Origin of the sequence: Microbacterium tenebrionis (assembly GCF_903645325.1) — a bacterium.
Classification (GTDB): Bacteria; Actinomycetota; Actinomycetes; order Actinomycetales; family Microbacteriaceae; genus Microbacterium; species Microbacterium tenebrionis.
In genome coordinates, this window is sequence record NZ_CAHJXQ010000009.1 from 1 (window position 1) to 55,929 (window position 55,929).

The window sequence follows — 55,929 nt, forward strand, 5'->3', positions numbered from 1 at the left end:
CTCCGACTCGTTCCAGCAGCTCCCGGTTGCCGGACGGGTAGAGCCGATCCAAGCCGCCGACCATCACGGCGAGAGTCTGCCCGCCTGTGGCGAGCGCGGCTCGGTGTGCGGCGGCGTCGATGCCGTAGGCGCCGCCGGCCACGATGATCCGCTCGGCATGCGTCAAGTCGGAGACGAGCTCGCCCGTGACGTGCTCGCCGTAGCTTGTGGCAGCGCGGGCTCCGGTGATCGTCACGCGATCACTCAGCGGCGCGGTGAGGAACGAGGACGCGCCGCGCACCCACAGGGCAGTCGGGGCACGGTCGCCCAGGTCATTCAGGGCGGTCGGCCAATCGTCGTCGCCGGGGATGAGGATGCGCAACCCGAAACGGTCGCTCTCCGAGAGTGCCTGCGTGACCGTGCGGGCATCCATTCGTGGGGCAACCTTGTTGCGCCACAGCCCGGCCTCGACCGCATCGACCTTCTTCGGGAACGCGCCGGTACCAGCTGCCAGGCGCACAGTCTCGACCGCGCCAACCGCTGCGAGGAGCCTGCCCGTCACCGCGTCGTCGGGCTCCAAGGTCGTAGCCAGAGCAACCCGTCCGGAGCGTTCGTCCTTGGCGAGAGAAGTGATCGTGACCATGCCCGGCTCCCGTCCGTGTGCCAGACAGGTGCACGAGCGCCACCCGAACGAGCGGGCGCACCTCTTACGGATGTCGCCGGGGACGCGTACCCTGGGAGCGAGGCAGATTCCTCCTTGATATGGCGTCCCACTACGGACAGGCCTTCGGGCCACTCTCTACGCACTGTCTCGTCACCTGACCGTGCCACGAGAGGACAATGCCATGATCCGGCTGCTCTGGGAGCTCAGCGCCCATGCCCGCTACTACCTGCGGCGCTACATGCCGACCAACATCGCGCTCGACGCGATCCGTACTCGCCGTGGTCTGAAATGGGGCCTCCCGGCGATGCTCCTCGCCGCGCCATATCTCCTCGGCGTGTACTACTGCGTCACCGTGATCGAGGACGGCGGCCCCGGCTGGCTCAACCTCGTCGTGCTCCTGTTCTGCTGGAACGCGCTCAAATTCCTCGTGATCGGCCCGATCAGCGTCATCCTGATCGTGCGCATCCGCATTCGGGAAGCCTTCGCCGGCCGAGGCGCGCTCCGCCAGCGAGAGGCGTTGAAGTCAGCCGAGTCCGCAACAGCCGGCACGGTTGAGGGACGGAACCAAGGCGGAAAAGACCTAGCCCTAACGACGAGGTTGACGGGACACTGAATACGCTCCGCGAGGCAAGCTCACCTGTCGGAGCGTCCCGGTAGAGTGTGACCTATCATCTACATCAACTCAGGGAGCTGCGATGAGTACCTCAGAATCCTTGTTCGGGATGCTCGCTGTCAGTGGGCAACGTCCGGAGCCTGAGCCGCGCCCTCGGCCCGCGCCCTCGACACTTACGGCTACGATCGAGACCTCCGATCACGGGTTCGGATACGTTCCGACGATTATCTCCAGTGTTGGCTGATGCCGCTTCGACCTGCCCGGCGATCACTGTTCGTCGAGCTCGCCCGCTCGTCGCCGATCAGAGTGGAGCGAATGCGCGGCACGGCGACGCTCACCGAGTCCATCGAAACGTCCGATTCTGACGAGTCAGTTGCTCCTCTCGTCTTGACCTCTCGCCAGTAACCTTGGCTCTTGAAGCACCGATCATCATCGGACATCGAGAAGACCCGCACGTTGTAGTAGTTGCAGATGCGCTTGTGGCGCGTGGCCACGGACCGTTCATAGTCGATCTGGAGTCGATCATGGATGATGGCGACGGTTCGGGACTCGTGATTGGCGACACCGGTTGCCTCGTGAACGCGGAGGGAGAGTCGATCGACCTCGATCGTCCCCGCGCCGGATGGTTGCGGCGTTTTCACCGTGCTGATTGGGGCCTCGGGGTTGAAACCGGTTCGGTGGAGGCTCTGGAATTGGGCACGTGGCACTCGGCCTACTCATGGCTGATAGATGCGGCCAACGTCAGCTGGGTTACAGAACCGCGTGCGCTTAGAGGCGCCGAGTCGAAACTGACCCAGTGGCGGACGGCGCGGACACTCGGTGTCCCTTACCCTCGAACGATGGTAACCACGAGCAGAGGCGCTGTCGTGGCTGCCTTCTCCGAGGAGGTGGTGGTCAAGCCACTCGGGACCGGTCAGTTCGTTGCCGCCGGCGACGTCAAGACAGTGTACGCCGAACCAATGATGCCGGACGATGATCGCTTGCGCGCCTTGAGTTCTGCGCCCTTCATCATCCAAGAACGCCTGCATGCATCTAGGCATCTCCGCGTGGTGACCGTTGGAGATCGCGTATGGGCGGCCGCTCTGGACGTGCAAGCGAGCGCTCCAGCAGATTGGCGACAGAGTTCGGCTAATCACTCGAATTTCAATGAAGTCAACGATGTGTCGCCGATTGTTCGGGATGGGGCTGTAGCGGTCGCGCGAGAGCTGGGGTTGGGTTACACAAGTCAAGACTGGATTCAGGAGCCTGGTGGCAAGACGTTCCTCATCGATGTGAATCCGGCTGGACAGTGGCTCTTCTTGCCTCGCGTGATTGGCACCGCCGTCGCCGAAGCGATCGCAGATCTACTACTCGTGACCTCATGAGTATGGCGGAGCTTCGTGACGAAGCGCGCATGGTCGCAAGCACAGTAGCTGGACTCCTCTTTGGTAGAACCGTGTGGCTACCGGAAGAGGAGGCGCCCGACACGAAGTGGATTGATGCGACTCACAAGCGAAACATCACCGTCGTTCGCGATATCTATCAAGATCGTTTGAAATCCGAATCGGAAGGCGTCGAATCTGTGCGGCGCCGTGCTGAGTTCGCGCTCACCGCGATTATCGCTGCGGTAGGGCTCAGCGCAGGTGCTTTCGAGCGGCTTTGGGCTGTCACTCCGGACTCTCCCTGGCCGCTCATCATCTGGATTATTGGTGTTCTAATCGTCGTCGTTTCTATCCTGATCTTCGGGGGCGTCGCGGTATCGAAGAAGGTTTTAGGCGTCGTGGACGTCAAAGAATTCGCCCACCTCAAGGACGGACAGCGCGAGGAGCTTCGTCAGTACGTCTGGGCAACGTACGTGACGTCAAGGACACGTCGCGCGATGGTCACGGTCTTCCGTGATGGGTTCCTGATCGCGTTGCTTGGCTTGGTATTGCTCGCAGTCGCTCACGCCGTATCGTGGGCAGCTCCGCTGGATGACACTCCCGCGCCCGTAGTCGTCAACATCATTAGTCCTTCTCCCACTCCATAAATGGACGTCGAAGTGACTACGTTCACAGGGTTTTGGGTCCGAGAAGGTGTCGGTCGGTGCCAGGAACCCGCTTCAAGTGTCAGGGGTGACATGAGACGACCTGTATCGTCGGGTGGGCTGTCTGCGAAGATGGCAAACGGCGGACCTTCCGGGGGCGTGGGGTCGGACGCATCGCCCGATCTGCGTGACCCGTCCATACCGCAACAGCGGTTGCGTCCCTCGTCTCGAGAAGCACCCGGACGGCATCGCTGCGTGTCATAGGCTTTGAGACTGTAGGGATGAACGAAGAACAACGGTCCAACCCTCACGGTCTCGAACCGCTCCTGAACATCGACGAACTCGCGGGCTACCTCGGCGTGCCCGTCTCCACTATCTACGACTGGCGTACCAACGGCAAAGGGCCGCGCGCCTACCGCTTCGGCAAGCGCATCATGTTCGGTATCACCGACATCCGCGCCTGGATGGACACCATGCGCGAGCCCGCCGCCCCTTCCGGAGCTGCCACCTTTCCTGGAGCGGGGGAGGGAGCGCGTGGGTAGGCCACGCACACCGATCGGTACCTTCGGCGTCATCGCCATCCGCGCCCGGCCGAACGGCAACCACGTGGCCCGCGCCCGGTACCGGGACTGGGACGGGAGCAACCGACTCGTCCAAGCCACAGGGCCCTCACGCGCTGCCGCGGAGCGCAAGCTCAAGCAGAAGCTCGCCGAACGCTCCCTCTACCAGCCCGGATTCAACGGGATGAGCGCCGACAGCTCGTTCCCAGAGCTCGTCACGTTCTGGCTGGAAGACATGGAGATCGAAGACCGCCTCTCCCGAACCACGAGGAATCTCTACGAGCGGGACATGCGCGCCCTCGTCTTCCCTGCATTCAAAGACCTCACGCTCCGGGAGATCGGGGTCGCCCGTTGCGACTACTTCCTCAAGCAACTCGCCAGACGCAGCTACAGCCGCGCCAAGCACGCCCGCGTCGTTCTCCGACTCGCGCTCGCGCTCGCGGTCCGACACGAGATCCTGCCCCGCAATCCGATGGACCACGTCTCCCGGCTGCACCGGAAGAAGACGATCCCGGACGCGTTCACGATCGGCGAGGTGCAGGAGATCCGTGCCGCGATCAAGGCCTGGGAGTCCCGGCGGATAGTGGCGGGTCCGAGGCCGGATCGGCAACTCGGGCAGATCGTCGAGGTCATGCTCGGCACCTCCGCCCGCATCGGCGAAGTCCTCGCCATCCGCCTCCAGGATCTTCACGTGGATGACCCGATCCCGACGGTACGGATCGCCGGGACGATCATCAGCCGCAAGGGTGAGCCGACGCACCGGCAGGATCATCCGAAGACGGATCGCTCGGTTCGCCGCGTCGCGCTGCCGTCGTTCGCGATGCAGGCGATCCGCTCGCGCCTGCTGCGTAGCAGCGACACCGAACCAGGCGCGCTGTTGTTCACCACGCGGGTCGGGACCCCGCACACGACGAACAACATCCGTCGGCTCCTGCGCGACGTGATGGACGCGGCCGGGATCGAGAACGTCACCCCGCACCGCTTCCGCCGCACCGTCGCCACGGTTGTCAACGACGCGCAAGGCGCGCTCCTCGCCTCCGAGCTCCTCGGGCACACCGACCCGCGGATCACGATGCAGCACTACATCCAGCGCAGCGAGACCGTGAACCCCGCCACGGCTGAGCATCTCGAGCGGGCGTTCGGGACGGCAGGATGAGGCATGTCGCGGGCCGAGAGGCGTGCGATCCGATGGGGTGTGCCCCCGCTGCTGGGCTTGGCGCGCCTCCGAGCTCGGCAGGGCTGTCCATGGCAACCTTGAAAGAAAGTAATGACCCACGGGACGGAGTGCGGATGCGCCGCGTACGAGTCGGTCGCCACAGCGTTCAGGTGTCCGAGGTTCTCTCTTCCTACTGGTATTTTGCTGCTGAGCGGCAACATGTCTATCACGCGAGGTTACGAGGAGAACCGGGGCCTTGGACCGATGATCCGGTTATCTCGCGGTTTCGCTTTACGAACGCGTATCGCGCGGCTGACCGTGTCTCACAGGACTTGATCCGCGTAGCTTACGAAGGCTCTCAGAACGCAGCTGACGTTGTGCTTCGGGTCATGCTCTTCCGCTTCTTCAACAAGCCATCGACGTGGGAGGCGCTGGAGTCACGGTTTGACGAGATCACGGCCGATTCGTTCGACGTCGATACGTTCAGTGGTGTTCTCGATCTTCTGCTCGCGCGTGGGGAAAGGGTGTACTCAGCGGCCTACATCGTCCCGCCACCGCCCTTCGGCGCAGCTCGTAAGCACCGCAACCATTTGCTACTGATCGAGCACATGATGAGATCAGGAGTGGTGGCGCAGGTCGAGGCTGCCAAGTCGCTTCGGGAAGTGTTTGAAACGATTGCGTCGTACCCGTCGCTGGGTCCTTTCCTTTCCTATCAGCTTGCGATTGACCTCAACTACACTTCGGTCATCGATTTCGATGAGAACGACTTCGTTGTCCCGGGCCCGGGTGCACGCAGCGGGGTAGCGAAGTGCTTTCCAGATCTCAATGGTGCATCCGCTGAAGATGTGATTCGTTGGATGGTCGATACACAAGAGGACCAGTTCGACCAGAACGGAATCCAGTTCAGCGATCTCTTTGGTCGCGCGTTGACTCTCATTGATTGTCAGAACCTCTTTTGCGAGACGGACAAGTACGCACGAGTGATGCATCCTCACATCCGTGGCGTCGGCGGCCGTAGTCGGATCAAGCAGCAGTTTGCGCCTCACGGGCTGCCTGCGACACCGTTCTTTCCGCCTAAGTGGGGAATTAATGAGCGCGCTTCGGCCGATCTCGCCGAGCCTGCGGTGACTGCCTGAGCCCGGTTTTCAGTGCTGCTGGTGGTGGCGACGACCAAAGTACTCGGTCGCTGCGGCCGTCAGGCCACTGTCCCCGACTTCTCTGATCAACTGATTAAGAAGATCAGGGTCGGCTCCGCGTTTCGCTACCCAGAACACGTCGATCATGCGAACGTAGGCAATCAGGAGGGGGTCAGTCAGGCGACATTCGAGCTGCTTGAGCTCGTGCCCGGAACGCAACTGAGCTTCGAGCCGCATCCATTCTTCGAACTCACCGCTTGACCTTTCCCAGTCGGTATCGAATCGCGCCTGTGACTCATCATTGGGAAGCTCGCCCGAGCTCGGCGGTGCGAGCACGACCTGGGAGGCTTTGTCAAAGTGCCGCTCGTACAGGTGCAGAGAGGAACTGAAGAAGACGAGGCGGCCGGGATCGTGGCCGAGCCAACGGGCCATCATTTCGAGCAGTAGGGTCCACTCGAAGGTGTTGATACCCGAGAACCCCCACCAGATATCGGTACTGCGCGCCGCCACATGAAGGTCGAGGTGCCCGTCTCGGACTATGAAGTGGAGCCAGTTGTTGCACGGAATATCGCGGCTGGCGACGAAGTCGCGATCTGGGTCGTAGATGCTGATGACCGCACGCCGAGAGGACGGGTCGGAGCGGAGGATCTTGACAACCTCCGAGAGCTGGTCGACCCCGTTCCAGTCGCGTAGTCGCGGACCGTAGCCTGCTCTCCACGTAACCCCGTCGTCAGAAAAATCGGAGGCGCGCCTCAGATACGCTCCAAGGTAATCCAGATCGTTACGTCCGTAGATCACCCACATGCTCTCGGCGATGGAGGCAAACACATTGTTGTGCCGGTGGGGCACGATGACATGCCGGGCGCGAACGTTTGAGATCTCGATGAGCCGAGCGCGCAACTCACGTGTGGTCTCGCCGCGGACCTCGATGGTTTCACCGGCGTCGATGATGCATCGCAGTTCCTCCATGAACGCGGTTTGGGCATCCTTGTAGATAGTCACGAAAGGTCACCGTGCTTGTCCCAGGTAAGCAAGCCCTCGTTCGAGGAGGCTTGCTGTTACCAAAGCGTATGTTGACTCTTCGCTGCCGCTCGGAATGACAACCGCGAGATCAGAGTGCTCTTCGATGAGCGCACGGTAACCCGCCTCTACGCCCTCTGTGTTGTTGCCGTCAACATGATGGGGTTCAACGAATACAAACACGACCGATGGGACGATAGGCGCCCAGATCGTTTTGATGAGCTCGCGAAAGCTCCCCTCGGACAACCCAGATTGCTCCACCGATCCGCCGTACCACCCGTAGGCGAGGGCCGACCACCACCAGCGATCGAGGATCAACGACTGCATCTCGACCGCCCGCTCGAGTTCTCGGATCGACTCAGCGTGACACGCAAGATGCGCGAGTTGCTGCGCCAGACCCGACGTGGGTCTCTCGTCGGCGGTCGCGCCCTCCAACGCCAGATACACGCTCTTGGTGAAGGGAGTGAAACCGCTCGGCATGTGGGCGAATACCGTCGAACTGTTCCCGACCGCAGCTCGGAGTCGCTCCAGCTGCGTCGACTTCCCGGTTCGGTCGAGTCCCTCGAAGACGACGACGGCACCTGGTCGGATGACGAGGCTTGTCTCAGACATCCCAGCTCCTCCGCTCCATCCAGCGTGGCTCCCGGGATGTGTCAGAGGTCACCCCTAGCATCAAGGTATGCGAGATGACGGGGTTACGGCGGGAGGCGCGACGGCGCGTCGCCTCGGCGACCCGTGGCGAGAGCTATCGGACGCTGGACGTGGATACCTCTCTGTCTACTTTTCGGAGCCTCTCGCCCGATGGCCGGTTCGCGAGATCACTCGGCCTGCAGACAACAAGAGTGACCCAAACATCGAGACCGGAACCTACGGGCTGTTCTCCACCTGTGAACCATCGATGCGAAACCGCATCGTCAACGACGGCGCGGCGACCGTGTTTTTTCTTACGACTAGAAGGAAGCACCAAGGTCGTGTTGTGTCCGGCTACTACCACGTCGGCTGGTACACCGAAGGTACTCAAGGGGCAGTGAATCGCGACTACGCTCTCGCGGCGGCAACCATGCGCTTCATTGAGCCCATCCTGGCGAGCGACCTGCCCGAACCGTTGGCGACAATCTGCTCTGCTCAGTTCCGTACGATGAAGCCGATAGACGTCGCTACGACTTCAGAACTCCGTAAACTCTGTGACAATCGGCCAGACCGCACTGCAGATTACCTGAGCGAGGTGGCCCGCGTCGAGACATTTGCCCGCGCCCGATCTGGATATGCATACCCATCGTGGGGGAGGGAGTTCGGCTTCACCTGGGACGACGCCGCCGGCTATTACCAAACCGATGCAGAACTGTCCAAGGTTCCGAACAGCTCCAAGAACCGCAAGTGGCGATGCCGCGAGTGCGGTTACTTCATCAAGAGCGGCGCTCTACTAAAGAGATGCCCGCTTTGTAAGCAGATGGCGACTCTTGCGCCAGCCGAGGAGGACGCATGACCCGTCGCGTATTCATCAGCTACCAGCATGCCGATCAGATGAAGGCTCGCGGCCTCAACCTGATGACCTACAACAAAAACGTCAACGTGGACTTCACCGGACGACACTTACTCGACCCCGTAAAGAGCCAGAACTCCGACTACATCAGTCGGAAGATCAAGGAGAAGATCAAGGGGTCATCGGCGACGATCGTGCTCATCGGCAAGGAGACGGCGCAGAGCGAGTGGGTCGAAAAAGAGATCCAATGGAGCAAAGAGCAGGGGAAAGGGATCATCGGCATCCGTATCGACCCCGATGCTCCTGTGCCCGAAGGGCTAACAGAGTATGGTGCCGAGATTCTCGACTGGAGCTCGCCATCTGACGTCAACCAGTTCGACGACGCGATCGAACGAGCGATCGCTGCCACCTCTCGGGGCAAGAGTATGCCGATGAACACGCCAACCACATGCGGTCGATGAACTTGATAGCACCCCAGGCACGCATCGCGGGGCGTCCTGCATCGGAGGTAGCCAAGTGATCATTCTGTACGCGGGAGTTCAGGCCGATGAGGTTGGACGAGCAGTGGCTCGGTTGCCCGAAGGGTCCGAGGAAGAGCTTCTGACACGGCTCAGAGGGCTCTTTCAATCGCTTCAGCCAAGTCGCTTGGTTGGAGCACTGGCTTCTGGTTCAGACATTCTCTTTGCTCGCGCGGCGTTGTCGGAGGGTATTCCACTACGCGTGCTCCTGCCCTTCGCGAAGGAGGATTTCAGGAGAACTAGCGTTGAGCCAAGGGGCGCTCGCTGGCTCGCACATTTTGACCGGATAGTCAGTGACGTGGCCGTCGATTTAGTAGAAGGGGATCGTCCAGTCCAAGAGACCGCGGAAGCGTTCAACGAACACAACCTCGCCATGCTTGACGACGCCGGCGCATTGGTTGAAGGAACGGACGAACGCGTCTGGGTCGTCGCTATCCGCCCGACGCCCGACCCCGGGGCGCCGACGGTCACTGACAACCTCGTTCTACGAGCCGAGGAGAGGGGGCATTTCGTGTTGGATTTGGCTCCCATTCATGACCAAGTATCGGCTTTCATCGTCATGCCCTACGGGGTTAAAAAGGATGTTCGTACCGGGAAGAAGGTGGACTGCGATCCGGCTTTTCACAGGGTTTATCGTCCACTGTTGGAAGATGCTGATATTAGCTGGAACAGGGCAGATCTCGAGACCGACAGTGGAATCATACACTCGGGCATGATAGCGGCCTTAGCGAATTCTGACCTCGCATTGGTTGATCTTACGGCCACGAATTTCAATGTCGCGTATGAGCTCGGCGTTAGACACATATTCGCAGACCGAGCTACCGTTCTGATCAATCCACATGTTGAAGGGCACGCGCGCTCCGCCCCACCCTTCGATATCAACATGATCCGCATTCATTCATTCACGCGCGGGCAGGCGGTTTCGGATACGCAAGCCGAGGAAGCAATTCGAGCCCTGCGACCTGTTATTGAACGCGTGACCAGTGAACTCGAAGTGGATAGTCCAGCGCATAGCTGGTTCGATCTCGCCGCGTTGACTAGACCCTACTCCCAGCTCTCGCAGGTCGCCGCCGCGTTAACCGTTGAGAACGGGGCGCGCGACAGGATAAGTGTGGCGATCAAGTCATCTGACGCGGTCGCGATGAAGGCTGCAGCGGAATGGGTAGCCAGCGCGACGGAAGTCCACGAAGGGCTACGTCGCAGCCTCCGGATCGAACTGGCTATTGGACTGCATGCGGAAGGGGCCTACGAGGACGCACGGGCGCTACTAGAACTCACTCAGCCAACCCCAGATGATCCGCTACATCGAATCTGGCTTCAGGAGAGCGTCATGGTCTACCGGCGCTTAGGGGAGGATGCACAAGACCCCGAAACCAGGCAGGAGCTCTGGCGCACGGCTCGCACATATCTTGAGGACGCCGAGAAGGCCGGGTACGCGGACTCTGAGACATACGGTAGCTGGGGAGGACTGATCAAACGAGAGCTAGAGAAGCAGCTCGACAGCGGGGATCCAGCCGTTGCGGTGAGTCTTTTCCGGGAGATGGCAGAGAAGTATCGTGCCGGCTTCGAAAGCGACCCTAGCTACTACACGGGGGTCAACCTGCTTATGGCACTTCGCCTCGGCGGGCGGGAGAGAGACGATTCCTTCCGAGAGGAATTTAACGAGGTTCTCACGGTCTCCCGTTTCCTCAATAGGCTTGCGATCGCGGACGGGCCGACTGACTACTGGGCACTTGCAACACGCGCGGAACTGACGCTGCATGAGTGTCTTGAAGGCGGTAAGCCTGTTGACGAGGTTGCGGAACAGTACGCGGAGGCGGCTCGGCATGGCAACGCTGATCAGGTTCGATCCACGAAGTACCAACTGGGCTTCTTGGCTAGGTATGGCGACCCGGAAGATGTTATTGAACGGCTCAGGGCAGTAATAGAGCAGGCGCGTTAGGAGAATCTGTGGGCATGTACAGTTCGCGCACCCAGGGCGCGCTACGGGAGTTGGCTGCAATAACACGGCAGTACCAAAGTGTTGCGGAGGGAGATCGAAAGACAGCATCGTCGCCTATTCGTCATAAAGTGTTTATTAGCTATCACGCAGTGGATGCGGTGGAGGTTCTCGAGTTCATTGAGGGGAACACCGATGTTTTCATACCGCGAGCTATAGGCATGGAAGAAGATGGCTCCGACATCATAGATTCGACGAACGTCGCGTACATCCGTCAAACGATCAAGTCCAAGTTCCTGCGGGACTCGACTGTGCCTCTCGTGGCGATTGGTGAGTGCACCTGGGCTCGAAAGTTTGTGGACTGGGAGATATATACGAGCCTTCGTTCGGACCCCACTCCGAACGGGCTTCTAGCAGTTCAGCTCCCGTCAGTCGCTGGGTCTAGCCCTAGCATCCCCGCGCGGTTGTCGGCCAACCTTGCGCCTAACGGCGAGACGGGTTACGCGAACTACTACGTTCCGCCCACGAGCCAGAGCTCCTTGAGAAGCTGGATTCAGGAAGCCTTCGATGGACGAACCTCTCGCGCATCGTTGCTCAAGGTCGGCGGCAAGTTGCGCGAGCGGAACTCGCCATGCGAACCGCAGTGAATGTCCTGTCAACCAAATGCAGGTGCTTCCGGGCCACGACAGTGCGCTGGTTTGAAGGCGGAGCGGTTGGGGTCCGCATTGAGGGGGACCAAAAGGGGACCAGAATCATGAAATCCATGCATCTCGTGACGTGCTCTGCATGATCTGAGACCCGGAAACACGCGGATTTTGGCCCCGGCGTATGCGTCTGGACGCCTGGGGGTCAAGGGGTCGCAGGTTCAAATCCTGTCAGCCCGACCAAATGCGAAGGTCGGATTTCCGCGGAATCACGCGGGAGAACACGAAAGGGCACCTGCCGGACTACTACCCGGCAGGTGCCCTTTCTCTCACAGGCCTCTCACGACGCCTCGATTTGCGCGGATTCGGCGGCTACTACTCCGCCGCTCCGCTCACACAGCGATCGCGCGTTCCATCGCCTCCGCGGTGACGGCGCTCACTGAAATTCCTCGGTTCTGCTCATCGAAATTCCCCACTCTGGGTCGCTCCGCCGCATGAGGCGGGCCTTCCTCGATGCTGGTGGTCTCTGACCACACACCAGCCGGAGGAAGGCCCTGTTCTCATGCTCTCAGAGAGGAGCAGCGTGGACATCCACGCTCTGAAACGGCAGGGGATGACGATCAGCGAGATCGCCCGCCGCACTAACCATGACCGCAAGACCATCCGCGCGTATCTGAACGGTGAACGTCAGCCCGGGATGCGTGAGCGCACCATCCCGGACTCGTTCGACGCGTTCGTCGACTACGCCACCGCGAGACTGACCGAGGACCCGCACCTGTGGGCGGTGACGCTGCTCGACGAGCTGCGACCGCTCGGTTACGAGGGGTCGTATCCGACGCTGACGCGGCAGATTCGTGCCCGCGGGCTGCGTCCGGCGTGCACCGCGTGCGCGCACGTCACCAAACGCGCAAACGCGGTCATCGAGCACCCGCCCGGGGAGGAGACCCAGTTCGACTGGGTCGAGATGCCCGACCCGCCCGCGCATTGGGGGTTCGGCCGCAAGACCGCGTATGTCCTGGTCGGGTCGCTCGCGCACTCGGGTGTCTGGCGGGGCGTGATCTCCCCGTCGATGGACACCCCGCACCTGCTCGCCGCGATGACGACCCTGCTCGCCCTGCTGGGCGGGCTCACGAAGACCTGGCGGTTCGACCGGATGCGGACGGTCCTGGACCACCGCACCGGCGACCTGGTCCCGCAGTTCGCCGCGTTCGCGAAGCACCACGGCGTCACCGCGGTGGTCTGCCGGCCGAGGTCGGGGAACAGGAAGGGCGTGGTCGAGAAGAACAATCACACCGCCGCGCAACGCTGGTGGCGGACCTTGCCCGACGACCTCACCCTCGAGCAAGCGCAGGCCAGCCTGAACACGTTCGCCGCAGGGCAGGACGACCGGCGGCGTGGGGGCGAGCTCGGGACGACGACAGCGTCCGCCCTGTTCGTGAACGAGCGGCTCAGACCGCTACCTGCGGTTGTGTTCCCTGTGATCATCACAGAGGAGCGCACCGCGACCCGGCAAGCGCTGATCGACTGGCGTGGGAATCGCTACTCCGTCCCGCCCGAACTCGCCGCCGCGAAAGTCGAGGTCCGGCAGCGGCTCGGCGCGGACATCATCGACATCGCCACCGCATCGGGGACGGTCGTCGCCCGCCACCAGGTCGCCGAACCCGGCCTCGGCGTCACGATCCGCGACAGCGGCCATGTCACCGCACTGGAGGCCATCGCGATGGCGTCAGCGACACCAGGACGCCCGCACCGCCGCAAAGAACGCATCCCACCCGGCAGCGCCGCGCTGCGCGCTGCCGCAGCCCTCACCAGCGCTGCAGCGCAGCCTTCGACCGTGATCAGCCTGGCCGCTTACGAGCAGGCCGCGAAGAACAGGAACACCCTCCGATGACCACAACCACAGCCACCACGACGGCAGCGAGCGTCTATCAACAGCTGCGCGGCCACCTCACCGACCTGAAACTCGCCGACGCCGCGGACGCCCTCCCCGCCGTCCTCGACCAGGCGCAAGCCGAAGGATGGACCCTGACGCAAGCCCTCGAGCACCTACTGCGAGTCGAGGTCACCGCCACCGACGCCCGCCGCTTGGCTGGCCGGTTCCGTTTCGCGAACCTCCCCACCGGGCAGACCCTGGACGACTTCGATCACGACGCCGCATCCGGCATCGACCGGTCGCTGCTGGCCGAGCTCGGCACCTGCCGGTTCATCGACACCGCCACCAACGTGCTCCTGATCGGCCCGCCCGGCGTCGGGAAGACCCACATCGCCACCGGCCTCGGCCACGCCGCCGTCACCGCCGGCTACCGCGTCTACTTCACCTCCGCCGCCGACCTCGCCGCCCGCTGCCACCGCGCCGCGATCGAAGGCAAGTGGTCGACGATGATGCGTTTCTTCGCCGGTCCGACCCTGCTCATCATCGACGAGCTTGGCTACCTGCCACTACCCGGCGAGGCCGCCTCAGCCTTGTTCCAGGTCATCAACCAGCGCTACCTGAAGACCTCCATCGTGATCACCACGAACCGGCCGGTCGGAGCCTGGGGCGAGATCCTCGGCGACACCACCGTCGCCGCAGCCATGCTCGACCGGCTCTTGCACCGATCCGTCGTGATCACCCTCGATGGAGCCTCTTACCGGCTCCGCCACCACGCCACCGCCGCAGACGAACTCCGCCGCGTCACGACCGGCACGAACCTGCGCTAACCTGACCACGCGACCTGAGGAATTCCGATGAGCAACTCTGGGGAATTTCGATGAGCGCCATCAGCGGCCTGCTCGACGCCCATCGCCCCGCGCTCCGGGAAGTACGCATCCAGGAACACAGCGAGCGTGTGACCGAGCCACGCCGCACTCGCGGACGGCGGGGACGCCGCAATCCAACCCTCGACATCATCGTGCAGTTGGCCGTGGCACTCGAAGTACCTCCCGCTGATCTCCTCAGCGGCTGACTACTGCTCGTTCCAGACTTCGCTTTCCTTCAACGGCGGCTCGCCCAAGATCTTTCGGGCCGCGTCGAGTGATGCCACGGCCTCACCGAATGCCAGGGTGTCGAGGTGCGTCGCGTCGATGGTTATGGATGCCTTGCTGTCGCCCTCCACGACCCGCAGAGCGCATGCCGCACCGATTGGTTTGATCTCTCCGACAAGCCGCGCAATGAAGCGCGCGTCGTCGAGAATCACGTACTCCGCTTCTCGCATGTAGGCGGCGACGACCGTCTCGCAAGCCTTGTACGCCTGTTCGAACACCGCCCTGATATCGACGGGCTCCGTGAAGCCCTCCCACAGGGCGGCGCACTCACGCCACTGACGCTTGTACTTCTCCTGTTGCGACGCTTCGACGTTGTGCGCGCAGACCCCCAACACGTCGATGACGGGACGTACTCGCGTCTCGCCCGTTTCCGGGTCCTCGTCCGAGGAGATCGTGATGGCGGACGCCGCCGGAGGACGGTGCTGGTCCAGGTTACGAAGCATCCAGACAAGGCGGAAACAACGGTGCTGCCGGTAGAGCCGATCGAAGTTGTCTGGGGTGCTACTCCCCATCGGCAAGTCGAGCGTCCGAGCACTTGTCTCGACCATCGAACGGAGCGTCGTGAACGCCGTGAGGGCGGCACTCAGGCGACCACTGAGTCGCGACCGGTACGGACCGCGTTGATACTCCAACTGGCCCACCGAAGGCAATTCAGCGAAGAACGTATGCAACTCGTTCAGAGCATCGACGATCGGGCCGATCAGCGCATGCCCACTGAAGTCGCGGAGCCGTGCGAGAGCCGCCGGTATGCGCTCGCGCTCCTCAAGGGAGAGCGGGCGCACCAGCCGGATTTCACTCTCCCCATTTGGCCCGACCATCGCGCCGAGGGACCAATCATCGCCTTCGAGCATCAGGGCTCGTCTCGGACAACAACGCCCGCGGAGAACCAACCCACGAGCGTCGCCGCGAGTTGAACATGCCCGGTCGCCTCAGCAACCGAGTATCCGTGCCCCGAATGCCGGTGCTGTTCGGCGAAGGCGAGCGTTTCGAGCATCCCGATCAGGACAGCGAGATGGTCAGGGTGGCCGTCGTCTCGCCGTGCGAACGCCAGTCCCCATCCCTGTTGCTGACGGAGCGCGCCGACGATCTTCGACAGTTGGGGCTTCTTGTCCTTCGGGATGACGACGCTTCCGGCGGCGGCCTCAACCGCCGGAATGCCTTCGCGGAGAATCTTGCTTGCATCAGGGGCCATGCCTTGCATCTCCCGCCAGGCGTTGGCGAGGTGCTGACCGGCGGTCGCGTTCGAGTCTCGGATTGCGGCTTGCGCGAGTTCCTCGATGCCCTCGGGCATCCGTCTTGCAAGCCGGTAGTGGCTCTCCTCTCGAACGATCAGCACCGCAGAGCCGGTGCGCTCCATGTGGGTACTCAGGCGGGCCACGAGAGCAGGCATCGTGCGCCACTGCGTCTCCGGAGCGTACGTCGAGAGGAGCAAGTCGACCACCCGCAGCGTGAACTTGTCGCCCTGATCCGTTACGGCGCTAACGAGGTCGTCCGGTTCCACCGGGTCGGCGAGATCGAATGGAGTACGCAACGAGGTCTCGACAAAATGGACCATCGCCGAGTCGACTCGCCCGTACCGCGAGGCGGCGTGGAACGTCTGCCTAAGCCACTCCTCGATTGGCCCTTGCAGGCTCTCCGGGATGGGTTCTCGGATGATGTAGAGATCGGCGACCTCTTCTTCGGTCGCATCCCACGGTTCCCAAGGCTTCACGGTGTGGAGCCTATTGGGTCCGAACCGAGGTTAGACGGGGACACGCTAGACGGACTTGCCGAGGCAGCGTCTCACGATTGGGCGTGAGGAACGAACTGACTCGCCCCGGTATGTCGGGAGACAGGATTCCTTGGAAGGATCTGTCTTATGGGACGTCCCAGTAAGTATTCGCGCGAGCTTCGTGAGCGCGCTTTCCGTATGGTCGCCGAGGTGCGATCCGATTATCCGAGCGAGTATGCCGCGATGACCGCGGTCGCGCAGATGCTCGGTGTTGGGTCGCCGGAAACGATCCGCACCCGGATCCGCCGGGAGCAGGTCGGTGCGGGCGATCGGCTCGGAGTTACGACCGACGCCGCGGCGGAGAGCAAGCGGGCGTAGGAACGAACTGGTGACAGGTTGACACCAGTTCGTTCCTACGCCCGTCATCGCCTTTCCTTTCGGTCAGGCCCGACCAGATCCGCCGTTAATCAGACAGTCCCCGTCAGAAAGTGATGACAGGTTTGAGGACGGTGCCGTTTTCGCTGTCTTCGAAGGCGACGTTGATGTCGTCGAAGTTGTAGGTTTTGATCATCTTGTCGAAGGGGAAGTCTCCGGCTTGGTGGAGCGCGATGAGTTCGGGGATGAACGTTTGCGGGATCGCGTCGCCTTCGACGATCCAGGTGATGGAGATGCCGCGGGCGAGTGCACTGGGCATGTCGATGATGCCTTCGCTGCCTGGCGCGGAGGCGCCAATGGCTCCGGCACGTCCGCTCATGGCGAGGGCGTCGATCATCTGCTTGAACACGAACTTGTTGCCGGTGGTGTCGATGGCAAAGTTCGCTCCACCCCTGGTGATCTCCTGAATGCGGGCGACGGCATCTTCTTCTTTACCGTTGATCGTGTGCGTGGCGCCGAATCCGATCGCGGCGTCGAGGCGGCTGGGGATGATGTCCACAGCGATGATGGTGTGGACACGGCTGGCAGCTGCGGCCATGATTGCGGACATTCCGACCGCGCCTGTGCCGAAGACAACAAGGCTGTCGGCGGTACTCGGCTTGAGCACGTTGAGCACGGCGCCGGCGCCGGTCTGGATTCCGCATCCCAGAGGCCCAAGGAGTTCCAGGGGGATCTCCGAGTCAACCTTGACGACACTGCGCACGGACACGTTCGTCACTGAGGCGAAGGATGACTGCCCGAAGAAGTGCGAGCTGATCGGCGAACCGTCTGCGGCGCTGAATGCGGTGGTGCCATCCGGACGGCTTCCCGCGAAGTTGCTGGCATAAAGGTTCGCGCAGTAGGCGGGGTGTCCGGAAAGGCATGCGGAGCACACGCCGCAGCTGTTCACGCTGAGCACCACATGGTCGCCAGGCGCGAGGTGGGTGACGGCTGCGCCTACTTTCTCGATGATCCCGGAGCCCTCGTGCCCGAGGACGATCGGCATGGTGGTGGGAATCCACCCGTCGCGCAGGACCGCGTCGGTGTGACACACGCCGCTGGCGACCATGCGCACCTGGACCTCGTTCGCGCGCGGCTCGTCGAGTTCGATGTCCTGGATCGTCAGTGGTTGCTTGACCTCGGTGGCGACGGCGGCTTTGACCTTCATGATGCTCCTGCTCGTGTTGAAAATGTGACGGTCGCGGGCAGGGCAAGACATGGCTAGCGGTGCCTCGCGTTGCAGACCGGGAGCTATCGCAGTTGATGCCTCCGGCCGCTCACACCATGTTACTCTCTTTTTGTGAGCAAAAGGTTGGATGTCCCACCCCCGAACGAGGGCGCGTGCGCGGCGTTCCTCGCGGCAATGGCCGTAATCGGTAAGCGGTGGAACGGGATCCTGATCCAAGGATTGGGAAACGGCCCACGCCGCTTCGGAGAGCTACGCGACCACGCGGTCGGTATCAGCGATGCGGTCCTGGCTCGTCGGCTAGACGAGCTGCTGGGGTGCGAGTTGATCGCGCGTGTCGAGCCCACCGACGGCGGCGCACGTCACGTGTATGCGTTGACCGAGAAGGGGCGGGCGTTGCTGCCGTCGTTGGATGGTTTGACGGCGTGGAGCACCCAATGGCTGGCTGAGCCCGGTGCGACACATAGTCAGAGCCCGGCGCAAGGAAACGAGGATTCTGTATGAGTTTCGATATCGGTGTTTACCACTTCGGAGAGTTGACGGCCGACCCGGTCACCGGGGCGCGGAAGAGTCCTGCGGAGCGTTTTGATGAGCTGATCGAGCAGGCGGTGCTCGCTGATGAGGTGGGGTTGAGCGTGTTCGCGGTCGGCGAGCATCACCGTTCCGATTTCGCGGTGTCCGCGCCTGCTGTGGTGTTGGCGGCGATGGCCGCGCGCACGACCCAGATCCGTCTCTCCAGCGCGGTGACGGTGCTGAGCTCGGATGATCCGGTGCGGGTGTTCGAGCAGTTCGCGACTCTCGATAACCTGTCCCACGGCCGGGCAGAGCTGATCGTAGGGCGCGGGTCGTACACGGAGTCGTTCCCGCTGTTCGGATACGACCTCGCCGGGTACGGCGACCTGTTCGAGGAGAAACTGGACCTGCTGATGGCGATCCAAGCATCCAACCCACTGACCTGGTCGGGACGCCTGCGCCCCGCACTCCACAACGCGGATGTTGCGCCGCGCGCCTTCGAGGATCGAACCCTCCCTGTCTGGGTCGGCGTGGGCGGGACACCGGCGTCTGCGGTGCGGGCGGCGACACGCGGGCTCCCGATGGCGCTCGGGATCCTCGGCGGGCGTGTCGACGGCTTCGCCCCGATTGTCGACTTGTACCGCGAGGCGGGCGCACGTGCCGGGCATACACCCGAGCAGTTGCGGGTAAGCGTGAACGGTCCCGGGTTTGTAGCGAAGACGAGTCAGGCAGCGATCGAGATCTCTTACCCGTCGTTCGCGCAGGGGATGAGGGAGAACTTCCACGAACGCGGCCAGGGCGTTCACATGCCGCGTCGCGCCTACGAAGCATCCGCGTCTCCCGCGGGTGCCCTGTTCATCGGGAGTCCGGCGGAGATCGTGGACAAGATCCTCCGCCAGCACGAAGCCTACGGGCATGAGCGATACATCATGCAGCTCGGATTCGGGAACACCCCGCACCGCGAGACGTTGGAAGCGATCGAGCTGCTCGGCACCGAAGTTCTCCCTCAGGTCCGCGCGGCCCTTGCCGGCGTCACTACGGATGATGCGGCATGAGTAGTCCACTACGTGTCGTAACAGTGAACGGGAGCTATAGCGCGCCCAGTAAGACCGGAGCCCTTCTCGAACTCGTCACCACGACACTCGCCGACCACTTCGACCTCGACGTCACCCGCGTGGAGGTCTCAACCCTCGGACCCGGGTTTACCAGCGCGCTGGAACGCACCGCACTCAGCCCCGAAGCCCTCGCGGCGGTAGAAGCGGTCGAGCAGGCCGATCTTGTGGTCGCCGGAACTCCCGTGTTCCGCGGCTCCTATACCGGGCTGTTCAAGCACTTCTTCGACATGGTCGACCAGTACGCCCTCGCCAACCATCCGGTGCTCCTTGTCGCAACGGGTGGAGGCGAGCGTCACGCGCTCGTCCTCGAGCACCAGCTGCGCCCCTTGTTCGGGTTCTTCCAAGCCGCCACGGCCCCGGTCGGTATTTATGCCTCCACGGGCGACTTTGACGGCACCACGATCCTGAACCCCAAGATCTACTCCCGTATCGACACCGCCCTCGGTGACCTCAAACCGCGCCTCCAGGCAGCGATCGCTGCCGACACGGATGCCCACGCCGTGGCTGCCACGGCTGCGTGAAACCCTTATCGCACGACCACAAGAAGGAGCTCCCGTACGACTTCGCGGCACTGGAACCGCCTATCTCCGGCCGACGAAGCGACGAGACCTGCGCATGCCGCCATGGTAGACCTGGGCGGTCGCGCGATCACGCCCCCGCGGCCTCCCGGGCCCGCCGAACGACGATGCCGCGCTGCGAGTCCCAGAATCCGTCGAGCATCGCACGCAACTGGTCGGCATCGACATCCGCGCCGAACAGTTCGGAACCGGGCTCGAGCATGATCCCGGCGGCGAGCGGCCCGGCGTGCACCGCATCGAATCCGAGCGTGTCGATGAGCGCTGAGACCACCGCCACATCGGCAGCGGAGCCCCCGGCGACGGCGATCGCCTTCCGCCCTGCCGTCCCGGCCGGGCGCGCCTCGTCCTCGAGATCCTCGTAGCCCATGTGACTGAGTGCCTTGACGACGCGGGCGCCGGCCAGATGCTCCTGCACGAGTTCGCTCGTCGATGTGCGCGGATCACTGAGATCATCGCGGATGCCGTCGGACGCCCACCAGTAGTTCATGGCGTCGATCACGAGCCTGCCGCGCAGTGCATCGGCGGGCAGCAGCCGGTACCTGCCGAGCGGGAGCGCGAGGACCACGGCATCCGACTCGGCGATCACCGTCTCGCTCGACGCGGCGATGGCGCCGAGCGCCCGCATCCGCCCGGAGATCACGGCCGGGTCGCCGGAACGCGCCACGAGCACGCGCAGCCCTGCGGATGCCGCGAGCCGGGCGAGCATGCTTCCGAGCCGGCCGGCACCGAGGATGCCGAGAGTCTTGATCGAACGGGCGGCGGTCACCCTGTCATCGTATGGCCGGTCCGCATCCCCGGCGCGGCAGCGGTTGGGACCCGGCCGCAGCCTTTTTCCATTCCCCCGACGACTGGAGCGCGTCGACGTCGGCGAAGTCGACCGAGTCGAGCAGGATGCGGGCCGAATGCGTGCCGCCGAGCGCATCAGCGGCTCTCCCGCCCGTTCGTCTGTCAGTCGACGGTGATTCTATTGCGCCGCAGCTGCCGGACCCGGATGACGAGCCAGACGACGAATGCCACGACGACCGCGGCGATCACGACCTTCTGGAAGATCCCGGCGTAGTCCTCGACGATGTGCCAGTTGGCGCCGAGATAGAAGCCGGCGAGCACGAAGATCGTGTTCCAGATCGCGCTGCCGGCGGCGGTGAGGAGCGTGAAGCGGATCAGCGGCATCCGCTCGATTCCCGCGGGAATCGAGATCAGGCTGCGGAAGATCGGGATCATCCGACCGAAGAACACCGCCTTGGAGCCGGGGCGCTCGAACCAGGCCTCGGTGCGTTCGACATCCTCGATCTTGATGAGCGGCATCCGCTGGGCGATCGCGTACATGCGGCGCCGGCCCAGCCACGCCCCGATGCCGTAGAGCGCCAGCGCTCCGACGACGGAGCCGACGGTCGTCCAGATGAGCACCTCGACGAGGCCGAGCGTGCCCTTCGCCGCGGTGAATCCGGCCAGCGGCAGGATGATCTCACTCGGCAGCGGGGGGAACAGGTTCTCCAGCGCGATGGCGACGCCGGCGCCGACACCGCCGAGGGTCTCCATGAGTGAGACGGCCCAGGCCGCGATCGCGTTGAGGTTCTCGGCTCCGGCATCCATGCCTTCCAGGGTAGGAGACCGGCCCTGAGGATCTGCGCAGAGTCACCGGATGTTCACGTCGGCGCGGAACGGCCGCAGCTGCGGGATCCAGCACCGTACAGCCGAGGCGTACTCGGCGTACTCGTCGCCGAATCGCGCCGCGAGATCCTCCTCCTCGAGCGGGCGGACGATCCAATTCCAGATCAGAGACCCGCTGAGGGCATACACGACGACCAGCCAGGATCCCGCGAGCAGACCCACGGAGACGCCCTGGGCGATGCCCGCGATCGCCATCGGATTGCACACGAACCGGTAGGGGCCGTCGATCACCAGTCGCCGCGCCATCGCCGACGGCAGCGGTGTGCCCTCGCCGCGCGTCGACATCGTGTAGGCCGACCAGAGCCCGAGCCCTCCGGCGGCCACGAACAGGAGGCCGCCGCCCCACCGCACCTCCGCGGGGACATCGAGGTGCAGGTGCCAGCGCTGCTCGAAGAAGACGATGATCGCCGGGATGACCCCGAGGAACAGCCCCCAGAACACGACGATCTGCAGGGCGGAGCGCGTGATGTGCTCCCGGTTCGTCGTCGCCGTCGCGAGCCGGAACGAGAACGGGCCGAACAGGATCCACTCCGTGGGCAGGCGGCCGAGCAGCACCAGCATCCCGGCCCCGATGCTGCCCGCGGTGGCGGCGATCATGCACAGCACGCCCCACCCCGCCAGCCCGGTGACCGTCGCGTACACGCCCAGGGCGGCGGTGACCATCGCGGTCCACGGCACGACGACCCAGACGGCGCTGCGCACCCCGAGTGCGACGATGCCGGAGGCGAGCACGAACAGCGGAACATCCAGCGCCGCGACCCAGGCGGGGTCGAGGTGCCCGAGCGTGAGCTCGCGGACCGTCCCCGACCGCTCGGGATCGGACAGCGCGACGGCGATCCACCATGCGGCCCCGAGCAGAGCCTGCGCGGCGAAGTAGAGCCGGCCCGTCCGAGCTCCCAGACGCGAGAGCAGCGTTGACGGCATGCAGCGAGTCTAGAGCGAACCGGGGGTTGCCATGGCTACGGCGCTTCGTAGGCTGTAGCCATGGACAGGACGATCATCATCGCCGAGCCGGCTGCGATTCCGCACGGGCATCGCGTCGAGGTGGTCGAACGCGTGGACGAGAACGGCGAGCGCGCGATCGTCGCTCTGACGGACCTCGACACCCGGATCCGCTACGAGCATGCGCGCCCGCCGTCCGCAGGGGCGGTGAGCTGGGTCGGCCGGGTCCTGGAGTGCACGCTCCACACCGGCAGGTCGGGCGTCAGCACCACGCTGCTCGTGGACCCGACCGGCCCCGGCGCGGCCGAGGCGGACGTCGCGCTGCGCGGGGCGGATGCGGCGGCATCCGCCGTCACCGACGAAGCACTGCGCTGGGGCGGGGCGGACCGCAAGCCCGAGCCGGAGGCGCCGCGCTTCTGGTGAGCGCGGCGTGCGCGCCGGTTCGGGCGCTCACCGGAAGTCGCGGGAACGGTGCTCGATGCCGGTGCGCAGATCCTCGAACGCATCCGCGAGCACGTTGATCACACCCTCGGGCGAGCGCTCCAGGATGCCGCGGATGATGAGCGCAGGGGAGTCCCTGGCGACGCGGCTGTAGCGCGCCCACACCCCGGCCGAGCAGACCACGTTGACCAGGCCCTTCTCGTCTTCGAGGTTGAGGAACGTGATGCCGGATGCCGTCGCCGGCCGCTGCCGGTGCGTGACGAGTCCCGCCACCTCGATGCGCCGGCCGACCTCGTGCGTGCGCAGCTGCTCGGCCGTGAGCACGCCGCGCTCGTCCAGCGCCCCGCGGAAATGCAGCATCGGGTGATCGTCGATGGAGACCCCGGTGGTCTGCAGATCGGCGGCGAGCCGCTCGTAGCTGGTCTGGTCCGCGAACAGCGGCGGCTGCACCGAGACGGTCGTGCCGGGCAGGTAGCGGGCGCGATCCTCTGCGGCGGCCCCCGCCAGCCAGACCCCTTCGCGGCGGCTCAACCCCAGGCACTCGAAAGCGCCGGCGGTCGCCAGAGCCTCGAGCTGGGCGGCTGTCGCATCCGTCCGGCGCACGAGATCGGGCAGATCCTTATACCGGCCGTTCGCGTCGCGCTCGGCGGCGATGCGCTCCGCCATCGGCTTGCCGATGCCGCGCACGCTCAGGAGCCCGAGGCGGACGGCGAATGCTCCGTCTCGGCGATGCGCCGCGGACTCATCCGGCGCCGTGCGGTCGAACTCCCCGGCTGCGGGCTGGTCGTACACCGTGCACGCGTCGAGACCGGTGGGGCCCGCGGGGTCGGTGAGGCCGGCGGCATCCGACAGCGGTTCGAGAGTCGCTCCGGCCGCCGACAGATGCAGGTCGGGACGGCGCACCTGCACCCCGTGCCGCCGCGCGTCGGCGGTGAGCGTGGCGGCGGAGTAGAAGCCCATCGGCTGCGCGTCCAGGAGCCCCGCGAGGAACGCGGCCGGATAGTGCAGCTTCAGCCACGAGCTGGCGTAGACGAGCAGAGCGAACGACAGCGAATGCGACTCGGCGAACCCGAAGTTCGAGAACGCCTGGATCTGCTCGTAGATGCGGTCGGACTGCTCCGCCGACAGGCCGTGCCGTGCCATGCCGGCGTACAGCTTGCCGCGGATGCTGTCGATCCGCTCCAGGCCCCGCTTGGACCCCATCGCACGGCGGAGGGTGTCGGCCTCATCGGCCGTGCAGTCGCCGATCGTCGTCGCCATCTGGATGAGCTGCTCCTGGAACACCGGGATGCCCTTGGTGCGCTCGAGCACGGGCCTCAGCGCCGGGTGCGGGTAGGTGATCTCATCGACGCCCATCTTGCGGCGGACGAACGGATGCACGGCTCCGCCCTGGATGGGGCCGGGACGGATGAGCGCGATCTGGATCGCGAGATCGTAGAACGCCCGCGGCTGCAGCCGCGGGAGCAGGCCGATCTGCGCGCGGGACTCCACCTGGAAGACGCCGATCGAGTCGGCGCGGCACAGCATGTCGTAGACGGCCGGCTCCTCTTTGGGGATGGTCTCCAGCTTCCAGGTCTCACCGGTCGCCCCCGCCACGAGGTCGAAGCAGTTCTGGAGGGCTGCGAGCATGCCGAGCCCGAGCAGGTCGAACTTCACCAGCCCCATCCACGCTGCGTCGTCCTTGTCCCACTGGATGACGGTGCGATCCTGCATCCGCGCATGCTCGACGGGGACGACCTCGCCTACCGGACGTGCGGTGAGCACCATCCCACCGGAATGGATGCCGAGATGCCGGGGCGCCTTGAGCACCTCGCCGGCGTACTCCAGCACCGTCTCGGGGATGTCGTGGCCGTCTGCGGGCTCCAGGCCCGCACCCCAGCCGTCCACCTGCCGCGACCAGGCGTCCTGCTGACCGGGGGAGTAGCCGAGCGCCCGCGCCATGTCGCGCACGGCGTTCTTCGGTCGGTACTGGATGACGTTCGCCACCTGCGCCGCGCGCTCCCGCCCGTACTGCTCGTACACCCACTGGATGATCTCCTCGCGACGGCCGGAGTCGAAGTCGACGTCGATGTCTGGCTCTTCGGTGCGGGTGCTGGCGAGGAACCGCTCGAACGGCAGTCCGTAGAGGATCGGGTCGACGGCGGTGATGCCCAGCAGGTAGCAGACCGCGCTCGCCGCCGCCGAGCCGCGCCCCTGGCAGAGGATGCCGCGGCGCTTCGCCTCGGCGACGATGCCGTGCACGATGAGGAAGTACCCGGGGAAGTCCTTCTCCTCGATCACGTTCAGCTCGCGCTCGATCCGTGCACGCCCCGCGTCGTCGAGCCGGGGGTAGCGATCGGGCACGGCCTGCCAGACCAGATGCCGCAGCCAGCTCATCGGGGTGTGTCCTTCCGGCACCTCCTGCCGCGGCAGGGCGGGCCGTGCCCTGCGCAGCTCGAACGCCGACTCGGCGGCGATGCGCAACCCGTGCGAGATCGCTCCGGGGTAGCGGGCGAAGCGCTCGGTCATCTCGGCACCGCTGCGCAGATGCGCCGACCCGTGCGATGGCATCCACCCGTCGAGGTCGTCCATGCTGCGCACGGACCGGACGGCGGCGACCGCCTCGGCGAGCCCCGCGCGGTGCGGTGCCGAGTAGTGCACGTTGTTCGTCGCGACGACCGGGAGCCGGAGGGATGCCGCGAGATCGGCGAGTGCGTCGTTGCGGCGGGTGTCCTGCGGATCGCCGTGGTCGACCAGCTCGACGACCACGGCGTCGTGCCCGAACAGGTCGACCAGGCGCCGCAGGGGCGTGGAGGCATCTCCGCGGGCGAGACCCTGGCGCACGCCGCCCTTGCGGCAGCCGGTCAGGATCGTCCACTGCCCACCCGCGCTCGCCGCGAGATCGTCGAGATCGTAGACGGGACGCCCCTTCTCGCCACCGCGCAGCTGGGCCCGGGTGATGGCTCCTGCGAGCCGGTGGTACCCCTCCATACCGCGGGCGAGCACGAGCAGATGCTCGCCGACCGGGTCTGCAACGCCGCCCTGGGGGCGGGGGAGGTCCAGCGACAGCTCGGCGCCGAACACGGTCTGCAGGCGGACGTCCGGGTTCGCGCTGATCATGAGGTCGGCGGCCTCGGCGAACCGCGCCGCGCCGTAGAACCCGTCGTGATCGGTGATCGCCAACGCAGTGAGCCCGAGCCGGGCGGCCTCGGCGAGCAGGTCCTCCGGCGGGGATGCGCCGTCGAGGAAGGAGTACGAGGTGTGCGCGTGCAGCTCGGCGTACGGCACGGCGTCCGCCGGCGGCGTGATCGGGGGCGGAGGCTCGGATCTGCGCTTGCGGCTGATCGGGCCGGGGTCCGTCCTGGTCGCACGGGTTTCACCAGGGCCGCCCGGCTCGCCGCTGAGGGTCTTCTCGAGGTCTTTCCACGACATCGCGGGGTTGTGGAAGCCCATCAGCGGTACCGCCCCTCGATCCACCAGGCGCCGTCCTCCCAGAGGGCGAGCCAGGCGCGCTGCGATTCGTCGACGATCTGGAACCGCTGCGCCGTCCGGGCGCGTTCGGCATCCCATGCCCGCTCGCGAAGCGGCCACGGACCCGCCCAGCCGAGCACCGGCACGTCTTCGATGCGTGCCGGTGGAGCAGACAGCGCGCCGCGTTCGTCGACGGTGGGTGACGTGCCGTCGGCCGCCGTCACCCGGGCGGGGACGGGAGGCGCGAACACCTCGGAGGGGTGCGGCGGGGGTAGGCTCCCCGGCCACGGAAGGCCGGCATCCCGTTCATGCGGGGCCTTGTCGCCCCACGGCTGGAAGAGCGCCGCTCGGCGAGCCGGCGCCCGCCGGTGATCTGCGGGGTCCCGACGCCGCGATGCCCGAGCAGGGCCTGCACGCGCGAGACGGCGTGGTGCAGGCGCTGCTCCGGCCCCTGCCCGAACAGGCCGGGCTGATGATGGGCGCTGTCATCGACGCGCGTCGGAGTGATCCGCACCTCGAGGATGCCTGCGCCCGCTCTCTCGGTATCGGCGAAGGCCCCCGCCATCGATTCGAGCTGCCATCGGACGCGGTCGACGAGGTCGCTCGCCTCGAACGAGGTCGGATGCATCCACACCCGTGACGACACGCCCCCGTCGTCGTCGGTGAGATCGATGCGCACCTCGGTGCACACCTGCGAGAGCTCGGCGAGCCCTGCGGTCACGGCGTCCGCCGTCTGACGCACCGCGAAGGCGACCTGCTCGGCCTGGGCCAGCGGCGCATCGAACACGATCTCGCGGGCGAGCTGCGGCTCGGGGGCCTGCGGGGTCAGCGGTCGCGAATCGGCTCCGGCGGCCAGATCGTGCAGCCGCACGCCCCGCTCGCCGAGGCGGTCGCGCACGTGGCCGACCTCGAGGGCGGCGAGCTCAGCCAGCGTCCGCACGCCGAGCTTGATCAGCAGCGCGGTGATCTGCTCGTCGGCCAGAGCCTGCACGGGAAGCGGGGCGAGGAACGCGCGCGAACCGCCGGGTTCGACCACGCGCACCGGATCGGCGAGCCTGGCGGCCTGCTCGGCGGTGAACAGCCCGTCGGCCACCCCGGCGCGGGAGCCGGGGTGGGTGTGCTCGGCGAGGGCGTCGATGAGGTGGAGTGCGGCCTGCTCCTCGCCGCCGTAGTAGCGGGCGGCTCCGCGGGCGCGCAGGGCGACCAGGCCGGGGCGCAGCGGCTGAATGCCGGGCACGAGCTCTTCGAGCAGACGCAGCACCGGTACGAACATGCGCTGCTCCTGCAGCGGATCGGCGGGCAGGATCCGGAGCCCGGGCGAGCGGGTCTGCGCGAGCCGGCGGCGCTGCCCGCGGCGCACGCCCTGCGCCCGGGCGGAGGCCGAGCACGCGATCACGGTGTTCGCCTGCACGACCGCGACGGGCTCATCGCCCGGCGGGGCGCCGAGCGCCGCGCGCACCGGCCAGTCCGGCAGCCACAGCACGAGATGGCGGGGAGGGGTGGTCATCCGGCCACCGCCAGGTGGTCGGGAAGCGGCAGCGCGGCGACGGGACGGACGGCAGCCGGTGCGGCATCCACCCGACCGAGCGAGGTCGGCATCTGCACCCGCACGCGCCTGCCGTTCTCGAACCGGCGCCCCGATGCCCGCAGCGTCACGGTGCGATCGGACAGCAGGCCCCACCCGGAGCCCAGACCGTGCCACTCGGTCTCCTCCACACGGATCGTCGCCTCTGCCTGCGGCCACGACGCGGTCACCAGCAGCGTGCAGCCGCGATCGCGCAGCCGTGCGTTCAGCCGGGCGATGTCGGCGTCCGGGACGCGGCTGCGCGGGTGCACGGCGATGATCGGGATCACCTCGGACAGCGCCGTGGCCACGGTCAGCCAGCGCGGACCGGGGTCGGGCACGAGGATGAGCCGCTCGAGTTCGACGCCGAGATCGCTCATCGCCTCGACGCCGATCGTGGGCATGCCGATCACCGCGCACCACGATCCCTTCTGCGACGGGGCTGCCAGCAGGGCTCCGAGCAGGCTCGGAGAGGGGGAGATCGAGTACGAGGAGCCCACGCGCAGGCCGGAATCGGGCCGCAGCCCCTCCAGTGCCGGATCGAGAGGGAGGAAGGGTGCGTCGCTGCGCCGCCGCTGCATGCGGGAGATCTCGCTGCGCAGACGATGGACCTCCTGCGCGCGGGAGGCGATGCTCTCGGGGGCCAGAGCGGTGGGGGCGGGAAGTGCGGTGCCCATGCCAACCATCCTCGAAGATAAATACGAATAAATCAAGCGATGCTTCGATGGTAATTCGTAGATCGGACATCGCGGTTATCCACAGCCCCGTCCGCGCCGGCATCGTTTCTCGTAGCCTTCCGACATGTCTTCCGTCTCGCCGTACGACCTCGCGGTCATCGTCGTGCACCTGGGGCTCGCGGGCATCGGGGTGTGGCTGCTGGCGATCGATGCCCGCACGCACCGGCTGCCCAACCGGATCGTGCTGCCGGCGCTCGCGGCATCCCTCGTCCTCGTCGCCGTCGACGCCCTCGTCACATGGCGGACGACGGCGCTGATCGGTGCGCTGGCCGGCATGCTGATCCTCGGCGGCTTCTACCTCGTGCTGCGCGCCATGAGCCGGGGTGGCATCGGCGGGGGAGACGTGAAGCTCGCCGCCCTCATCGGCCTCGTGCTCGGATGGCACGGATGGCAGGTGCTCGTGATCGGTGCGGCAGCCGCCTTCGTCCTCGGCGCGCTCTATGCCCTCGCGCTCATGGCGCTCAGGCGCGCGAACCGTTCGACGCGCATCGCCTTCGGCCCGTGGATGATCATCGGTGCGGTGCTGGGGATCGCGATCGGATGAGCTATGCGCAAAAATGCCAGGCTGGCTTGCATTGAAGCGCAAGAGGGGGTTGCGTAGAGTTGTGACGAAGCGGCAGAAGTACCGTGATGTGTCACGCTTTCTCCGGTCGCAAGGCTGGGAGATCGCCCGCACGAAGGGCAGTCACGAAATCTGGAAGTCGAAGGACGGCGCCCGGATCCTATCGGTCGCAGCTCACGGAGGTCTCCGCGGGCGTCGTGAAGCAGATTCAAGACGTGTTCCCGGACACGCCACGGAACTGGAACTGAGAGGAACGACGGCGATGACCGAGGCTCGCAGGATTCGGGCACACGCATACCGTGACGATGACGGATGGTGGACGATCAAGATTCCCGAACTCACCTCCCCCGGCCCCAACGGACGAACCATCGTCGCTACGGGGGCCGCTACGACCTACCGCGGAATCGACAAGGCGGCGCACGACTTGGCGGCTGCATGGCTCGATGACGACAGCGCCGTAGCGGTCGATGTCGAGGTCGACGTGCCTGACGAGATCGCGAAGCTCTGGAGGGATGGAAAAGAGGCAGAGGAGACCTCCCGCGCCGCCCAGGCGCGCGCCGTGGTACTTCGTCGCAGCGCGGTTCGGGCACTTCGCGCGCGTGGGTACCCCGCCGAGGCCGCGGCTGCCGCGTTCGGCGTCAGCCGACAACGAATCGGTCAGCTTGAAAAGTCCGAGCCCACGGAGAAGGCCGCGTCATGACCCGCCACCCGTGAGCGGTGTCGCGGAGGCTTAAGAGGGCTATTGTGTGCTCATGGCAATCGCACGACTTCACGGCGGCCCGCTCGACGGGCAGATCATCCCCATCGAGGATGCCGACGACAAGCTGATCGTCCCCTACAGCGAGACGCAGGTGGTCTACAACCGACGCGGCGACGCGCAGAACACCGGTGAGAGCGACGGCCCCACCGAGATCGACTACTGGTTCGACGAGGCGCTCGAAGATCTCACGCTCAGCGATGACTGAAGGCGCGCGGTCCGTCGAGATCGAGCGCAAGTACGACGTCGACGTGGCGACGCCGCTGCCCGACTGGGGCGGTCTGGACGCCGCGGTCGACCAGGGCGAGTCGCGCGAACTCGACGCCCGGTACTTCGACACCGCTGACACGGCTCTCGCCCGCGCCGGTGTCGCCGTGCGCCGGCGCACGGGAGGCCCCGACGCCGGTTGGCACATCAAGGGACCGCGCGAGGGCGACGGTCGGCTCGAGATCGCCTGGCCGCTGGGGGAGGGAGACACCGTCCCGGATGCCGTCGCTGAAGCGCTCGCACACTGGACGACGGATGCTCTGACGCCGCTCGCCCGCATCGAGAACCAGCGCACCGCCTACCTGCTCACAGGCCCCGGCGGTGTCGTCGCCGAGTTCGTCGACGACCGCGTCCGCGCCACCGACCTGCGACAGGGCGTCCAGCGCGAATGGCGCGAGTGGGAAGTGGAGCTCGGCCCTGCGGCTCCTGCCGACGAGACCGGCCGCGACGCGCTGTTCTCGGCGATCGAGACGGCCGTCTTCGCCACCGGGGCCCGTGCCTCGGCATCCGATTCGAAACTCGCCCGCGCCCTCGGCTTCTGACGCAGCCCCCTCTGTTTCAGGGGTGAGCGACGGCCCCGAACCTATACTGAGCGTGTGACCGACACCGCAGCCGCGCCACCTCGTCGTCGGGGCGTCGGGCGCCGGATCGGGCTCGCGGTTCTCGCGCTGGTCGGTGCCGCCGCGTCCTCGGAGGCGTCTTCGTCGCCGTGCAGCTACCGCAGCCGGCCACGCAGCTCGCGGATCCGCCTCGCGGCGACCTCATCGTCGACGGGGTGGACGGCGAGTGGCGGATCGGCGAGTTCACGATCGTGCTCGATGAGGCCCTGCACGGGACGCATCCGCAGGCGGCGGCATCGGGGTGGCAGACGGGTCCGGGCGAGGCGTTCTTCACAGCCGCCCAGGGACGCGCGAGCTATATCGACGACCTCGGACTCGTCCGGGTGAGCGATGACCAGGACGCCATCTGGAACACGCAGCACGTCACGGCGGCGGAGGTCGACTCCGAGGGGGCGCTCGCACTCAGCGGAACGCTCGACGACGTCGACTCGGTGACATGGACGCTCCGGCTCCGCGAGGGCGCGCCCGGGCGGTTGGATGCCGAGATATCGGTGTCCGAGCCCGCGAACCGCATCTATCTCACCGCCGCGCTGGACGACGGCGAAGGCGTGCACGGGCTGGGGGCGCAGTCGGCCGGGTGGGATCTCCGTGGCAACCGCGTGCCTCTGATCCCGCGCGAACAGGGGATCGGGCGGGGCGAGTACCGCTGTCGTTCCTCGTCGACCTCGCGGCGAGTTCGGCCGGCGGGCAGGACACCACCTACCTCCCGAGCGCCGTGAACGTCACAGGCCTCTCGCGCAGCCTCGTCTACCGCGGCGACGCGTTCTCCTCGGTGGACCTGCGCCCCGACGACCGCATGATCTGGGAGGTCTGGAGCAGCACGGCCGACTTCTCGCTCGCCGCTGCCGCAACCCCCGCGGACGCCGTGGCGATCCAGTCGGCCTGGGCGGGCGCAGCCGAACCTCCGCCGGCATGGACGCGAACCGGACTGATCGCCGGTATCCAGGGCGGCACGGACGAGGTGCGGGAGAAGGTCGCCACCCTGCAGGCGGCGGATGTGCCGCTCGCCGCAGTGTGGCTGCAGGACTGGGTCGGGCGCCGGACCACCGACTTCGGAGAGCGTCTGCAATGGAACTGGAGCCTCGACGACGAGCAGTACCCCGGCTGGGAGCAGCTGGTCGCAGACCTCGAGGCCCAGGGCATCCGCGTCCTCACCTACGTCAATCCCTCCCTGTCCGAGGACAGCGGTGCGGCAGCGTCGGCCCGTGGCGGACGCGACCTGTACGCCGAGGCCGCAGCCGCCGGATACCTGGCGCTGGACGAGGGCGGCGCCGTGCTCGACATCGACCAGCACGGCTTCACCGCGGCGATGGTCGATCTCTCCGACGCCGCTGCCAGGGAGTGGCTGGCGCGGGTCATCGCCGACGAGGCGGCCGGGTCCGGAGCATCCGGCTGGATGGCGGACTTCGCGGAGGGGCCGCCTCCGGACGCCGTGCTCGACGGCGGGTCCGGGGCGGACTGGCGGGTGCGGTGGCCCGTTCTCTGGCAGGACGTGAATCGGCGTGCGCTCGAGATCGCCGGGCTCGAGGCCGACGGCTTTGTCTGGCACCGCAGCGGAGGAACCCGCTCGGCCGGTGCGGCCGACGCGCTGTGGCTGGGCGATCAGACGCAGGACTGGTCGCGCGAGGACGGCCTGGCCTCCACCGTCACGCTCACGCAGTCGCTGTCCGCGAGCGGCATGGCGCAGGTGCACGGCGATATCGGCGGGTACACGAGTATCGATCTGCCGGTCATCCCCGATCCCGTCCGCGACGACGAGCTCGTCATCCGCTGGGCGGAGGCGTCGCTGCTGCAGCCGGTTCTCCGCACGCATGAGGGCAACCGGCCCGCCGTGTCGGCTCAGCCGGCCGAGGATGCGGAGCTGGCCGCGCAGCTCGCCGAGCTGACCCGGGTGTTCGTGGCGCTCGGTCCGGAGCGCGAACGGCTCGCGGCGCAGGGCGGGCTCGCGGACGCCGTGCAGCATCCGTGGATGCTCGCTCCGGATGCCGGGCTCGACGGCATCGCGGACGAGGAGCTTCAGCTCGGGCCCGATATCCTGCTCGCACCCGTGCTCTCCGCCGGTGCGACGACGGTCGACGTGGCCTTCCCTCCGGGAAGATGGCAGAACATCTGGACCGGTGCAGTGTTCGGCGGGGCCTCGTCCGTGACGCGCGAGAGCGTGGATGCCCCGATGGGGCGACCAGCCCTGTTCGTCCGGGACGGGACGGCGGTGGCGGGCGAGCTCAGCGTGTTCGCGGACTGAGGGCCCGGCTCGGTCACCGCGGCAGCAGCACGGTCAGCGCTCCGGGCAGCACACGGATGCGGGCGCTGCCGGTGCCGATGCGCTCGCCGTCGGCGTAGACCACGAGTCCTGGCGCCGACACCTCGATCTCGCGTCCGTGCATCGTCGTCACCTCGGGCAACTGGACGTGCGTGCCGCGCAGCAGACGCGGGAACAGCCGTAGCAGCTTGAGCCTGCCCACCGGACCGACGTGCGTGATGTCGAACAGTCCGTCATGCGGGTCGGCGCCGGGGCACACCGGCATTCCTCCGCCGTAGCTGCGAATGTTGCCCACGGCGATGAGAGTCCCGTCCGAGACCCGGGCGTCCTCGCCGTCGATGCGCAGCGAGAAGCGCATCGGGGCCAGACGGAACAGCTCGATCAGCAGCGCGAGGTAGTAGCGCGCTGTGCCGCGCGGCCAGCGCAACAGGTTCGTGCGCTCGCTGACCTTCGCATCGAAGCCGAGGGCGGCCACCGTGAGGAAGCGGGCGCTCGCGTCGGTGCAGATCGCCTCGCCGACGTCGAGCGAGTGCGGGGAGCCGGCGACCGCGGCGTCGACGGCAAGGGCAGCGCTCTCGGCCGAGTCGTACGGGATCCCCAGGGAACGCGCGAGGTCGTTGCCGGTTCCGGCGGGGACGAGGACGAGCGGCACGCCGGATCCGGTCAGCACGTCGACCACGGTCGCCAGCGTCCCGTCGCCGCCGACGATGACGAGGGCGTCCGGACGCGCGGCGACCGCTTCGGCGGCGAGGCGCCGGGAATCCGCGGCCGATGACCCCTGGTGCACGACCGGGTCGATGCCGTGCGATCGCAGCCGTGCGATCGCGGCATCCGTGCGCGCAGCGCCCTTGCCGCGCCCGGCATCCGGATTGCCCAGAACATGGATGCGCGGCACGTCAGCCCGCCCCGACCGGCAGCAGGGCGCCGGGGTTCATGATGCCGGTGGGATCCAGTTCGGCCTTCAGCGCTCGCAGGATGCGGATGCCGCCGTCGCCGATCTCGTGCGCCAGCCAGGGCGCGTGGTCGCGCCCGACGCCGTGGTGGTGGCTGATCGTGCCGCCGGCCTGCAGGATCGCATCGTTCACACGGGACTTGATGGCATCCCAGTCGGAGAGGACATCGCCCTTGAGGTTGCCGATGATCGTGAAGTAGAGGGCGGCCCCCGTGGGGTACACATGCGAGATATGGCACATCACGAGCGCCTTCGCGTCATGATCGGCGAATCCGCTGCGGAGAGCTTCCGTGACCGCCGTCTTCACCTGGGCGACCTTCGACCAGAGCGTCGCGGTCTCGAGCGTCTCGCAGAACACGCCGTGGTCGAGCAGCGCGTCGCGCAGGTACGGGGCGCCGAACCTGCCCTTCGCCCACTCCTCGGCGGGCTCCGGCCCGGTGGAACGCCCGCCGGCATCCGTCAGCACCTTCGCCGTCAGGGCCTGACGGGCCGCGGCCACGTCGGGGTGGCCCTCGAAGACGGTGACGGCGCTGCATCCCTTCGACAGGGCCTTGCCGATCCTGCCGTGCTGCGCGAGTCCGATCCCGGTCTCGGCCTCGTCGGACAGACGGATCACCGTGGGCCCGGTGCCGAGCTGGGCGACGCGCCGCAGGGCGTCGACGCCCGTGGCGAAGTCGGGGAAGGTCCATCCCTCGTGCAGGCGCGTCTCGGGCACGCGGTGCACGCGCAGACTCAGCTCGGTGATCACACCGAGGATGCCCTCGGCGCCCAGGAACACGCGCATCAGATCGGGCCCAGCTGCCGTTCCGGGCGCGCCGCCGAGCGCGACCTCGCCGGTCGGGGTCGCGACGCGCACGGCCGTGACCATCGCGTCGAACCGGCCGTTGCCCGCCGAGTTCTGGCCGGATGAGCGCGCCGACGCGAACCCGCCGAGTGTGGCGTAGAGGAAGCTCTGCGGGAAGTGCCCCAGCTCGAAGCCGTGCTCGGCGAGCAGCCGCTCGGCCTCGGGGCCGGTGGTGCCGGCGAGGAAGCGCGCCTCGCCGCTGATCCCGTCCAGGTGCAGCAGGCCGCTCAGGCGGCGCACGTCCAGCGCGATGACGGCCCGGTGCGTCCCGCGCTCCGGATCGAGGGCGCCGACGACGCTCGTGCCGCCCGCGAACGGGATCACGGCCAGCCCGCGCTCCGCACAGGACTGCAGGACGCCGGCGACCTCGTCGTGACCGGCGGGGGAGACGACGGCATCCGGAGCCTCCTGATCGGGCGTTCGCCGGTGGACGAGGTCGATCGTCGATCGCCCGCCCGCGTGCCGGATGCGCGTCTCGTCGTCGGTGCTCACGTGCGCGTCGCCGACGATGTCGGCGAGCGCGCGCCGGTCGTCGTCCGTGAGCGCGGAGGGCGCTATGCGGACGTCGGCGAGGGAGACCGCGGGCTGCGGACGCTGCACGCGCCCGATCACCGTCGGCAGCAGTGCGCGCACCGCGAGCGGCAGATCCTTGGCGAGGTCGGGGTCGCCCCATCCGTTCCAACGCATCATCGCGGCAGGTGTGGTCTCCGTCGTCATGCGTTACAGTGTGACACATTGTGGAAGATCGTCAAGCAAGCAGCGAGCCCCCCGCCCGCAGCGAGGTCCGTGCGGATCTGCCGTCGTGGGATACCACGGACGCGCATATCCTCGACCGGGCCGCCGCTCTGATCTCCGCGCGGGGAACGGCCAGGCTCACGATCGCCGAGCTCGCCCGCGAGGCGAAGGTCAGCCGGCCCACCATCTACCGGCGCTGGTCGAGCGTCGACGAGGTCGTGCGGGCGGCGCTCCTGCGCCGGACGGTCCTGCTCCTGAACGGCTTCGAGACCGCCGTGAGCACACGGGCCGAGCTCGTCGCCGAGGCGGTGCGCTTCGCGGATGCCTTCGAGCAGGATGCCGTGTTCGGCAGCCTGCTCGCGAGCGAGCCGGAAGCGTTCACGCAGTACAGCCTGGAGCGGGTCGGCACGAGCCAGCGCGTCATGCTGAGCTGGCTCGCCGATGCCATCGTGCACGCCCAGCGGGGCGGTACCGTCAGGCCCGGCGATGCCGACGACATGTCGGTCATGATGCTGCTCATCGTGCAGTCCGCCGTGCTCTCGCACAACGCCGTCTCCGCCCTGATCGGCGAGGCGGAATGGCACACCGAACTCACCCGTGCGATGGACGGATACCTGCGACCATGAACACCGGTGTCCGCTCCTCGGCGATGCTGAACGCCACGCGCAGGATCCGCGAATGGGATCGGATGACAGGCGGCGACGAGGTCGATCTGCTCGTCATCGGCGGCGGGGTGACCGGTGCCGGCGTCGCTCTGGATGCCGCGAGCCGCGGCCTGTCCGTCATCCTCGCCGAGGCCCACGACCTCGCGTTCGGCACGAGCCGCTGGAGCTCGAAGCTCGTGCACGGCGGGCTGCGCTATCTGGCATCCGGCGACGTCGCCGTCGCGAGGGAGAGCGCGGTCGAACGGCACCTGCTCATGACCCGCACCGCCCCGCACCTGACCCGTACCCTCCCGCAGCTGCTGCCCTTCGTCCAGGGAGTCTCGACGACGCAGCGCACCGTCGGCGAGATCGGGTTCTGGCTGGGGGACGGTCTGCGCCGCGTCGCCGGAACACCGGGACGCGTCCTGCCGCGACCGCATCGGGCGTCACCGGCAGAGGCGGTCGCAATGTTCCCGGCGCTGAGCAGACGAGGACTCCGCGGTGGTGTGGTCGGCACCGACGGGCAGCTCGTCGACGACGCGCGGCTCGTCGTCGCGATCGCCCGCACCGCGGCGCGCACGGCGCGATGATCCTCACGAGGACACGCGCGTCGGACGTCGACGGTTCGGGGGCCACGCTGCACGATGAGCTCGGCGGCGGCTCGGTCCGGGTGCGCGCCCGCGCCGTCGTCAATGCGGCGGGCGTGTGGGCCGGAGGCCTCGATCCGGACATCCGTCTGCGGCCGAGCAGGGGCACGCATCTGGTCCTGGATGCCGCGACGCTCGGCAACCCGACGGCGGCGCTGACCGTGCCGCATCCGGGGTCGATCAGCCGCTTCGTCTTCGCGCTGCCCGTGCAGCTCGGGCGCGTGATCGTGGGGCTGACGGACGTGGATGCGCCCGGCGGCATCCCCGAGGTCCCGCAGCCGACGGCGGACGAGATCGACTTCCTGCTCGGCACGCTCTCCCAGGCGCTGGACCGGCCGCTGACGTGCGGCGACGTGCGAGGCACGTTCGCGGGCCTGCGGCCGCTCATCGAGTCCGGAGCCGGATCCTCCACAGCGGACATCTCGCGGCGCCATCGCGTCGAGGTCTCGTCGAACGGCGTCGTCGGCATCCTGGGTGGCAAGCTCACGACGTACCGGGCGATGGCGCAGGATGCCGTCGACCTCGCATCCCGCCATGCCGGCCTGGATGCCGCGCCCTGCCGGACCCACCGGCTCCCGCTGGTCGGCGCCCCCGACTCGCCGGTGCCGGTCAGCGGCGCCGCGACCGCCCGGAGGTCGTCGGCGTCGCTGCGCGCCCGCTACGGCGCAGAGGCCCCGTCGGTGCTCGCGGCGGGCGGTAAGGGCGCCGCCGAGACGGTGGCCGAGGGCATCGACATCACCCGCGCCGAGGTCGCCTTCGCGGTGCGCGCCGAGGGGGCGCTGGACGCCGACGACGTGCTCGATCGCCGCACCCGCATCGGCCTCGTCCCGGCCGATCGGGATGCCTCGGCCGGAGTCGTCGCAGAGGTCGTCGCGGAGACGCTCGACTCCCTCGGCTGAGACGACGAACGGCCCGGCAGGCAATGCCTGGCCGGGCCGTTCGGGCGACGGATCAGAAGTTGATCATGTGGCCCGCGAGTCCGTGGAAGCCCTCCTGCAGCGCCTCCGACAGCGTCGGGTGCGTGTGCACGTTGCGGGCGAGCTCGAGAGCGGTGAGGTCCCACTTCTGCGCGAGCGTCAGCTCGGGGAGGAGCTCGGAGACGTCCGGTCCGATCATGTGGGCGCCGAGCAGCTCGAGGTGCTCAGCATCCGCGACCATCTTGACGAAGCCGACCGGCTCGCCCAGGCCGTGCGCCTTGCCGTTGGCCATGAACGGGAACGTCACGACCTTGACGTCGTGGCCCTCGTCCTTGGCCTGCTGCTCGGTGAGGCCGAACGAGGCGACCTGAGGCGAGCAGAAGGTCGCGCGCGGCATCATCCGGTAATCGCCCAGCGTCTGCGTCTCGGCGCCGCCGATGGTCTCGGCCGCCACGACGCCCTGCGCCTCGGCGACGTGCGCGAGCTGCAGCTTCATCGTGACGTCGCCGATCGCGTAGATGCCGTCGACGTTGGTCTTCATGTGGTCGTCGATGTCGATCGCGCCGCGCTCGGTGAGCTTCACGCCGGTCGCCTCGAGTCCGTAGCCGTCGACGTTCGGCGCGAATCCGACCGACATGAGAACCTTGCCGGCCTCGATGGATGCCTGCTGGCCGTCCTTGCCGGTGTAGGTGACGGTGACGGACGAGCCGTTGTCGACGACCTTCTCGACCTTGGTGGAGGTGAGGATGTCGACGCCGTAGTTCTTGTACTGCTTGGTGATCTCCTTCGACACGTCGGCGTCCTCATTGGGGAGCGCGCGGTCGAGGAACTCGATGATCGTGACCTTCACGCCGTAGTTCGTGAGGACGTAGGCGAACTCCATGCCGATGGCGCCGGCGCCGACGATGACGATCGACTCGGGCAGTTCGCGGGTGAGGATCTGCTCCTCGTAGGTGACGACGTTCTCGCTGAGCTCGACGCCGGGGAGCAGGCGCACCTTCGAGCCGGTCGCGATGATGACGTTGTCGAACGTGACCTCTTCGGTGGAGCCGTCGGCCTTCGCGACCGAGATCGCCTTCGGGCCGGTGAAGGTGCCGCGACCGTTGTACTCGGTCACCTTGTTCTTCTTCATGAGGAAGTGGATGCCCTTGACCCGGCCCTCGGCGACCTCGCGGGAGCGGTCGAACGCCTTGCCGAAGTCGATCGTGAAGTCACCCGAGATGCCGAAGAAGTCGGCCTTGTGGTTGAGGGTGTGGGCGAGTTCCGCGTTCTTGAGCAGAGCCTTGGAGGGGATGCAGCCGACGTTGAGGCACACACCGCCCCAGTACTTCTCTTCGATGATCGCGGTGGAGAGGCCGAGCTGTGCGCTGCGGACTGCGGCGACGTACCCGCCGGGGCCCGCGCCGAGGATGACGACGTCGTAGTGTGGCATGCCTCAAGCCTATCGCTCTGCAGGGTCGTCCGACCCGGCGTCGTGCTGTTCCGCCGCACCCGGTTCGCGGCGGCTTTTCGCCAACAACACGGCGATGAGCGCACCGAGTCCTGCCGCCAGGATGATGCCGCCGATGATCCAGGGCAGATTGCGCACGAAGGAGTCGCCGTCGGCGGGCGTTCCCTCCTCCGCGGGGGGAGCCGTCGACGCGCTCGGCTCGCTCGACGCGCTCTCGGTGGGCGTCGCCGACGGCGCCGCGGTCTCGGGCGCCGAACCGGTGGTCACGGTGAAGCGGAACTCGCCATCCGTCGGATGCCCGTCGCTGGAGACGACCTTCCAGAGCACCCGGTACTCGCCGGCCTCGCCGCCGGCGGTCAACGGCTGGGTCACCATCGCGCCGTCCACCTCGGCGGGGCCGTCGGTGACGGATTCGCCCGCGGCATCCGTCACGACGACCTCGGTCGATCCCTCGCCGCCGATCAAGGCGGCGCCGAAGGTGAGGGTGAGCTCGTCCGGCAACGTCTCGATGGTCGAGTCGGCCGCCGGGTCGGACTCCACGAGCGCGTCGTGCGCGGCCGCCGGCTGCGGCCAGGCGAGCAGGAGAGCGAACGCGACGAGCAGCGCTGCGGCGATCATGAACGGGGTGAGGGGGCGTCGTGAGGTGAGGGTGTGCACACGTCCACCCTAGGAAACGGCCTTGTGCGCGTGCTGTGTCGGACTGGGCCTCGCTCGGCGGTCGCGCGATCCGTTAGTCTGGATCGGAAGGAGGGCCACCGTGACAGATTTCGAAAGCCGACCGGCTCGCGACGCGTCGATTCACCGCGACGGCGAGCAGCGGCACGACGCCACGCAGACATTCGGACACGACTCCGACCTTTCCTTCGTCCCGTTCGGCGCGGAGCTGACCGAGGTCGAGCAGTCCGCGATCTCGGCGCTGCCCACCGGCTCGGCTCTCCTGCTCGTGCGCTCGGGCGCGATGGCAGGGGCCCGCTACCTGCTCGACACCGACGTCACGACCATCGGGCGGCATCCTGAAGCCGACATCTTCTTCGACGATGTCACCGTCTCGCGCCGTCACGCCGAGATCACGCGCTCGGGTCGCTCGTTCGAGATCATCGACCAGCGTTCGCTCAACGGCACGTACGTCAACGGGGAGCGCGTCGACCGCAGCGAGCTCGTCAACGGGTCTGAGCTGCGCATCGGCAAGTTCCGTCTGAACTTCTTCATCTCGCCCGCCGACCTCGCGGTGGCGTCCGACTGATGGCGGCGCTTCCCGCCCGCGATCGCTCTGCGTCCGCGGGGCTCCTGAGCATCGGTCAGGTCCTCGCACGGCTCACCCCGGAATTCCCCGACCTCACCTCCAGCAAACTGAGGTTCCTCGAGGTTCAGGGCATCGTCACGCCCTCGCGCACGGAGTCCGGCTATCGCAAGTTCTCGCCGTCCGACATCGAGCGGCTGCGGCTCGGACTCACCCTCCAGCGCGATCACTATCTGCCGCTCAGCGTGATCCGCGAGCAGCTGGACGAGGCCGAGGCGAACGGCGACACCGGACTCGCGTTCGCCCCGCCGCCCTCGATCACCCCGGCGCCGCGCCGGTACCGTCGTGAGGAGCTGCTCTCCGCAGCGGGAGCAGGGCCGCAGATCCTCAACGACGCCATCAGCACCGGCATCATCGCGGCGGCCGAGACCTACCCCGAGTCGACCGTCACGCTGCTGCGCGGCCTCGTCGCACTGGACCGTCACGGCATCGAGCCGCGTCACCTTCGGACCGTCCGCCAGAGCGCGGAGCGCGAGGTGTCGCTGATCGAGTCGGCCATGTCTGCGCTGCTGCGCAGGACGGATGCCGCGTCCCGCGGCAAGGCGCGTGAGATGGGTCCGGAACTGGCGGGCAAGATCAGTGAGGTCAGGGCGGCCTTCGTCAAAGAAGCACTCGCCCGCGTGCTTTCGTAACGAACAGGTTGCGACACACCCCCACAGCGAAGCGGATGTCGTTGCCCGGGGCAGGGCACTGCTCTAGCGTGGGGGTAACCCGTCAGAGAGGAAGTCATATGAATGCGGATGAGCGTGCAGGCGACCCGCGGTTCGTGACCGAACTCCTCTTCACCGACGGCCTTCCGGCGATGGACGACGAGGTCGGCTACCGCGGTGCTGTCGCAGCCCGTGCCGCCGGTATCACCTACCGCCAGCTCGACTACTGGGCGCGCACCGAGCTCGTCGAGCCGACCGTGCGCGGCGCCAGCGGATCCGGGTCGCAGCGTCTCTACGGCTTCCGTGACATCCTGGTCCTCAAGCTCGTCAAGCGTCTGCTCGACACCGGCATCTCGCTGCAGCAGATCCGCACGGCCGTCGATCAGCTGCGCGCAGCCGGCATCCGCGATCTCGCGGGAACGACGCTCATGAGCGACGGCGCTTCGGTCTACCTGTGCACCTCGAACGATGAGGTCATCGACCTCGTCAGCCGCGGCCAGGGCGTCTTCGGCATCGCCGTCGGCAAGGTCCTTCGCGAGGTGGAGTCCACGCTCGTGGAGTTCGACCCCACCGCGCCGGACCCCGTCGACGAGCTCAGCGCGCGCCGCGCCAAGCGCTCCGCCTGACGCGCAGCCGCTCCTACATCAGCGAAGCAGCAAGGCCGCGCCGAGACAGCAACGAGATCGCGCTGTCTCGGCGCGGCCTTGCCGTCTTGGGGCGTGTGATCAGGCCTGGGCGCCGGTCTCCGGGACGGGGACGCGGCCGGTGCGCACGATACGGTCCAGGAGCAGGTCGAAGTCGGCGGCGAGCTCCTGTGCGGAGTCGCCCGGCCAGATGTGCAGCGGCTTGGCCGCTCCCTGCGCCTGCTGCAGCGACGTGCGCTCCGGCAGCTGAGGGGAGAGCACGAGCGGGCCGAACATGTCGCGCAGCTCCTTGATGCGGAACTGGTGCTCGATCGATTGCGGGCGCACGCGGTTGACGACGATGCCCAGCGGCTGAAGACGGGGGGAGAGGCCGCGGCGGATCTCCTCGATCGCGCGCAGGGCGCGGTCGGCGGCGGCGACCGAGAAGAGCCCCGGTTCGGTGACGACCATGACCCGGTCGCTCGCTGCCCACGCCGTGCGGGTGAGCGCGTTCAACGAGGGGGCGCAGTCGATGAGCACGAGGTCGTAGTCGCTCTCGACGGAGGCCAGTGCCTCCTCGAGCTTCCAGACGTCGCGGACACTCGGGTGCGGACCGTCGTAGTTGATGGCCGACGGGCTGCCGATGAGGACGTCGATGGTTCCGGGGTGCACCTTCGCCCAGCCGCTGGAGGTGATCGCCTGGCGGACGACCTTCTCCTTGGGGTTGGCCAGCACATCCGCGACATTGAGTCGACCGGCGACCTGGATGTCCATGCCGGTGGAGACGTCGGACTGCGGGTCCAGGTCGACGACGAGAGTCCGGACACCCCGGGCGAAGGCCGCAGAGGCCAATCCGAGGGTCACGGTCGTCTTGCCGACACCGCCTTTGAGAGAGCTGACGCTGAGTACGTGCACGGAGACCACGTTACCTTCCCCTAGGCTTGGAGAACACTCAGCCCCGCCCCATGTGCGTCGACTGCGCCGCGCATCGAGCTACCAGAGGTGTGCATGTTCCAGAAGATCCTTGTGGCCAATCGCGGCGAGATCGCGATCCGCGCCTTCCGAGCGGCGTTCGAGGTGGGGGCCAGGACCGTTGCCGTGTTCCCGTATGAGGACCGCGGGTCGCAGCACCGGCTCAAAGCCGACGAGGCATATGAGATCGGCGAGCGCGACCACCCCGTGCGCGCGTACCTGAGCGTCGACGAGATCATCAGGGTCGCGCTCGAGTCGGGCGCCGATGCGATCTACCCGGGCTACGGGTTCCTCTCCGAGAACCCCGAGCTCGCCGAGAAGGCGGCGGCGAACGGCATCGTCTTCATCGGCCCGCCCTCTGCCGTCCTCGAGATGGCGGGCAACAAGGTCGAAGCCAAGCGGCACGCGATCGAGGCCGGCGTGCCGGTGCTGCGCTCGACCGAGGCATCCGACGACGTCGACGCCCTCGTCGCCCAGGCGGACGAGATCGGCTTCCCGGTGTTCGCGAAGGCCGTCGCGGGCGGCGGCGGCCGCGGCATGCGCCGCGTGGAGAAGAAGGCCGACCTCCCGGCCGCGCTCGCCGAGGCGATGCGCGAAGCCGAGAGCGCGTTCGGCGACCCGCGCATGTTCCTCGAACAGGCTGTCGTGCGTCCTCGCCACATCGAGGTGCAGATCCTCGCCGACAAGACCGGCGAGACGGTTCACCTGTTCGAGCGCGACTGCTCGGTGCAGCGACGCCACCAGAAGGTGGTCGAGATCGCACCTGCTCCGAACCTCGACGACAGCATCCGGACCGCGCTGCACGGCTACGCGATCGCGTTCGCCCGGTCGATCGGCTACGAGAACGCCGGAACCGTCGAGTTCCTCCTCGAGACCGCAGGGGAGCGGGCCGGTGAGGTCGTCTTCATCGAGATGAACCCGCGCATCCAGGTCGAGCACACCGTGACCGAGGAGGTCACCGACGTCGACCTCGTGCAGGCGCAGATGCACATCGCGGCCGGAGCGACGCTCGCCGACCTCGGGCTGCAGCAGGACAGCATCCATCTGCGCGGCGCCGCGCTGCAGTGCCGCATCACCACCGAGGATCCGACGCAGGGATTCCGCCCCGACACCGGCAAGATCACCACCTACCGTTCGCCCGGCGGCGCCGGTGTCCGCCTCGACGGCGGCACCGTGCACCAGGGTGCGCAGATCAGCCCGCACTTCGACTCCATGCTCTCCAAGCTCACCTGCCGCGGTCGCGACTTCGAAGCGGCCGTGGGACGGGCGCGCCGGGCACTCGCGGAGTTCCGCATCCGCGGCGTCTCGACGAACATCCCGTTCCTGCAGGCGCTCCTCGCCGACGACGCGTTCATCGCCGGTGACATCAGCACCTCGTTCATCGACGAACGCCCCGACCTGCTGCAGGGACGCGTGTCAAAGGACCGCGGGACCAAGCTGCTGAACTGGCTCGTCGACGTCACGGTCAACAAGCCCAACGGCGACCACCCCGGCGTGATCGACCCGGCTGCGAAGCTCCCGAGCATCGACCTGGCTGCCGAGCCTCCCGCGGGTTCGCGCCAACGGCTCCAGGAGCTGGGCCCTGAGGGCTTCGCCCGCGCCCTGCGCGAGCAGTCAGCCCTCGCGATCACCGACACGACGTTCCGCGACGCGCACCAGTCGCTGCTGGCGACACGCGTGCGCACGCGCGACCTCGCCGCCGCCGCCCCGTACCTGGCGCGTCTGACCCCCGGTCTGCTGTCTGTCGAGGCCTGGGGCGGAGCCACGTACGACGTCGCCCTCCGCTTCCTCGGCGAGGACCCGTGGGAGCGACTCGACAAGCTGCGGGCGGCGCTGCCGAACATCAACATCCAGATGCTGCTGCGCGGCCGCAACACCGTCGGCTACACGCCGTACCCGACGGCGGTGACCGAGGCGTTCGTCAGCGAGGCGGCGACGAGCGGCATCGACATCTTCCGCATCTTCGACGCGCTCAACGACGTGGCGCAGATGCGCCCGGCGATCGACGCGGTGCGCGCCACCGGCAGCGCCGTCGCCGAGGTCGCGCTCTGCTACACCGGTGACCTGCTGAACCCCGCCGAAGACCTCTACACGCTGGACTACTACCTGCGCCTGGCGGAGCAGATCGTGGATGCCGGCGCCCACATCCTCGCCATCAAGGACATGGCCGGGCTCCTGCGCCCCGGGGCCGCCGCCACGCTGGTGCGCGCGCTCCGCGAGCGCTTCGACCTGCCGGTGCACCTGCACACCCACGACACCCCCGGCGGGCAGCTCGCGACCCTGCTCGCGGCCAGCGCTGCGGGCGTGGACGCCGTGGATGCGGCATCCGCCCCGTTATCGGGGACGACCAGTCAGCCCTCGCTCTCGTCGCTCGTCGCGGCGCTGGCGCACACCGAGCGCGACAGCGGCATCGATCTCGCCGGCGTCTCGGACCTCGAGCCGTACTGGGAAGCCGTTCGCAACCAGTACGCGCCCTTCGAATCCGGGCTTCCCGGCCCCACCGGACGTGTCTATCACCACGAGATCCCGGGTGGTCAGCTCTCGAACCTGCGTCAGCAGGCCAAGGCGCTCGGGCTCGCCTCGGACTTCGAGCTCATCGAGGACATGTACGCCGCGGCCGACCGCATCCTCGGTCGCGTGCCGAAGGTCACGCCGTCGTCCAAGGTCGTCGGCGACCTCGCGCTGCACCTTGCCGCAGTCAAGGCAGATCCCGCGGACTTCGAGGCGAACCCCGAGAAGTACGACGTCCCCGATTCGGTCGTCAGCTTCATGGCGGGTGAGCTCGGCGACCTGCCCGGCGGGTGGCCCGAGCCGTTCCGCAGCAAGGTGCTCGCCGGCCGCACGGTGCGCACCGGACTCACCGAGATCTCGGCCGACGACGAGACGGCGTTGGCGGGATCGAGCACGGAGCGGCGCGAGCGTCTGAACACGCTGCTGTTCCCGGCCCCGACCAGGGAGTTCGCGCAGCAGCGCGAGCTGTTCGGCGACCTCTCCGTGCTCGACACGGCCGACTACCTGTACGGACTCGTCCAGGGGCAGGAGCACCTCGTCGAGATCGACCGCGGCGTGCAGCTCTACGTTGGCCTCGAAGCGATCGGCGAGGCCGACGAGCGAGGCATGCGCACCGTCATGACGACCCTCAACGGGCAGCTCCGTCCGGTGTTCGTGCGCGACCGATCGGTCGCGGTCGACACGCACGAGGCCGAGAAGGCAGACAGCTCGCAGCCCGGTCAGGTGGCGGCCCCGTTCTCCGGTGTGGTCTCGCTCAAGGTCGACGTCGGCGCGTCCGTGCGGGCCGGCGAACCGGTAGCATCCATCGAGGCGATGAAGATGGAGGCGGCGATCACCGCACCCGTCGACGGTGTCATCGAGCGGCTGGCGATCGCCTCCACTCAGCAGGTCGATGCCGGGGATCTTTTGGTCGTGATCACCCCCGCCAAGTAATCTTGTGCGGGCGACACGCTCGCACAAGCTTGGAGTGACACAGTGACATCGAAGAACAGTTCCCCCTCGGAGGACGACGATCTCGGCATCCTCGACGAGGCCGCATCGCTCGACACGACCGCGCTCGGCATCCTCGGGCACACCTCGCAGGTGAGCGTCACGCTGCCCGCCAGCGCGGACGAGGACGACGACCTGACCGAGGATGACATCGTCGACGGCGAGTTCTCAGGCGAGATCCTCGTCGGTGAGATCGAGACCGCTCACGAGGATGAGGATGCTGCGGATCCGGTTGCCGCCGTCAGTGCTGTGGATGCGGTCGAGGTGACCGAGGAGGCAGAGCCCGTCGAAGAATCGGTGCCCATCGAGGAGCCCGAGCCGGTCGGGGAGCCCGAGGTCGTGGAGGACGTCCTCGACGAGCCCGAGGCCACCCCGGCGCCGGCACCGGCCGCACCCGCACCGGCGGCAGCGGTGGCTCCCGCCGCCCCTGCCGCTCCCGCCGCGAAGCCCGCAGCCCCCGCACCCGAGATCGCGTTGACGGCCAAGCGGTTCGGGGAGCAGGCCGGGCAGTCGTCCCGCGAGACCGCCGACCTGCTGACGCCCGACCGCCTCCTCAACCCGAGTCAGCTGACCAAGCCCGAGCCCGAGGGCGCGTGGAGTCACCTGCTCTACTCGATCTCGGGGCGGCGCATCAACATCGGTGACGGCAAGCGGGCACGTGAGCGCAAGGCCCTCACCGCTCGGATCGCGAATGCCCTCTCCGGAGGCGCGCGTTTCGTCCCCGTGCTCTCGCGCAAGGGCGGCGTCGGAAAGACGACCGTCACCGCACTGCTCGACATGGCGCTCGCAGACGCACGCGAGGACCGCGTCATCGCCGTCGACGCGAACCCCGACCGCGGCACCCTGGCCGACCGCATCGTGCGGGCCCCGGGGGGCAAGTCGGTGCGGGACCTCGTCAGGATCCACGACGAGGTCAACGGCTACCACGACCTCTCCGCGATCGTCGCCCGTGACTCCACGCGCCTCGACGTGCTGGCATCCGACACCGATCCGCACATCGCCGAGGCCTTCAGCGACGAGGAGTACCGCAATGTCGCCGGCGTCGCCGCGCACTACTACTCGCTCGTGCTCACCGACACCGGAACCGGCATCGTGCACTCGGTGATGGGGGCCACACTCGACCTGGCCGATCAGATCGTCATCGTGTCGGGGCTCAGCGTCGACGAAGCGCGCCTGGCGTCCGAGACGCTGACCTGGCTCGAGACCAACGGCCACGAGGAGCAGGCGCGGAACGCCATCATCGTGCTCAACCAATCGACGCCCGGGAGCCCTCTGGTGCGCCTGAACGAGCTCGAGGCGCACTTCAAGACCCGCGCCAAGCATGTCGTGCGGATGCCGTACGACGCGCAGATCGCCGGCGGCGGGGCCATCGTGTTCGCCAACCTGCAGCCCGAGACGCGTCAGGCGGCTCGTGAGCTCGCGGCTGTGCTCGTCGAGAGCCTGCGGGCGAAGGCCGCCTGATGACCGTTCGCGAGATCCGTGTCTTCGGCGACCCCGTCCTGCGCACGAAGTGCTCGCCGGTCGAGCAGATCGACGACGGTGTGCGCTCGCTCATCGCCGACCTCGTCGACAGTGTGAAGCTCCCCGGCCGTGCCGGGGTCGCAGCTCCGCAGATCGGCGTCGCGGTGCGGGCGTTCAGCTATAACATCGACGGCGACGTCGGCTACGTCATCAATCCCGTCCTCACCGAGGTGCGCGGCGAGCCCGTGCCGACCGGTGAGGGATGCCTGTCGGTTCCCGGTCTCTGGCACGACGCGCTGCGCCACCCGTGGGCTCGGGTCGAGGGCATCGACCTCGACGGCGAACCGGTCGTGCTCGAGGGGGAGGGGCTGCTGGCACAGGCTCTCCAGCACGAGACCGATCACCTCGACGGGATGCTGTACCTCTCGCGTCTCGCTCCGGAGGACCGCAAGACGGCCATGCGCGAGATCCGCGAGAGCGACTGGTTCTGACACCTGCTTCCCACAGACCCCGTCTCAGCGACGAGACCCCGTCGTAATCACGTTGATATGACGGGGTCTCGTCGGCAAGACGGGGTCTGTGCACGAAGAATGCCCCGGCCGAAACCGGGGCATTCTTCGTCGGGTGCTCAGCCGATCGCGACGTTCGTCGTCTGCACCGGCTCGTCGTAGATCGCCGAGATCTGGTCGGCGAAGTCCGACACGATCACGTTGCGCTTGATCGACATCTTCGGGGTGAGGTGACCGCTCGCCTCGGTCCACTCCGTGTCGAGGATCGTGAACTTGCGGATCGATTCCGCACGAGAGACGCTCTTGTTCGCGATGTCGACGGCACGCTGCACCTCGGCGCGGACGGCCTCGTTCTTCGCGGCATCCGCGATCGACATGTCGGCCGGGAGACCGTTGTTGCCGAGCCATGTCGGCAGCATCTCCGGGTCGAGAGTGATGAGAGCCGAGATGAACGGCTTCTGATCGCCGACCACGACCACCTGTCCGACGATCGGGTTCGCCCGGATCGGGTCCTCGAGCGCTGCCGGAGCGACGTTCTTGCCGCCGGCCGTGACGATGATCTCCTTCTTGCGGCCCGTGACCGTGAGGTAGCCCTCGGAGTCGAAGCTGCCGATGTCGCCGGTGCGGAACCAGCCGTCATCGAACGCATCGGCGGTCGCCTCGGGGTTGTTCCAGTACTCGCGGAACACGTTGATGCCCTTGACCTCGATCTCGCCGTCCTCGGCGAGACGCACGCCGACGCCGGGGAGCACAGGGCCGACCGTGCCGATCTTCGTCTTGTCGGCGACGTTGACCGTGGCAGGGGCCGTCGTCTCGGTGAGGCCGTAACCTTCAAGGATCACGACGCCCAGGCTGTGGAAGAAGTGCCCGAGGCGGGGTCCGAGGGGAGCGGAGCCCGAGACGGCGTACTGGACGTTGCCGCCCATCGCCTCGCGCAGCTTGCCGTAGACGAGCTTGTCGAACAGGGCGAACTTGATCTTCAGCCCGAACGGGATCTTCTGGCCCTCTTCGAGCAGTCGCGAGTGCTCGATCGCGGCAGCGGCCGCGGCGCGGAAGATCTTGCCCTTGCCGCCTGCCTCGGCCTTCTGCTCGGCGGAGTTGTAGACCTTCTCGAACACACGCGGCACGGCCAGGAGGAAGGTCGGCTTGAACGAGCCGAGCGCTGGCAGCAGCTGCTTCGTGTCGGGCTGGTGCCCGGTGCGCACACCGGCGTGGACGTCCAGGATCGAGATGAATCGCGCGAAGACGTGGGCGGTCGTGATGAACAGCAGGGTGGATGCTCCGGGCGTCTGCACGACCTTGTCGAGCGACTTCGCCGAGTTGCGGGCGAGCTCGACGAAGTTGCTGTGCGTGAGCACGCAGCCCTTCGGGCGGCCCGTCGACCCCGAGGTGTAGATGAGGGTCGCGATGTCGGAGCCGACGGCGATGTTGCGGCGTCGCTCGATCTCGGCATCCTCGACGCCCGTGCCGGCGGCGGTCAGCGTGTCGATGGCGCCCAGATGCATCTGCCAGACGTCGCGGACGAGCGGGAGGTCGCCGCGCACCTCGTCGAACTTGGCGAAGTGATCAGCGGACTCGAGCATGATCGCGATCGCGCCGGAGTCCTCCATGATCCACTGGATCTGGCCGGGGGAGCTGGTCTCGTAGATCGGCACCATCACGGCGCCGGCGTAGAAGAGCGCGAAGTCGACCAGCGTCCACTCGTACGTGGTGCGCGCGAGGAATCCGACCTTGTCACCGGGCTGGACGCCGGCTGCCACGAAGCCCTTCGCGAGCGCGATGACCGCGGTCTGGAAGTCGGCGGCGGAGATGTCGCGCCAGCCGGAGCCGTCGGGGACGGAGAACAGCGCGAGGTTGGGGGTGGCCTCGACGCGCTTCACCAGAAGATCGGTGATGTTCGCCTCGGGGTCGGCGGGGACGATCGCGGGGACTTCGAATTGGACCACGGCAGCTCCTTCGGTACCGGTCGGGCACGGCTTTCCCTGAGTCTAGGGCACAACCTCATGCGAACCCGGTGGGTTTTGGTATTCAGTAGCGTATCAAGTGAGACTCAGTCGCACGCCTCGGGAAGGTCGTCGACGCGGTGATGATGTCGGTCCGACACCCCGGAGATAGACTTCCAGACGATGTTCTACTGGCTGATGAAGTACGTGGTGGTTGGCCCCATCGTCAAGGCGGTCTTCCGCCCGTGGATCGTGGGCCGAGCCAACGTGCCCCGCAACGGTGCGGCGATCCTCGCGAGCAACCACCTCTCGGTCTCCGATTCGATCTTCCTTCCGCTGCTCATCGACCGGCCGATGTCGTTCCTGGCGAAGAGCGACTACTTCACCGGGCGCGGCCTCAAGGGCTGGGCGACCAAGAACTTCATGAAGGCGACGGGGCAGATCCCCATCGACCGCTCGGGAGGCAAGGCCTCCGAAGCGTCGCTCAACACCGGACTTCAGGTGCTCGGGCGCGGCGATCTGCTCGGCATCTATCCGGAGGGTACCCGCAGTCCCGACGGCAAGCTGTACCGCGGGCGCACCGGGCTTGCGCGCATGGCCCTTGAGGCGAAGGTGCCGGTGATCCCCGTCGTCATGGTCGACACCGACACCGCGATGCCGATCGGCCGGACCGTCCCACGGGTCGTGCGCGTCGGGATCGTCATCGGAGAGCCGCTCGACTTCTCCCGCTACGCCGGGATGGAGAACGACCGCTACATCCTCCGATCGGTCACCGACGAGATCATGGTCGCCCTCCAGCGACTGGGCGAGCAGGAGTACGACGACGTCTACGCGTCGTCGGTCAAGGAGCGGATGCCGCGGCTGTCATGACGGCACGGCGCTGCGCGCCGCGCCGGTAAGCTGGGCAGATGCCTCAGCACGCTCTCGACACCTGGCGCGACCTCCCCATCAAGCAGCAGCCGACGTGGCCCGACGCTGAGCGCGTGGCCGACATCTCCCGGCAGATCGCCGCGCTCCCGCCGCTCGTGTTCGCCGGTGAGGTCGACAACCTCCGCGACCGGCTCGCCCGTGCGGCATCCGGCGAGGCGTTCCTGCTGCAGGGCGGCGACTGCGCCGAGACGTTCGCCGGGGCGACGGCCGAGCAGATCCGCAACCGGATCAAGACCGTGCTGCAGATGGCCGTCGTGCTCACCTACGGCGCATCCATGCCCGTCGTGAAGATGGGGCGCATGGCCGGCCAGTTCGCCAAGCCCCGCTCCAGCGACTCCGAGACCCGCGGAGACGTCACCCTCCCGGCCTACCGCGGCGACATCGTCAACGGCTACGACTTCACCGAGGGCTCGCGTCAGGCCGACCCCGGCCGTCTGCTGCAGGGCTACCACACCGCAGCATCCACGCTGAACCTCATCCGGGCGTTCACGCAGGGCGGTTTCGCCGACCTCCGCGAAGTGCACTCGTGGAACAAGGGCTTCGCGCAGAACCCCGCGAACCAGCGCTATGAGCGCATGGCGGCCGAGATCGACCGCGCCATCAAGTTCATGGAGGCGGCGGGCGCGGACTTCGACGAACTCAAGCGCGTCGAGTTCTTCACCGGTCACGAGGGCCTGCTCATGGACTACGAGCACCCGATGACCCGCATCGACTCGCGCACGAGCACGCCGTACAACACCTCCGCGCACTTCCTGTGGATCGGGGAGCGCACGCGCGACCTCGACGGCGCGCACGTCGACTACTTCTCGAAGATCCGCAACCCCATCGGCGTGAAGCTCGGCCCCACGACGACGCCCGAGACGGCGCTCGCGCTGATCGACAAGCTCGACCCGAACCGCGAACCAGGGCGCCTGACGTTCATCACGCGCATGGGCGCGGGGACGATCCGCGACGCCCTGCCGCCGCTGCTCGAGGCCGTCCGCGACTCCGGCGCGACCCCGCTGTGGGTGACCGACCCCATGCACGGCAACGGCATCACCACGCCGACCGGCTACAAGACGCGTCGCTTCGACGACGTCGTCGACGAGGTGCGCGGCTTCTTCGAGGCGCACCGCGCGGTCGGGACGTTCCCCGGCGGCATCCACGTCGAGCTCACCGGCGACGACGTCACGGAGTGCCTGGGCGGATCCGAGCAGATCGACGAAGAGGGCCTCGCCACCCGCTACGAGAGCCTGTGCGACCCGCGCCTGAACCACATGCAGAGCCTGGAGCTCGCGTTCCTCGTCGCCGAGGAGCTCGAGAAGCGCTGAGTCCGCTCGCGTGGCCGGCCCATAACCCCGCGAACCGCCCTTCCGGATGCCGAGGAAGGGCGGTTTCTGCGTTGACGACGGGCGGGACGACCGCTAGAGGACGCCGCGGATCTGCATGTAGACCTCGGCTCCGGAGCGGCGCATGGATCCCGCGGCCGGATCGGTTCCGGTGACTTCGGTGTTGGAGTCGGCCAATGCGCTCCAGAAGCCGTTCCATGTCGGCTCGAATCCGGCATCCCGAAGCGCCTGAGCGGCTTCGTCGCGCGTCATGCCCGACACCTCGGGGACCTCGAACAGCTGCGGCCCGAGCGAGACGACGAGCGTCATGGTGTCGCCGGGGCGCCAGTTACCGCCGCCGTCTCGCTCCCCGGTGCGGATCACGCGGCCCTGCTCGACGTCGTTGCTGTACTCCTCGACGGTGTTCGTCGTGATCTGCTTCTCGCCCAGTGCGTTCGACGCCTCGTTGACGGTCATGCCGGTGACGTCCGGCAGGCCGCCGAGCGACACGACGAGGTTGGCGGTGTCGTCCTCGAAGACCTCGCAGCCCTCGCCGCAGGCGACGGCGTCGCCGCCACCGCGCGGCGTGATGGTCGCGTTGATCACGATGTCGTTGCCGGCGTTCGAGTAGAGCTTCAGCACGTCGTCGGAGACGTTGATCCCGAGCCCGGCGAGATAGTCCCGCGCTTCATCCACGGTCTTGCCGTTGAGCGTCTCGACCGTGCGAGGGGCCGGCCCCGTCGAGATGAAGACCGTGACCTCCGTGCCTTTGTCGAGACGGTCTCCTTCTGCGGGTTCCGTTCGGATCGCGACGTCCGGGTCCACGTCGACCGAGCTCTCACCCGCCTGCACGGCGACGAAGCCCTCGTCCTTCAGCGCGGCGGCTGCCTCGTCGTACGTCATCCCGGCGACCGAGGGCACAGCCACGAGCGAACCCGGCCCCGACCCGAACCACCAGCCGACGCCTCCGGCGAGCACGGCGAGCAGCATGACGAGGGCGAGCAGGAACGCTCCGCGTGCCCGGCGCTTCGAGGTGCGGCGGCGCAGCAGTGTCGCGTTGTCCACCGGTTGCGCGGCGACGGGCCCCGTGACGGGATCGAGAACCATGGTCGAAGGCATGACCTTGGTGAGATCGCCCGAGTCGGACTGCTTGCGGATCGGTGCCGTGGTCGCGGCAGGCGCGGGGGAGATGCCGAGCTGACGCTCGATCTCGCGCAGCCGGTCGAGCATCTGCTGGGCGTCGTCCGGACGCTCGTCCGGAGACTTCTCCGTCGACCACAGCACGAGCTCGTCCAACTGCTCGGGCACACCGGGGTTGCGGACGCTCGGCCGCGGAACCGACTCCGTCGCATGCTGGAATGCGATCTGCATGGGCTGCTCGCCCTTGTAGGGCTGCTCGCCGACGAGCATCTCGTAGAGCATGATGCCGAGGGCGTAGATGTCGCTGCGCGCATCGGCCGTGCCGCGCGTGACCAGCTCGGGGGCGAGATATGCGATCGTGCCGAGCAGCTGCTGCCCGGTGGCGGTGTTCGCCGTGGTGGCCCGCGCGAGTCCGAAGTCGCCGATCTTGATGCGGCCGTCTTCGGCGAGCAGAACGTTCTCGGGCTTGACGTCCCGGTGCACGATGCCGGCTTTGTGAGCCGCCGCGAGCCCTGACAGGATCGCATCCATGATGGAGATCGTCTGCGGGACCGTGAGCCGCTTCTGCTCGCGGAGGAGCTCCCGCAGCGTGATCCCGGGCAGATACTCCATCACGAGGTAGGCGAGTTCGCCGTCCTGCCCCTGATCGAAGACGTTGACGACGTGCGGATCCGCGAGGCGCGCGGCCGCACGGGCCTCCTGGATGAACCGGCTCTGGAACACGGCGTCGTCGCTGAGGTGACCGTGCATGACTTTGAGGGCGATGCGCCGCTCGAGGCGGAGATCGGTGGCGACGTACACGGTGGCCATGCCGCCGCGCGCGATCCGCGCACGGACCCGGTACCGACCGTCGACAAGCCGCCCGATGAGGGCGTCTGCCTGCTGATTGGTCGTCACGTACAGATTCTATGGAGAGCTGGCTGAAAGCCCGGGGAGCGCCTCACCCTTGGCCCGGTATTCCGCGCACAGCAGGTATGCGGCGACGCTCAGCCGTAGAGGTCGAGCCAGGTGTACGCCGCCTGCTCCCATTTCGCGTAGCGATCGGGGTACGCGGAGATCTGCACGGCCTGGGCGGCCTCGGCGAACGACATCTTCTCCCACCCCGGGATGTCCAGGAGGCCCCGGGTGGTCGTGCCGTCCGGGTTGGACGCGCCGACGAAGAACGCGCGGATGCTGTACCCGCGATTCATGATCTGCTCGGGCTCGCCCCACCCGGTGCTGCTGCGCTGCTGGAACAGTCCCAGAGAGTCGCGGTCGCCCCATTCGAGGTTGCGGAGCCAGGCCTCGACCATGGACGTGCCCAGTGCGATGGCGATGCCGCGCTCGGGGACGCCGAGTTCGTGGCCGATGCGGATGATGAGGGTGGCGTTCTCCGCCTGGAGCGCGTTGAGGTCGGCCGAGGTGGATGCGGCGGACGGCGTGGGAACGGATGCCGGGGCGGCCGCTGCGGCCGGCTGCGGCGCGTTCGCGGCCGCGATGCGGATCGTCTGACCCGGGTAGATGATCGAGCCGCGGCCCAGACCGTTCGCGGCGAGGACCGCGTCGACAGACGTGCCGTGCTTCTTCGCGATCGCGAAGATCGTGTCGCCCGCGACGACGGTGTGCGAGCCCGTGGCCGTGGTCGACGGAGCCGCGGCCGGCGCCGGGGCGGCCGGCGTGCTCGCTGATGGGGCGGGAGCAGGAGCAGCGAGACGGATCGTCTGACCGGGGTAGATGACCGTCCGCCAGCCCAGGCCGTTCCATGTCAGGACGTCGGCCGCGGCGAGGCCGTGCCGCTGTGCGATGCCGGCGATCGTGTCGCCCGGACGCACAGTGTACGAGGCGGGCTTCGCGGCTGCCGGGACGGGGCGAGGGGTCTTCTCGAGCTGGAGCGCG

57 protein-coding genes and 1 pseudogene (1 of these 58 only partly in view) are annotated in these 55,929 nt (G+C 67.3%); 36 read left to right on the forward strand and 22 right to left on the reverse strand.

The features are described 5' to 3' along the window. On the reverse strand, window positions 1–622 hold a 622-nt coding region (locus HWX58_RS11735; protein WP_175987958.1), incomplete at its 3' end, for a DNA-processing protein DprA. Window positions 623–824: 202 nt separating this feature from the next. On the opposite strand from HWX58_RS11735, the gene HWX58_RS11740 reads away from it, so the two are divergent. Next, the gene (locus tag HWX58_RS11740) at window positions 825–1,256 is read left to right on the forward strand and encodes a sulfate permease (RefSeq protein ID WP_250646212.1); all 432 of its coding nucleotides are present in this window, start codon (window positions 825–827) and stop codon (window positions 1,254–1,256) included. A 224-nt stretch (window positions 1,257–1,480) separates the two neighbouring features. On the opposite strand, the gene HWX58_RS11745 is transcribed toward HWX58_RS11740, so the two are convergent. After that, entirely contained in the window at window positions 1,481–1,897 is a 417-nt protein-coding gene (locus tag HWX58_RS11745; RefSeq protein ID WP_175987960.1) for a hypothetical protein, read from the reverse strand. Between the two features lie 225 nt (window positions 1,898–2,122). Here HWX58_RS11745 and HWX58_RS11750 point away from each other — a divergent pair, with 225 nt between their 5' ends. The 5 genes from HWX58_RS11750 to HWX58_RS11770 all read left to right on the forward strand — a co-directional run bounded on the left by HWX58_RS11750 (window position 2,123) and on the right by HWX58_RS11770 (window position 6,113). Beyond that, window positions 2,123–2,620, forward strand: a complete 498-nt coding sequence (locus HWX58_RS11750) for an ATP-grasp domain-containing protein (RefSeq protein WP_175987962.1) — start codon at window positions 2,123–2,125, stop codon at window positions 2,618–2,620. Beyond that, window positions 2,617–3,264 (forward strand): hypothetical protein, encoded by a 648-nt coding sequence (locus tag HWX58_RS11755; RefSeq protein WP_175987964.1) that lies wholly within the window; start codon window positions 2,617–2,619, stop codon window positions 3,262–3,264. Before HWX58_RS11750 ends, HWX58_RS11755 begins: the two co-directional genes overlap by 4 nt. 278 nt (window positions 3,265–3,542) lie before the next feature. Beyond that, window positions 3,543–3,803: a helix-turn-helix transcriptional regulator gene (locus HWX58_RS11760; RefSeq protein WP_170154387.1), complete on the forward strand. Its 261-nt coding sequence runs from the start codon at window positions 3,543–3,545 to the stop codon at window positions 3,801–3,803. Beyond that, the gene (locus HWX58_RS11765; RefSeq protein WP_175987965.1) at window positions 3,796–4,977 is read left to right on the forward strand and encodes a tyrosine-type recombinase/integrase; all 1,182 of its coding nucleotides are present in this window, start codon (window positions 3,796–3,798) and stop codon (window positions 4,975–4,977) included. The genes HWX58_RS11760 and HWX58_RS11765 overlap by 8 nt, the downstream gene beginning before the upstream one ends. Before the next feature lie 170 nt (window positions 4,978–5,147). Continuing rightward, a complete protein-coding gene (locus HWX58_RS11770) occupies window positions 5,148–6,113 on the forward strand; it encodes a nucleotide kinase domain-containing protein (RefSeq protein WP_217702988.1) in 966 nt (321 codons plus the stop codon). Window positions 6,114–6,122: 9 nt separating this feature from the next. On the opposite strand, the gene HWX58_RS11775 is transcribed toward HWX58_RS11770, so the two are convergent. Then, window positions 6,123–7,115 (reverse strand): thymidylate synthase, encoded by a 993-nt coding sequence (locus HWX58_RS11775; protein ID WP_175987967.1) that lies wholly within the window; start codon window positions 7,113–7,115, stop codon window positions 6,123–6,125. A 6-nt stretch (window positions 7,116–7,121) separates the two neighbouring features. Continuing rightward, window positions 7,122–7,745: a hypothetical protein gene (locus HWX58_RS11780; protein ID WP_175987969.1), complete on the reverse strand. Its 624-nt coding sequence runs from the start codon at window positions 7,743–7,745 to the stop codon at window positions 7,122–7,124. 286 nt (window positions 7,746–8,031) lie between these two features. Between HWX58_RS11780 and HWX58_RS11785 the strand changes: the two genes are divergently transcribed. From HWX58_RS11785 to HWX58_RS11815, 7 genes are all read left to right on the forward strand, one after another. Next, a complete protein-coding gene (locus HWX58_RS11785) occupies window positions 8,032–8,619 on the forward strand; it encodes a hypothetical protein (RefSeq protein WP_175987971.1) in 588 nt (195 codons plus the stop codon). Beyond that, window positions 8,616–9,077, forward strand: a complete 462-nt coding sequence (locus HWX58_RS11790) for a TIR domain-containing protein (RefSeq protein ID WP_175987973.1) — start codon at window positions 8,616–8,618, stop codon at window positions 9,075–9,077. Before HWX58_RS11785 ends, HWX58_RS11790 begins: the two co-directional genes overlap by 4 nt. Before the next feature lie 259 nt (window positions 9,078–9,336). After that, window positions 9,337–11,076: a tetratricopeptide repeat-containing protein gene (locus HWX58_RS11795; protein WP_175987975.1), complete on the forward strand. Its 1,740-nt coding sequence runs from the start codon at window positions 9,337–9,339 to the stop codon at window positions 11,074–11,076. Between the two features lie 14 nt (window positions 11,077–11,090). Next, window positions 11,091–11,720 (forward strand): TIR domain-containing protein, encoded by a 630-nt coding sequence (locus HWX58_RS15440; protein ID WP_175988113.1) that lies wholly within the window; start codon window positions 11,091–11,093, stop codon window positions 11,718–11,720. 580 nt (window positions 11,721–12,300) lie between these two features. Continuing rightward, the gene (gene istA, locus HWX58_RS11805) at window positions 12,301–13,608 is read left to right on the forward strand and encodes an IS21 family transposase (RefSeq protein WP_438268258.1); all 1,308 of its coding nucleotides are present in this window, start codon (window positions 12,301–12,303) and stop codon (window positions 13,606–13,608) included. Continuing rightward, entirely contained in the window at window positions 13,605–14,417 is an 813-nt protein-coding gene (istB, locus tag HWX58_RS11810; protein ID WP_068476904.1) for an IS21-like element helper ATPase IstB, read from the forward strand. Before istA ends, istB begins: the two co-directional genes overlap by 4 nt. A 50-nt stretch (window positions 14,418–14,467) precedes the next feature. Next, entirely contained in the window at window positions 14,468–14,662 is a 195-nt protein-coding gene (locus HWX58_RS11815; RefSeq protein WP_175987979.1) for a hypothetical protein, read from the forward strand. Here the strand turns inward: HWX58_RS11815 and HWX58_RS11820 are convergent, their stop codons facing one another. Continuing rightward, window positions 14,663–15,592: a hypothetical protein gene (locus HWX58_RS11820; RefSeq protein WP_175987982.1), complete on the reverse strand. Its 930-nt coding sequence runs from the start codon at window positions 15,590–15,592 to the stop codon at window positions 14,663–14,665. Continuing rightward, a complete protein-coding gene (locus tag HWX58_RS11825) occupies window positions 15,592–16,452 on the reverse strand; it encodes a hypothetical protein (RefSeq protein ID WP_217702990.1) in 861 nt (286 codons plus the stop codon). The genes HWX58_RS11820 and HWX58_RS11825 overlap by 1 nt, the downstream gene beginning before the upstream one ends. Window positions 16,453–16,599: 147 nt before the next feature. Here HWX58_RS11825 and HWX58_RS11830 point away from each other — a divergent pair, with 147 nt between their 5' ends. Further along, entirely contained in the window at window positions 16,600–16,830 is a 231-nt protein-coding gene (locus HWX58_RS11830; RefSeq protein ID WP_175987985.1) for a hypothetical protein, read from the forward strand. 103 nt (window positions 16,831–16,933) lie between these two features. On the opposite strand, the gene HWX58_RS11835 is transcribed toward HWX58_RS11830, so the two are convergent. Continuing rightward, the gene (locus tag HWX58_RS11835) at window positions 16,934–18,034 is read right to left on the reverse strand and encodes an NAD(P)-dependent alcohol dehydrogenase (protein WP_175987988.1); all 1,101 of its coding nucleotides are present in this window, start codon (window positions 18,032–18,034) and stop codon (window positions 16,934–16,936) included. A gap of 195 nt (window positions 18,035–18,229) precedes the next feature. On the opposite strand from HWX58_RS11835, the gene HWX58_RS15445 reads away from it, so the two are divergent. From HWX58_RS15445 to HWX58_RS11850, 3 genes are read left to right on the forward strand one after another with little or no spacing between them, the layout of a single operon-like run. Next, window positions 18,230–18,556: a winged helix-turn-helix transcriptional regulator gene (locus HWX58_RS15445; RefSeq protein ID WP_264675235.1), complete on the forward strand. Its 327-nt coding sequence runs from the start codon at window positions 18,230–18,232 to the stop codon at window positions 18,554–18,556. After that, a complete protein-coding gene (locus tag HWX58_RS11845; protein ID WP_175987992.1) occupies window positions 18,553–19,620 on the forward strand; it encodes an LLM class flavin-dependent oxidoreductase in 1,068 nt (355 codons plus the stop codon). The genes HWX58_RS15445 and HWX58_RS11845 overlap by 4 nt, the downstream gene beginning before the upstream one ends. Window positions 19,621–19,643: 23 nt before the next feature. Continuing rightward, entirely contained in the window at window positions 19,644–20,201 is a 558-nt protein-coding gene (locus HWX58_RS11850) for an NAD(P)H-dependent oxidoreductase (RefSeq protein WP_250646213.1), read from the forward strand. Between the two features lie 127 nt (window positions 20,202–20,328). Here HWX58_RS11850 and HWX58_RS11855 read toward each other — a convergent pair whose 3' ends face one another. The 3 genes from HWX58_RS11855 to HWX58_RS11865 are packed head-to-tail and all read right to left on the reverse strand — an operon-like array spanning window position 20,329 to window position 22,853. Then, window positions 20,329–21,180: an NADPH-dependent F420 reductase gene (locus HWX58_RS11855; RefSeq protein ID WP_175987995.1), complete on the reverse strand. Its 852-nt coding sequence runs from the start codon at window positions 21,178–21,180 to the stop codon at window positions 20,329–20,331. Between the two features lie 26 nt (window positions 21,181–21,206). After that, window positions 21,207–21,851, reverse strand: a complete 645-nt coding sequence (locus HWX58_RS11860) for a DedA family protein (RefSeq protein ID WP_175987997.1) — start codon at window positions 21,849–21,851, stop codon at window positions 21,207–21,209. A gap of 42 nt (window positions 21,852–21,893) precedes the next feature. Next, window positions 21,894–22,853 carry a methyltransferase family protein gene (locus HWX58_RS11865; protein ID WP_175987999.1) on the reverse strand — a complete coding sequence of 320 codons (960 nt, stop codon included), beginning with the start codon at window positions 22,851–22,853 and terminating at the stop codon, window positions 21,894–21,896. A gap of 60 nt (window positions 22,854–22,913) precedes the next feature. Here HWX58_RS11865 and HWX58_RS11870 point away from each other — a divergent pair, with 60 nt between their 5' ends. Then, window positions 22,914–23,294, forward strand: a complete 381-nt coding sequence (locus HWX58_RS11870; protein ID WP_175988001.1) for a hypothetical protein — start codon at window positions 22,914–22,916, stop codon at window positions 23,292–23,294. A gap of 27 nt (window positions 23,295–23,321) precedes the next feature. Here HWX58_RS11870 and HWX58_RS11875 read toward each other — a convergent pair whose 3' ends face one another. Genes HWX58_RS11875 through imuA' form a run of 4 tightly spaced genes read right to left on the reverse strand, consistent with a single transcriptional unit; the run spans window position 23,322 to window position 29,003 of the window. Further along, window positions 23,322–26,744 (reverse strand): error-prone DNA polymerase, encoded by a 3,423-nt coding sequence (locus tag HWX58_RS11875; RefSeq protein ID WP_175988115.1) that lies wholly within the window; start codon window positions 26,742–26,744, stop codon window positions 23,322–23,324. After that, on the reverse strand, window positions 26,744–27,013 hold the full coding sequence (locus HWX58_RS15175; protein WP_250646215.1) for a hypothetical protein: 270 nt from the start codon (window positions 27,011–27,013) through the stop codon (window positions 26,744–26,746). Before HWX58_RS15175 ends, HWX58_RS11875 begins: the two co-directional genes overlap by 1 nt. Next, window positions 26,983–28,269, reverse strand: a complete 1,287-nt coding sequence (locus HWX58_RS11880) for a DNA polymerase Y family protein (protein ID WP_250646216.1) — start codon at window positions 28,267–28,269, stop codon at window positions 26,983–26,985. Before HWX58_RS11880 ends, HWX58_RS15175 begins: the two co-directional genes overlap by 31 nt. Next, entirely contained in the window at window positions 28,266–29,003 is a 738-nt protein-coding gene (gene imuA', locus HWX58_RS11885; protein WP_175988003.1) for a DnaE2-dependent mutagenesis accessory factor ImuA', read from the reverse strand. The genes HWX58_RS11880 and imuA' overlap by 4 nt, the downstream gene beginning before the upstream one ends. A gap of 124 nt (window positions 29,004–29,127) precedes the next feature. Between imuA' and HWX58_RS11890 the strand changes: the two genes are divergently transcribed. The 7 genes and pseudogenes from HWX58_RS11890 to HWX58_RS11915 all read left to right on the forward strand — a co-directional run bounded on the left by HWX58_RS11890 (window position 29,128) and on the right by HWX58_RS11915 (window position 33,511). Further along, window positions 29,128–29,607: a prepilin peptidase gene (locus HWX58_RS11890; RefSeq protein WP_175988006.1), complete on the forward strand. Its 480-nt coding sequence runs from the start codon at window positions 29,128–29,130 to the stop codon at window positions 29,605–29,607. Between the two features lie 13 nt (window positions 29,608–29,620). Beyond that, window positions 29,621–29,794: pseudogene (locus HWX58_RS15450) on the forward strand (type II toxin-antitoxin system HicA family toxin); the annotation flags it as partial. Window positions 29,795–29,887: 93 nt separating this feature from the next. Continuing rightward, window positions 29,888–30,325, forward strand: a complete 438-nt coding sequence (locus HWX58_RS11895) for a hypothetical protein (protein ID WP_227530964.1) — start codon at window positions 29,888–29,890, stop codon at window positions 30,323–30,325. A 52-nt stretch (window positions 30,326–30,377) separates the two neighbouring features. Continuing rightward, the gene (locus tag HWX58_RS11900) at window positions 30,378–30,590 is read left to right on the forward strand and encodes a response regulator (RefSeq protein ID WP_175988010.1); all 213 of its coding nucleotides are present in this window, start codon (window positions 30,378–30,380) and stop codon (window positions 30,588–30,590) included. Next, window positions 30,583–31,191 carry a CYTH domain-containing protein gene (locus HWX58_RS11905; protein WP_175988012.1) on the forward strand — a complete coding sequence of 203 codons (609 nt, stop codon included), beginning with the start codon at window positions 30,583–30,585 and terminating at the stop codon, window positions 31,189–31,191. The genes HWX58_RS11900 and HWX58_RS11905 overlap by 8 nt, the downstream gene beginning before the upstream one ends. Before the next feature lie 167 nt (window positions 31,192–31,358). Continuing rightward, complete coding sequence (locus HWX58_RS11910; protein WP_175988014.1) at window positions 31,359–31,988, forward strand: hypothetical protein; 630 nt, start codon at window positions 31,359–31,361, stop codon at window positions 31,986–31,988. Beyond that, window positions 31,985–33,511, forward strand: coding sequence for a TIM-barrel domain-containing protein (locus tag HWX58_RS11915; RefSeq protein ID WP_175988016.1), 1,527 nt, complete (start codon window positions 31,985–31,987; stop codon window positions 33,509–33,511). Before HWX58_RS11910 ends, HWX58_RS11915 begins: the two co-directional genes overlap by 4 nt. Window positions 33,512–33,524: 13 nt before the next feature. Here the strand turns inward: HWX58_RS11915 and HWX58_RS11920 are convergent, their stop codons facing one another. After that, on the reverse strand, window positions 33,525–34,424 hold the full coding sequence (locus HWX58_RS11920) for a diacylglycerol/lipid kinase family protein (protein ID WP_175988018.1): 900 nt from the start codon (window positions 34,422–34,424) through the stop codon (window positions 33,525–33,527). Between the two features lies 1 nt (window position 34,425). Next, window positions 34,426–36,042, reverse strand: a complete 1,617-nt coding sequence (locus HWX58_RS11925) for an FAD-binding oxidoreductase (RefSeq protein WP_250646217.1) — start codon at window positions 36,040–36,042, stop codon at window positions 34,426–34,428. A 20-nt stretch (window positions 36,043–36,062) separates the two neighbouring features. Between HWX58_RS11925 and HWX58_RS11930 the strand changes: the two genes are divergently transcribed. From HWX58_RS11930 to HWX58_RS15565, 3 genes are read left to right on the forward strand one after another with little or no spacing between them, the layout of a single operon-like run. Further along, window positions 36,063–36,686 (forward strand): TetR/AcrR family transcriptional regulator, encoded by a 624-nt coding sequence (locus HWX58_RS11930; RefSeq protein ID WP_250646218.1) that lies wholly within the window; start codon window positions 36,063–36,065, stop codon window positions 36,684–36,686. After that, on the forward strand, window positions 36,683–37,294 hold the full coding sequence (locus HWX58_RS15560; RefSeq protein ID WP_250646219.1) for an FAD-dependent oxidoreductase: 612 nt from the start codon (window positions 36,683–36,685) through the stop codon (window positions 37,292–37,294). Before HWX58_RS11930 ends, HWX58_RS15560 begins: the two co-directional genes overlap by 4 nt. Next, window positions 37,291–38,250 (forward strand): glycerol-3-phosphate dehydrogenase/oxidase, encoded by a 960-nt coding sequence (locus tag HWX58_RS15565; RefSeq protein ID WP_250646220.1) that lies wholly within the window; start codon window positions 37,291–37,293, stop codon window positions 38,248–38,250. The genes HWX58_RS15560 and HWX58_RS15565 overlap by 4 nt, the downstream gene beginning before the upstream one ends. A 52-nt stretch (window positions 38,251–38,302) precedes the next feature. Here the strand turns inward: HWX58_RS15565 and lpdA are convergent, their stop codons facing one another. Continuing rightward, window positions 38,303–39,700, reverse strand: coding sequence for a dihydrolipoyl dehydrogenase (gene lpdA, locus HWX58_RS11940; RefSeq protein WP_175988019.1), 1,398 nt, complete (start codon window positions 39,698–39,700; stop codon window positions 38,303–38,305). Window positions 39,701–39,709: 9 nt separating this feature from the next. After that, complete coding sequence (locus tag HWX58_RS11945) at window positions 39,710–40,375, reverse strand: copper resistance CopC family protein (protein ID WP_227530744.1); 666 nt, start codon at window positions 40,373–40,375, stop codon at window positions 39,710–39,712. Window positions 40,376–40,475: 100 nt separating this feature from the next. Between HWX58_RS11945 and HWX58_RS11950 the strand changes: the two genes are divergently transcribed. The 3 genes from HWX58_RS11950 to HWX58_RS11960 all read left to right on the forward strand — a co-directional run bounded on the left by HWX58_RS11950 (window position 40,476) and on the right by HWX58_RS11960 (window position 42,294). Beyond that, the gene (locus HWX58_RS11950) at window positions 40,476–40,961 is read left to right on the forward strand and encodes an FHA domain-containing protein (protein WP_227530745.1); all 486 of its coding nucleotides are present in this window, start codon (window positions 40,476–40,478) and stop codon (window positions 40,959–40,961) included. Further along, the gene (gene ftsR / locus HWX58_RS11955; protein ID WP_175988021.1) at window positions 40,961–41,650 is read left to right on the forward strand and encodes a transcriptional regulator FtsR; all 690 of its coding nucleotides are present in this window, start codon (window positions 40,961–40,963) and stop codon (window positions 41,648–41,650) included. The genes HWX58_RS11950 and ftsR overlap by 1 nt, the downstream gene beginning before the upstream one ends. A gap of 98 nt (window positions 41,651–41,748) precedes the next feature. Beyond that, the gene (locus HWX58_RS11960; RefSeq protein WP_175988023.1) at window positions 41,749–42,294 is read left to right on the forward strand and encodes a MerR family transcriptional regulator; all 546 of its coding nucleotides are present in this window, start codon (window positions 41,749–41,751) and stop codon (window positions 42,292–42,294) included. Window positions 42,295–42,393: 99 nt separating this feature from the next. Here HWX58_RS11960 and HWX58_RS11965 read toward each other — a convergent pair whose 3' ends face one another. Next, a complete protein-coding gene (locus tag HWX58_RS11965) occupies window positions 42,394–43,206 on the reverse strand; it encodes a ParA family protein (protein ID WP_175988125.1) in 813 nt (270 codons plus the stop codon). A 93-nt stretch (window positions 43,207–43,299) separates the two neighbouring features. On the opposite strand from HWX58_RS11965, the gene HWX58_RS11970 reads away from it, so the two are divergent. The 3 genes from HWX58_RS11970 to def are packed head-to-tail and all read left to right on the forward strand — an operon-like array spanning window position 43,300 to window position 48,716. After that, entirely contained in the window at window positions 43,300–46,707 is a 3,408-nt protein-coding gene (locus HWX58_RS11970) for a pyruvate carboxylase (protein ID WP_175988025.1), read from the forward strand. Between the two features lie 42 nt (window positions 46,708–46,749). Beyond that, entirely contained in the window at window positions 46,750–48,225 is a 1,476-nt protein-coding gene (locus HWX58_RS11975; protein ID WP_175988027.1) for a MinD/ParA family ATP-binding protein, read from the forward strand. After that, window positions 48,225–48,716, forward strand: a complete 492-nt coding sequence (gene def, locus HWX58_RS11980; protein ID WP_175988029.1) for a peptide deformylase — start codon at window positions 48,225–48,227, stop codon at window positions 48,714–48,716. Before HWX58_RS11975 ends, def begins: the two co-directional genes overlap by 1 nt. 137 nt (window positions 48,717–48,853) lie before the next feature. Here the strand turns inward: def and HWX58_RS11985 are convergent, their stop codons facing one another. After that, the gene (locus tag HWX58_RS11985; protein WP_175988031.1) at window positions 48,854–50,680 is read right to left on the reverse strand and encodes an AMP-dependent synthetase/ligase; all 1,827 of its coding nucleotides are present in this window, start codon (window positions 50,678–50,680) and stop codon (window positions 48,854–48,856) included. A 180-nt stretch (window positions 50,681–50,860) separates the two neighbouring features. Here HWX58_RS11985 and HWX58_RS11990 point away from each other — a divergent pair, with 180 nt between their 5' ends. Both HWX58_RS11990 and HWX58_RS11995 read left to right on the forward strand, forming a co-directional pair. Then, window positions 50,861–51,547: a lysophospholipid acyltransferase family protein gene (locus HWX58_RS11990; protein WP_175988033.1), complete on the forward strand. Its 687-nt coding sequence runs from the start codon at window positions 50,861–50,863 to the stop codon at window positions 51,545–51,547. A gap of 38 nt (window positions 51,548–51,585) precedes the next feature. Next, a complete protein-coding gene (locus HWX58_RS11995; protein ID WP_175988035.1) occupies window positions 51,586–52,917 on the forward strand; it encodes a class II 3-deoxy-7-phosphoheptulonate synthase in 1,332 nt (443 codons plus the stop codon). 93 nt (window positions 52,918–53,010) lie between these two features. On the opposite strand, the gene pknB is transcribed toward HWX58_RS11995, so the two are convergent. Both pknB and HWX58_RS12005 read right to left on the reverse strand, forming a co-directional pair. Next, window positions 53,011–54,951: a Stk1 family PASTA domain-containing Ser/Thr kinase gene (pknB, locus tag HWX58_RS12000; protein WP_175988037.1), complete on the reverse strand. Its 1,941-nt coding sequence runs from the start codon at window positions 54,949–54,951 to the stop codon at window positions 53,011–53,013. A gap of 89 nt (window positions 54,952–55,040) precedes the next feature. After that, a protein-coding gene (locus HWX58_RS12005; protein ID WP_175988127.1) for a LysM peptidoglycan-binding domain-containing protein crosses the window boundary here: on the reverse strand, window positions 55,041–55,929 show its 3' portion. 98 nt of this gene lie beyond the right edge of the window; the window shows 889 of its 987 coding nt (coding positions 99–987); the start codon falls outside the window, past its right edge; the stop codon is at window positions 55,041–55,043.

Bases quoted from the DNA above. Each gene is read 5' to 3' on its own strand.
- HWX58_RS11740 (WP_250646212.1), top strand. From the start codon at position 825: ATGATCCGGCTGCTCTGGGAGCTCAGCGCCCATGCCCGCTACTACCTG.
- HWX58_RS11755 (WP_175987964.1), top strand. From the start codon at position 2,617: ATGAGTATGGCGGAGCTTCGTGACGAAGCGCGCATGGTCGCAAGCACA.
- HWX58_RS11760 (WP_170154387.1), top strand. From the start codon at position 3,543: ATGAACGAAGAACAACGGTCCAACCCTCACGGTCTCGAACCGCTCCTG.
- HWX58_RS11780 (WP_175987969.1), bottom strand. From the start codon at position 7,745: ATGTCTGAGACAAGCCTCGTCATCCGACCAGGTGCCGTCGTCGTCTTC.
- HWX58_RS11785 (WP_175987971.1), top strand. From the start codon at position 8,032: ATGCGAAACCGCATCGTCAACGACGGCGCGGCGACCGTGTTTTTTCTT.
- HWX58_RS11790 (WP_175987973.1), top strand. From the start codon at position 8,616: ATGACCCGTCGCGTATTCATCAGCTACCAGCATGCCGATCAGATGAAG.
- HWX58_RS15440 (WP_175988113.1), top strand. From the start codon at position 11,091: ATGTACAGTTCGCGCACCCAGGGCGCGCTACGGGAGTTGGCTGCAATA.
- istB (WP_068476904.1), top strand. From the start codon at position 13,605: ATGACCACAACCACAGCCACCACGACGGCAGCGAGCGTCTATCAACAG.
- HWX58_RS11815 (WP_175987979.1), top strand. From the start codon at position 14,468: ATGAGCGCCATCAGCGGCCTGCTCGACGCCCATCGCCCCGCGCTCCGG.
- HWX58_RS11820 (WP_175987982.1), bottom strand. From the start codon at position 15,592: ATGCTCGAAGGCGATGATTGGTCCCTCGGCGCGATGGTCGGGCCAAAT.
- HWX58_RS11830 (WP_175987985.1), top strand. From the start codon at position 16,600: ATGGGACGTCCCAGTAAGTATTCGCGCGAGCTTCGTGAGCGCGCTTTC.
- HWX58_RS11835 (WP_175987988.1), bottom strand. From the start codon at position 18,034: ATGAAGGTCAAAGCCGCCGTCGCCACCGAGGTCAAGCAACCACTGACG.
- HWX58_RS15445 (WP_264675235.1), top strand. From the start codon at position 18,230: ATGGCCGTAATCGGTAAGCGGTGGAACGGGATCCTGATCCAAGGATTG.
- HWX58_RS11845 (WP_175987992.1), top strand. From the start codon at position 18,553: ATGAGTTTCGATATCGGTGTTTACCACTTCGGAGAGTTGACGGCCGAC.
- HWX58_RS11855 (WP_175987995.1), bottom strand. From the start codon at position 21,180: ATGCGCTCGGCGGCACGCATTCGGCCCGCATCCTGCTCGACTCGGTCG.
- HWX58_RS11860 (WP_175987997.1), bottom strand. From the start codon at position 21,851: ATGGATGCCGGAGCCGAGAACCTCAACGCGATCGCGGCCTGGGCCGTC.
- HWX58_RS11865 (WP_175987999.1), bottom strand. From the start codon at position 22,853: ATGCCGTCAACGCTGCTCTCGCGTCTGGGAGCTCGGACGGGCCGGCTC.
- HWX58_RS11870 (WP_175988001.1), top strand. From the start codon at position 22,914: ATGGACAGGACGATCATCATCGCCGAGCCGGCTGCGATTCCGCACGGG.
- HWX58_RS11875 (WP_175988115.1), bottom strand. From the start codon at position 26,744: ATGGGCTTCCACAACCCCGCGATGTCGTGGAAAGACCTCGAGAAGACC.
- HWX58_RS11880 (WP_250646216.1), bottom strand. From the start codon at position 28,269: ATGACCACCCCTCCCCGCCATCTCGTGCTGTGGCTGCCGGACTGGCCG.
- imuA' (WP_175988003.1), bottom strand. From the start codon at position 29,003: ATGGGCACCGCACTTCCCGCCCCCACCGCTCTGGCCCCCGAGAGCATC.
- HWX58_RS11890 (WP_175988006.1), top strand. From the start codon at position 29,128: ATGTCTTCCGTCTCGCCGTACGACCTCGCGGTCATCGTCGTGCACCTG.
- HWX58_RS11895 (WP_227530964.1), top strand. From the start codon at position 29,888: ATGACCGAGGCTCGCAGGATTCGGGCACACGCATACCGTGACGATGAC.
- HWX58_RS11900 (WP_175988010.1), top strand. From the start codon at position 30,378: ATGGCAATCGCACGACTTCACGGCGGCCCGCTCGACGGGCAGATCATC.
- HWX58_RS11905 (WP_175988012.1), top strand. From the start codon at position 30,583: ATGACTGAAGGCGCGCGGTCCGTCGAGATCGAGCGCAAGTACGACGTC.
- HWX58_RS11925 (WP_250646217.1), bottom strand. From the start codon at position 36,042: ATGACGACGGAGACCACACCTGCCGCGATGATGCGTTGGAACGGATGG.
- HWX58_RS15560 (WP_250646219.1), top strand. From the start codon at position 36,683: ATGAACACCGGTGTCCGCTCCTCGGCGATGCTGAACGCCACGCGCAGG.
- HWX58_RS15565 (WP_250646220.1), top strand. From the start codon at position 37,291: ATGATCCTCACGAGGACACGCGCGTCGGACGTCGACGGTTCGGGGGCC.
- lpdA (WP_175988019.1), bottom strand. From the start codon at position 39,700: ATGCCACACTACGACGTCGTCATCCTCGGCGCGGGCCCCGGCGGGTAC.
- ftsR (WP_175988021.1), top strand. From the start codon at position 40,961: ATGGCGGCGCTTCCCGCCCGCGATCGCTCTGCGTCCGCGGGGCTCCTG.
- HWX58_RS11960 (WP_175988023.1), top strand. From the start codon at position 41,749: ATGAATGCGGATGAGCGTGCAGGCGACCCGCGGTTCGTGACCGAACTC.
- HWX58_RS11970 (WP_175988025.1), top strand. From the start codon at position 43,300: ATGTTCCAGAAGATCCTTGTGGCCAATCGCGGCGAGATCGCGATCCGC.
- def (WP_175988029.1), top strand. From the start codon at position 48,225: ATGACCGTTCGCGAGATCCGTGTCTTCGGCGACCCCGTCCTGCGCACG.
- HWX58_RS11990 (WP_175988033.1), top strand. From the start codon at position 50,861: ATGTTCTACTGGCTGATGAAGTACGTGGTGGTTGGCCCCATCGTCAAG.
- HWX58_RS11995 (WP_175988035.1), top strand. From the start codon at position 51,586: ATGCCTCAGCACGCTCTCGACACCTGGCGCGACCTCCCCATCAAGCAG.